The sequence below is a fragment of the Ornithinimicrobium humiphilum genome (assembly GCF_006716885.1).
Taxonomy (GTDB): Bacteria; Actinomycetota; Actinomycetes; order Actinomycetales; family Dermatophilaceae; genus Ornithinicoccus; species Ornithinicoccus humiphilus.
In genome coordinates this window covers 1426388-1481742 of the sequence record NZ_VFPU01000001.1, presented here as the reverse complement: position 1 = coordinate 1481742, position 55355 = coordinate 1426388, and the positions used below count along the sequence as shown (strand labels likewise).

The following is a 55355-nucleotide window of genomic DNA, read 5'->3' as shown; positions in this document are numbered from 1 at the left end:
CCGGTGGCCGGGGTCACCTTCCTCGTGCTCCTGGCCGCGGCGGCCTTCCGCTCCAGCATCAGCCTGCTGCTCGTGCCCATCGAGGAGGACCTGGGCTGGACCCGGACCGACACCTCCCTGGCCGTCTCGCTCAACCTCGTCGTCTACGGCCTCACCGCGCCCTTCGCGGCCGCGCTGCTGGAGCGCGTCGGCGTCCGGCGCACGGCGGCCTGGGCGATGCTGCTCGTCGCGCTCGGCTGCCTGGGCACGACCCTCATCGCGGCGCCGTGGCAGCTCGCCGCCCTCTGGGGCGTCGTCATCGGGGTGGGGACCGGGTCGGTGGCGCTGGTCTTCGGCGCGATCGTGGCCAACCGCTGGTTCGTCGCCCGCCGCGGGCTGGTCGTCGGCGTGCTCGGCGCCGCCTGGGCGACCGGGCAGCTGGTCTTCCTGCCCATGCTGGCCGCCCTCGTCGAGGCGCTGGGCTGGCGGGCCGCCTCGGTGGCGATCGCGGCGCTGTGCGCCCTGCTCGTGCCGGTCGTGCTCCGCGTGCTGCGCGACCGCCCCGCCGACCGCGGCGTGCTCCCCTACGGCGGGACCGCCGCCGACGTCCCGGCCCCGCGACCGACGCCGAGCGCGGCCGCCGCGGTCGGCGCCGCCGTGCGGGTGCTGCGCGAGACCGCCCTCACCCGACCCTTCCTGCTGCTGGCCGGCACCTTCTTCATCTGCGGCTGGACCACCAACGGCATCGTCAGCTCGCACTTCGTCCCGGCCGCGCACGACCACGGCATGGGCGCGACGACGGCCGCCGGGCTGCTCGCCGTCGTCGGGATCTTCGACATCGTCGGCACCGTCGGCTCGGGCTGGCTGACCGACCGCTTCGACCCCCGCCTGCTGCTGGCGGTCTACTACGGCCTGCGGGGCGTGGCCCTGCTCGCCATCCCCGCGCTGCTCGGTCCGACGGTCGAGCCGCCCCTGGTCGTCGTGGTCGCGCTCTTCGGCCTCGACTGGGTGGCCACGGTGCCGCCCACCGTCGTGCTGTGCCGCACCGCCTTCGGGTCGGAGCGCGGCGGCATCGTCTTCGGCTGGGTCTTCGCCGCGCACATGGTCGGCGCCGGGGCCGCGGCCGCCGCCAGCGGGGCGATGCGGGCCGCCTCCGGCGACTACACCAGCGCCTGGCTGCTGGCGGGCGCGCTGGCCCTGGCCGCCGCGCTCGGCAGCCTGGCGCTCCCCCGGCCCCGGTCCGCCGTCGAGGAGCCCGCGCCCGCCCCCGTCTGAGACGGCTCGTCGAGGGCATCGAGGGTCAGCAGCACCAGTGAGCTGGTCCAGCCCAGCGGGGCGGGCCCCGCTGGGGCACCCGCGGAGTCGACCTTCTCCGGGAGCGACCCCCACGGCGCGCGGTGCTCCTCCAGCCAGGTGAGCCAGCGGTGGGCCGTCCCGGGATCTCCGCCCGCGGCCGCGGTGTAGGCCACCAGCGCCACCTCCGGCGTCCACGAGAGCCCGTCCTGCTTCCAGGCCGCCCCCGGTGCGAGCCCGCCCGCGGGGCGCAGCGCCTCCTCCTGGTAGGCCAGCCACGCCTCGCGGACGCCGGGCAGCGGGTCGGGGTCGAAGGGCGGCATGAGCATGGCGGTGGCGGCGTCGACACCGCCCGAGCCGCCCTCCCGCTCGTAGCCGGGGCCGAAGACCCGCCCCACCTGCTCACGGACCCCGGTGGCCGCCGCGGCCACGACCTCGGCGCGCTCCAGCTGCCCGAGGGCGCGGTAGTCCTCCGCGGCCAGCCGCAGCCCCGCAGCCACGGGCGCGCTCGCACCGAGCAGGTGCCGGTAGGTCGTCTGCTCCCAGTAGTCCTGCCCCGGCGCCGGCAGGTGGGCCCCGCCGCCGGCGGCGCGCAGCAGCTGATCAGTGCACCGGTCGCGCAGGTCGTCCACCTCCGGACCGCCCGCACCACGGGTCTCGTGGACCGCCCACAGCACCCAGCCGCACCCGTCCACCTGCGCGCGCCGCGGATCGACCGTCACGCGGCTCCCGTCCGGGTGGTAGCGGGCGTCGAAGCCGTAGAGCGGGTCGAGGTAGAGGTCCGCGACCGCGGCGAGCACCTCGACCGCCTGGGGGACGTGGTCGGTGCGCGACAGCGCCACGGCGACGAAGGCACCGTCACGAGGCCAGAAGTAGTCCCAGCCCGCCGCCGGCCCGGCGACCGGCAGGCCCGTGCTCCCGTCGGGGCGCGTCATCAACCGGCCCAGGTCGGCGAGGGCGGCACGGCTCATGTCCTCGTATGCCGTGCCGGCACCAGGTGCACGCGTCACGTCGAGCCGGTCGAGGGCCGCGACGTCGACCCGCGCGAGCTCCTCCCCGAGGAGCGGCACCCGGGCGTCGGCGACGACGGCCGGGACCGGCCGCATCGACCAGGCACCGAGGGTCGTCACGACCACGGCTCCTGCGACGAGGACGGTCACGGTCCGGGCCGCGAAGCCCCGCGCCCTCCGGTCGAGGGAGCGCACCGCCAGGCCGACGAGCACGCCGATCGCGAGGGCGAGCTCGGCCGGCACCACGTCGGGGACGGAGCACGCGCGCCCGAGCGAGGGCACGGCATACTGCGCCGCCTCGACGAGGACGGGGACGGCCGCGGCGCCGAGCACCCACCGGGGGCGGCGGGCGACGGCGAGCCCGGTCAGCAGGAGGAGGGCGACGGCCCCGGTGCGGGGGTCCTGCCGGACCCAGTCGGCCGGCAGGAGCAGCAGCTCGGGACGCAGGTCGCAGGTGCGGGACAGGCCGGGGACCGGACCGCCGCGCGGCGGGACCAGCCCGACCACCGCGAGCGCGCCGAGGGCCCAGACGGCGAGCGCCCGACCGTCTCCCCGGCGACGGGCGGCGAGGAGCAGGCATGCCGAGGCGACGCCCCACAGCACCGTCCAGACCCCCAGCGCCGGGTGCGCGTCCAGCAGCAGACCCGGCGACGGCACGCCTGCACGCTACCTGCTGGGGCGCCCCCGGCGGAACGGTCTAGAAGGCGATCTCCTGCGCCCGGCGGCGCACCTCCGTCTTGGAGCCCTCGCGCAGCGAGGCGATCGCGCTGCCACCGATGAGCGTGTCGTCCGGCCGGTGCAGCCAGTCGATGATCTCTGCGTCGGAGAACCCCCCGTCGGCGAGCACCGAGAGCGTGCCCTTCAGTGCCGGCACGGGCCCCTCGTCCGTGACGAAGTCGGCCGGGACCATGAGGGCGTTGTTGGGCCCGCGCCGGACGGCCACGAGCTCGCGCTCCTGGAGCCATCGCTTGACGACGGTGATCCGCACGCCCGTGCGCTCGGCGACATCGGGCAGGGTGAGCCACTCGCCGCCCGGAATTACATCGGTGCCATTTACCACATCTACTAGTCAATCACACATACCGACACGCCGTGGGACTGGTGCGATCGCCGCTCGACAGGTACTGTCCCTTCTGCCCCAACGGTTCCATGGCTCTCACGAGTCACACGAGCTCCATGGGGCACGGCTGTCCCGACCTTCTGCCCAGCCCCTCGGAGGACCCCTCGTGCCGCTCTTCGCCATGCCGCCCGCCGATCTGCCCTCGGTCGCGTACGTGCCGACCGCGGTCCACTCCGCACTTCCGGCGGTCGACCGCGGGACCCAGCGCCACACCGTGCGCTCCGGAGACACCGTCTACGACATCGCCGCCCGCTACGGCGTCTCCCCCACGCTCATCGTGCACGCCAACAACCTCTCCGAGGGCGGCCGCTGGATCCTGCCCGGGACCACCCTGGTGGTGCCCAAGGCCTCCGGCTCCTCGTCGACCGCGTCGCCGACCTCCGTGAGCTCCTCGACCTCCTCCGCCTCGTCGAAGGTCACCGTCCGCCAGGGCGACACGCTCTCCCACATCGCCGCCCGGCACGGGACCACGGTGGCCGCCCTCGCGAAGGCCAACAACCTCAAGGACAGCCGCCTCATCTACCCGGGCCAGGTGCTGACCGTGCCCGGCTCCGGCGGGTCGTCCTCCTCCGGCGGCTCCTCGTCGGGCAGCTCCTCCGCCCCGGCCCGCGGCGCGAGCAGCACCGCGGGCGGCACGGTGACCGTCCGCTCCGGCGACACCCTGACCGGCATCGCCGCCCGGCACGGCCTGGGCGTCTCGGCGCTGGCCAAGGCCAACGGCATCTCGACCTCCGACTTCATCTACCCGGGCCAGAAGCTCCGCCTGCCCGGCGGCGCGGCGTCCCGCACCCTCGACCGCGCCTACGACCCGAGCACGATCGGCGACTACAAGGCCGGCGAGAAGGTCGAGGACACCTTCCTGCACTACCGCTACAGCGACGGGGTGGCCCGCTCGGCGGCCGCCAACCGCGAGTACCTCGCGAGCATCGACGTGCCCTCGCGCGAGAAGGTCCGCTCGATGGTCGTCGAGACCAGCCGTCGCTACGGGGTCGACCCCCAGCTCATGCTCGCGCTGTCCTACCAGGAGTCCGGCTGGAACATGCGTGCGGTCTCCCCCGCCAACGCGATCGGCGTCATGCAGGTCATCCCATCCTCCGGCGACTGGGCCAGCGCCCTCGTCGGGCGCCAGCTCAACCTGCTCGACCCGGCCGACAACGTCGAGGCGGGCGTGGTCATCATGCGGGCCCTGCTCTCGGCCGCCGACAAGCAGGACCACGCGATCGGCGGCTACTACCAGGGCCTGGCGAGCGTGCGCGAGCACGGGCTGTTCGCGGACACCAAGCAGTACGTCCGCAACATCAAGTCCCTCATGACCACGCTCTGAGCGGCGCCCACCTCCCCGGAATCCGGCGTCCCGCTCCGTAGAGTGGGCCCGTGCCAGCCTCGACCGACCCCGTGCTCGACCGTGTCGTCGACGGCCGTTATCGCGTCGAGTCCGAGCTCGCCCGGGGCGGCATGGCCACCGTCTACCGCGCCCGCGACCTGCGCCTGGACCGCCCGGTCGCGCTCAAGGTCATGCGCGAGGACCTCGCCCGCGACGACGCCTTCGTGCGCCGCTTCGTCCACGAGGCCCGGGTCGCGGCGCGGTTGCAGCACCCCCACATCGTCAGCGTCTACGACCAGGGCGAGGACGACGGCGTCGTCTTCCTGGCGATGGAGCTGGTCGAGGGCCACACGCTGCGCGACGTCATCGCCGGCCGCGCCCCCCTGTCCGCCCGCGAGGCGCTGCAGCTGATCATCCCGGTCACCGAGGCCCTGGCGACCGCGCACTCCGCGGGTCTGGTGCACCGCGACGTCAAGCCGGAGAACGTCCTCATCAGCCGCCGCGGCGGGGCCGTCAAGGTCACCGACTTCGGCCTCGCGCGCCTCGATGGCAACCCCAACGTCACCACCGAGATGCTCTGGGGCACCGCGGCCTACCTCGCTCCCGAGCAGGTCGAGACCGGCAGCGCCGACCCCCGCACCGACGTGTATGCCGTGGCCCTCCTCCTGTTCGAGCTCGTCACCGGGCGCAAGGCCTTCCCGGGCGAGGACCCGCTGCGGGTGGCCTACGAGCACGTCCACGGCGGGGTGCCCCACGCCCGCGACCTCGTCCCGACCGTCCCCGCACCGCTGGAGGATCTGGTCCTGCGCGCCGGGGCCACGGAGCCCGACGACCGTCCGGTCGACGCGGCCGCGCTGCTCTCCGAGCTGCGCCACCTGGAGAGCACGCTCACCCCGTCCGAGCTCGACGCCCTCCCGGCCGCCGCCGACCACACGGTCCCGGTCCACGTCGACGGCGGCGCCGACCGCACCCAGGTCGTGCACCGGCCCTCGCGCGGGGACGACGGATCCCGCACCCGGCGCATCCCGGTCACCCGCCCCGGCTCTCCCGCCCACGCCGACGGCCCGCCCGCGGGCGACGCGCGCTACGCCCGCACCAGCGGCAACCGGGTGCCGGTCCGTCGCGAGCGCGAGCGCTCCGGCAGCGGGGCCGCCTGGGTGCTGGGCCTGCTGCTCGTCCTGCTCGCCGCGGGCGGCGGCTACGGCTTCTGGTACCTCACCCAGGGCCCCGCGGTGCACTCCTTGATGCCCACGGTCGTCGGCCTGACCGAGGAGCAGGCGCGCGCCGCCCTCGACGCAGAGGAGCTCGACCCCGTCGTCGTCCGCGACTACTCCGAGGACGTCCCGCCCGACGTCGTCCTGGACGCCGCCTACGAGCCCGGGACCCGGCTGCGCCACGGCACCGACGTCGAGCTCGTCGTCTCCCAGGGACCCGAGCGGTATGCCGTGCCACCCCTCGAGGGTCTGACCGTCGACGAGGCGAGGGCCGCGCTCGAGGAGGTCAACCTCGCCCTGGGCGCGACCACCGAGGAGCACTCCGAGTCGGTGCCCGAGGGCCGGATCATCTCGTCCTCGCCAGGGGTCGGCGAGCAGCTGCCGCCCCGGACCGAGGTGGCCGTCACCGTCAGCAGCGGTCCGGCGCCGGTCGACGTGCCGGACGTCCGGGGCCGACCCCAGCCGGAGGCCGTGTCGCTGCTCGAGGAGGCGGGCCTGAGGGTGGCCATCGACCCCGAGCAGGTCTTCTCCGACGACGTCCCCGCCGGCGCGGTCGTGTCCCAGGACCCCGGCCCGTCCACGGTCGCCCGCGACACCGAGGTGCGGCTGACGATCTCCAAGGGACCCGAGCTCGTGACGGTGCCCGAGGTCGTGGGCCGGCAGTTCTCCAGCGCCGAGCAGGAGCTCACCGACCTCGGTCTGGTCGTCGTGCGCGAGGACATCGCCGGCGGCTTCTTCAGCACCGTGCGCGAGCAGTCGGTGGAGCCCGGCACCCAGGTGCCCAGGAACACCACGGTCGTCCTGCGGGTGGTCTAGCGGGGGCTCACTCCTGGTGGGCCCAGCGCTCCTCCAGGTCGACCCTTCCGCGCGGGTGGTAGCCACGGGACTCCCAGTAGCCCGGCTGCGCCTCGTGGTGGTAGCTGATCTCGGCGATCCACTTCGGGCCCTTGAAGCCGTAGAGGTGGGGCAGCACGACACGGGCCGGCCACCCGTGCTCCGGGCTCAGCGGTGCGCCGTCGGCGTGGGTGGCCAGCAGGGCGTCCGGGTGCAGCAGGTCCTCCACGAGCACGCTCGAGGTGTAGCCGCGGCGGGCGGCGAGCAGCGCGTGGAGGGCGCCGTCCTCCGGGGGCGCGAGCTCGACCACGTCGCGCAGCCGCACGCCGCCCCACCGGATGCCGGTCACCGAGTGCCGGTCGACGCAGTGCAGTCCCGCGTCCACCTCGACGAACGGCAGCTCCGCGAGCGCGGCGAGGTCGAGGACGAGCAGGCCGGGCTCACGGGTGGCGCCGCAGACGGTGAGGCTCCAGGTCTCGGGGTCGACCACCGGCACGCGCCCGTAGTGCGACGCCCGCCAGGTCGACGACGCGCGCTGGCCCGGGGGCAGCGCCGGTCCCGCTCCCTGCTCGCTTCCCCCTGTGCCCGTCACGCGTCCGAAGCCTACTTCCCCCGTCGGGACAGCAGGTCGGTGAGGCGCTCGACCGCCCGGTCGGTCATCGCGTCGTCCACGTCCAGGTGCCAGACGAAGCGGGCACGCCGGGCGTCCGTGGGATAGCCCAGCACCCCGGCCTGCGCGGCCGCCTCGACGAAGGCGGGCCCGCCCCAGCCGGCGGCGGAGACGTCGAGGACGAGGATGTTGGTCTCGACCGCCTCCGGGTCGACGATCCCCGGCGCGACCTGCGCCAGCGCCGCTGCCGTGCGGCGGGCACGGGCGTGGTCGTCGGCCAGGCGCTCGACGTGGTGGTCGAGGGCGTGGAGGCCGGCGGCGGCCAGCAGGCCGACCTGGCGCATCCCGCCGCCCAGGCGCTTGCGCCAGATCTTGGCCTCGGCGATGCGTTCGGCCGAGGCTGCCAGGACCGAGCCGACCGGTGCGCCCAGCCCCTTGCTGAGGCAGACCGAGACGGTGTCGGCGCAGGCGCCGTAGTCGGACAGCGGCACGCCGGTCGCCACGTGCGCGTTCCAGAGGCGGGCACCGTCGAGGTGCACGCCGACGCCGACCGCGGAGGTCTCCTCGCGCAGGCGGCGCATCGACTCCAGCGGCTGCACCGTCCCGCCGCCGAAGTTGTGGGTGTTCTCCACGACCACGCAGGCGGTGCTGACCTGGTAGGGACCCCCGTCCGGGACCATCATCTCCAGGGCCGTATCGACGTCGAGCAGGCCGCGGTGGGCGACCCAGGAGCGGGTGGTGATGCCGGAGTAGGCGGCCGCGGCACCCAGCTCGGCCCGCAGCACGTGGGCGAGGGAGTCGGTGATGATCTCCTGGCCGGGCCCGGCGTGCAGGCGCAGCCCGACCTGGTTGGCCATCGACCCGGTGGGCATGAAGAGCGCGGCCTCGTGGCCGAGCAGCCCCGCCACCCGGCTCTCGAGCTCGGCGACCGTCGGGTCCTCGCCGTAGACGTCGTCGCCGACCGCCGCGTCGACCATCGCCCGCCGCATCTGCGGCGTGGGCTTCGTGATCGTGTCGGACCGCAGGTCCGCGACCACCTCGGGAGCCGTCACCGGACACCCTTCTCGAGCATCTCGGCGACGACGAAGGAGAGCTCGAGGCTCTGCTGGTGGTTGAGGCGCGGGTCGCACAGCGTCTCGTAGCGCAGACCGAGGTCGTCGAGCGCGACGGGGTCGACGCCGCCGACGCACTCGGTGACGTCGTTGCCGGTCAGCTCGACGTGGATCCCGCCCGGGTGGGTGCCGGCCTCGGCGTGGGCGGCGAAGAAGCCACGCACCTCCTCGACCACGTCCTCGAAGCGGCGCGTCTTGTGGCCGCTGGGCGAGGTGAAGGTGTTGCCGTGCATCGGGTCGCAGACCCAGCTGACGTGGTGCGCCTCGTCGCCGAGGGAGGTGAGCAGCGCCGGCAGCACGTCGCGGACGGTGGAAGCGCCCATGCGGGTGATGAAGGTCAGCCGGCCGGGCTCGCGCTCCGGGTCGACCTTGTCCATGAGCCGCAGCACCGTGTCACGGTCGGCGGTGGGGCCGAGCTTGATGCCGATCGGGTTGCGGATGCGGGAGACGAAGTCGATGTGCGCGCCGTCGAGGTCGCGGGTGCGCTCGCCGATCCACACGAAGTGGCTGGAGGTGTCGTAGAGCAGCCCGGTTCGGTGGTCCCGGCGGACCATGGGCCGCTCGTAGTCGAGCACGAGCGCCTCGTGCGCGGAGTAGAACTCGACCCGGCGCATCTCCTCGGCCTCGGCGACGCCGGAGGCCTCGAGGAAGCGGACGGCGCGGTCGATCTGGCGGGCCATCTCCTCGTAGCGGGCCTGCGCGGGGCCCTGCAGGAAGCCCTTGTTCCAGGCGTGGACGCTGCGCAGGTCGGCGAAGCCGCCGCTGGTGAAGCCGCGGACGAGGTTGAGGGTCGACGCGCTGGCGTGGTAGGCCCTCAGCAGCCGCTCGGGGTCGTGGCGGCGCGCCTCGGGGGTGAACTCGAAACCGTTGACCATGTCGCCCCGGTAGGCGGGGAGCGTGACGCCGTCACGCGTCTCGGTGTCCGAGCTGCGCGGCTTGGCGAACTGCCCGGCCATGCGCCCCACCTTGACGATCGGCATGCCCGCGCCGTAGGTGAGGACGACCGCCATCTGCAGGATCGTCTTGATGCGGTCGCGGATGTTGGGGCCCGTCACGTCAGCGAGGGTCTCGGCGCAGTCGCCGCCCTGCAGCGTGAACGCCCGGCCCCGGCTCACGTCGGCCATCCGCTGCCGCAGCAGGTCGGCCTCGCCGGCGAAGACCAGGGGCGGATAGGCGGAGAGCACCGCGAGCACCGGCGCGAGCTCGGTCGGGTCCCAGGACGGCTGCTGCTTGGCGGGCAGGTCGGGCCAGTCGACGGTCGGGGTGGTGCCGGCGGGGACGCCGGCGGTCTCTGTGCTCACCCGCACCATGATAGGAGCCGCGGCCGGGTGCTTCTGACGTTGCGTCAGGCGGGGGTATGCCGTGCGCCCGGCCGTGCCCTCAGGCGCCGGGCGCGCGCTCGTCCCGGTCGGGACCGGCGTCCGGGGTGGTGTCCTCGCCGGCGGGCACGTCCCGCACCTCGCCGACCTGCGGCGGGTCGCCCGCCTGCCCGTGGCGCTCGCGGCGGGCGGCGAGGCCCTCCCGGGCCTTGTCGGTCACGTCGGCGATGCCCGCCCGGGCGCGCTCGGTCAGCTCGACGCGGGCGTGGTCCAGGCCCTCGCGAGCTTGCTCGAGCCCCTCCTTCGCGTGCTCCAGGCCCTCCCTGGCGTGCTCGAGCCCCTCGCGGGCGCGCTCGGCGAGCCGCTCCTTGACGGTGGCGGCGTACTCGTCGACGTACTCCTGGCCGGAGAGCCGCTCCAGCTCGCGCATCACCTCGTCGGTGACCAGGCGCAGCGCCTCGCGGTCCTCGGTGCGGCCGGCGAGCTCGGGGTGGTGGATCGGGCGGCCGATCCGCATACCGACCTGCACGATGTTGGGGATCTTCTGCCCCGTCGGCTGGGCCTTGTCGGTGCCGATCATCGCGCACGGGATGATCGGCACGTCCGCGGCGAGCGCGAGGCGGGCCATGCCGGTCTTGCCGCGGTAGAGCCGCCCGTCGGGCGAGCGGGTGCCCTCGGGGTAGATGCCGAAGAGCTCGCCGCGCTCCAGCACCTCCAACCCCTTCTCCAGGGCGGCCAGCGAGGCCTGCCCGCCGGAGCGGTCGATGGGGATCTGCCCGGTCACCTGCATGAAGGTCCGGGTCGCCCAGCCCTTGACGCCCGTGCCGGTGAAGTACTCCTGCTTGGCGGGGAAGGTCACCCGTCGGTCGACCATGAGCGGCAGGAAGATCGAGTCCGAGAAGGACAGGTGGTTGCTGGCGAGGATCGCCGGTCCCTCCGCGGGGATGTTCTCCTTGCCCTCGATCCAGGGGCGGAAGAGCAGCCGGACCGGGGGCCCGACGACGAAGTGCTTGAGAAACCAGTAGATCACCGGTCGTGCCTCCTTCGCCGGGCGTGCGGACGCGCCGACTCTACCGCTCCCGGGCGTGCGAGGATGTGCGCGTGGAGGTGAGGGGCCGATGAGCGACCGGGCACCGCGACCGGACGACGGCGACGAGGTCGACCGGCGCTTCCGGGAGATCGTCGCCGGGCTGCAGGCACCGGCGGAGGACGACACCCCGGCGCCGGGTGCTGCCCCCGGGCACGTCGCGCCGGAGGACCGGCCCTCCGCGTCGATGACGGCCCCCGACCCCTCCCCCAACCCGTGGCCGAGCCACCTGGGCGCGGGCACGCCCCCGGGCATGGCCACCGACCACCGGTCCTACGAGGCCCCGGAGGAGGACGACCACTTCGTCCCGCCGCGCCCCGACCCGCTGCCCGCCGGCGACCTCCACTTCTGGGCGATCCTCGTCGGGCTCGTGGTGGGCCCGCTGCTGATCTTCCTCTCCGCCATCATCCCGGTCCTGGACCGGGGCTGGACCTACGTCGGCGGCCTGGCGACGGTCGCCGGCTTCGTGCTGCTCGTGCTGCGCCAGCCGCGCTACCGCCGCGACGACGACTGGGGCGCCCGGGTCTGACCGGGCGCCTCACCCCTCACCCGAAGGTCAGGTCGACCCAGACCGGCACGTGGTCGCTGGCCCCGGCCAGCGCCAGCCCGTCCAGCAGCGCCGGGTCGCCGGGGACGACCGACGCGTGACCCCGGGCGAAGATCGCGTCGATCCGCCGGTGCGGTGACGCCGCCGGGAAGGTGGGCCGGTCGTCGCTGACCTCCTGCAGCCGGGCTGCGACGACGCCCCACGCCGGGCCGGCGTCGTCCTCGTTGAGGTCGCCGCCCACGACCAGCGGCGCGTCCTCGGGGATGGAGAGGTCGTCCGAGAGCTCGCGCAGCACGGTGCCGACGTGCTCGACGCGCTGCTCGCCCTTGAGGGGCAGGTGGATCGAGACGGCGGTGACCGTGCGGCGGTCCGGCGTCGTGATGGTGGCGACCGTGTAGCTGCGGGGGTTCTCACGCAGGCCCACCTTGAGCTTGCGGTCCCGGGAGTCGCTGGAGAGCACCCGCAGGCTGGTCATCAGGCCGGTGCCGCTCACCATGCGGGTGCGGCCCGACCACAGCAGCCCGGCGCGCCGTGCGAAGCTCGTGATCGCGTAGTCCGAGCCCGGGTAGCGGGGCACCTCCTGCAGCAGCAGCACGTCGGGCGAGATCGCCCGCACCACGGCGGCCGCGGCCCGGGCGTCGTCCTTGAGCCCGCGCAGGTTGTAGGACGCGACGCGCAGGGCGTCCGGGGCGGGAGGATGCGGCATACCCCCATCTTCTCTCACGGCAGGAGGCCCCGAGCAGCCGACCGGCCCGCTCAGCCGCGGCGGGCGAGGTCTGCGGCGCCCACGACGCCGGCGCGGACCCCGAGCTCGGCGGCCCGCACCTCGGGCAGGGGCCGGTGCCCGACGCCGGGGAGGTGCGCGGCGAGCGCCTGGCGGGCCGGGGCCAGCAGCAGCTCGCCCGCCTCGCTCGCTCCGCCGCCCACGACGACGGTGCCGGGGTCCAGGGCCGCGACGACGTCCGCCAGGCCGGTCCCGAGCCAGCGCCCCACCTCGGCGACCAGCCCGACCGCGGCGGGGTCGCCCGCGCGGGCCGCGCGCGTCACGTCCTCGCCCTGCAGCAGGTCGGCCCGACCGCCGAGCCGGCGGAGCAGCGCGGCGGCCTCCTCGCTCCCGGACTCCAGGAGCGCGAGCGCGTCGCGGCGCAGCACCGACCCCGAGGCGTACTGCTCCCAGCAGCCGCGCCTGCCGCACTCGCACGGCCGTCCGTCCGGCACGACGACCATGTGCCCGAACTCCCCTGCCAGCCCGTGGCGGCCCCGCTCGAGGGCTCCCCGGACGACGAGCGCCCCGCCGATGCCGGTGCCCAGGGCGACGAGGAGCAGGTGCGACTCGCCCCGACCCGCCCCGAACCGGTGCTCGGCCCAGGCGGCGGCGTTGGCGTCGTTGTCGACCACGACCGGCAGCCCGAGCCGGGCGCGCAGCGTGTCGCGGAGCGGCTCGTCGCGCCACGACAGGTGCGGCGCGAAGACGACCGTGCCACGGTCGGCAGCCACGAAACCGGCCACGCCGATCCCCACCCCGGCCACGCCGTCCCCCGCGACCGTATGCCCCAGCAGCTCGGTGACCACGTCGACGACGGCGGCCTCGACCACCTGCGGCAAGGTGGTGCGGTCCGGGGTGTCCCGGCGTATGCCGTGCACGATCCGCCCCTGCTCGTCGACGAGACCGGCCTTGATGCGGGTGCCGCCGACGTCGACACCCACCGCGAGCGCGGGGCTCATCCCGCCGCGCGCGAGGCCAGGTCGGCGACCCCGATCATCCCCGCGTCGTTGCCCAGAGCGGCCAGCACCAGGGGGGCGGTCTCCCGGTGGCCGCGTCCGGGGAGGGACCGGGCGAAGGCGGACCGGGCCGGCGCCAGCACCAGCTCCCCCGCGGCACTGACGCCGCCACCGAGGACGATGAGGCCGGGGTCCAGGACCGCGGCGAGGCTGGCCGCGCCCTCCCCGACCCAGCACCCGACGGTCTCGAGCAGCTCCGTCGCGGCGGGGTCGCCGGTCCGGGCCACCTCGGTGACCATCTGGCCGGTCAGCCGGGCCGGGTCGCCCTCGCACCTGTCGGACAGGGCACCGGCGTGGGGGCTGCCGCTCGCGACGAGGGCGCGGGCCTCGCGCACGAGGGCGCTCCCCGAGGCGTACATCTCCCAGCAGCCCCTGTTGCCGCAGCCGCAGCGGTGTCCGTCCGGGACCACGCGCAGGTGCCCGACCTCGGCCCCCATGCCGTAGGCCCCGCGCAGCAGCCGCCCCTCGTTGAGGATGCCGCCGCCCACGCCCGTGCCCAGGGTCAGCAGGACCACGTCGGCGGCGTCCCGGGCGGCACCGAAGCGGAACTCGCCCCAGACCGCCGCGTTGGCGTCGTTCTCCAGGACCACGGGCAGGTCGACCAGCGCCCGCAGCCGCGCCCGCAGCGGTTCGTCGCGCCAGGCCAGGTTGGGTGCGAAGACCACCGTCTCGCCCGCCCTGTCGATGAAGCCGGCGCAGGCCACCCCGACGGCCGTGACCTCCTCGCCGGGGGCGGCTCCGTCGGCCAGCTCCTCGACCACCTCGGCGACGGCGGTGACGATCTGGGCGGGGTCCTGGGCCGGGGTCTCCCGCCGGGCCCGCCGCAGCACGGTGCCGTGCTCGTCGACCGCGCACGCCGCGATCTTGGTGCCTCCGACGTCGACTCCGACGCAGGTGGTCATCTGGCCTCCTGGGACAGCTCGGGGACCGGCCGCGGCCGGTCGTTCTCGGATGGGCCCCCGAGCCCGCCGTCAGCCTAGTGACCTGCGCGGTCCGGCGCCCTCCCGCAGGTATGGTGGGGAGCCGCTTTCACCCCCAAACCCGTGACCAGGAGGCACCGTGACGGACGTGACCGTCCCGCCACTCATCCCGACCCCCTCGGTGTCGGGCATCTCCGACTACGTCGTGGGCTGGGCCGAGCGCGAGCCGGAGCGGGTGCTCGTCGCGCGCCAGGAGAGCGCGGGCGGGGGCTGGAGCGACGTCACGGCGGCCCGGCTGCGCGCCGACGTCGACGCGCTGGCCAAGGGCTTCGTCGCGGCGGGTCTGCAGGCCCGCGACCGGGTGGCGATCATGAGCCGCACCCGCTACGAGTGGATGGTCGTCGACCTGGCGCTGTGGAGCGTCGGTGCCGTGCCGGTGCCGGTCTACGAGACGAGCTCGCGCGACCAGGTCTCGTGGATCGCTCGCGACAGCGGCGCGGTGGCCATGATCGTCGAGGACGCCGCCATGATGGCGACCGTCGCGGCCGTCCGGGACGACCTGCCCGCGCTCCAGGACCTGTGGTGCATCGAGGCCGGGGGGCTCGACGAGCTGGTGGCCGCGGGCGCCGAGGTGCCCGACGAGGTGGTCCTCGAGCGTCGCGCCGCCACCGGCCGCGACGACCTGGCCACGATCATCTACACCTCGGGCACGACGGGCAGCCCCAAGGGCTGCGAGCTCACCCACGACAACTTCCTGTCGCTGGCCGAGAACGCCGCGGAGCGGCTCTCCGCCGTGATCCGGGCACCCGGCGCCTCGACGCTGCTCTTCCTGCCGCTGGCGCACGTCTTCGCCCGCTTCATCCAGGTCGTCTGCCTGCACGCCGGCGCCCGGATCGGGCACACCCCCGACCCCAGGACCGTGCTCGCCGACCTCGCCGGCTTCCGTCCGACCTTCCTGCTGTCGGTGCCGCGGGTGTTCGAGAAGATCTACAACTCCGCCGAGCAGAAGGCCGCCGGCGGCGGGGCCGCCAAGGCCCGGATCTTCCGCTGGGCCGCCCGTGTCGCGCAGGACTGGAGCCGCTCCCTCGACGACGGCGGCCCCGGCGTGCTGCTGCGCGGGCAGCACCTGCTGGCCGACCGGCTCGTCTACTCCACCCTGCGCGCGGCCATGGGCGGCCGGGTCCAGTACGCCATCTCCGGCGGCGCCGCCCTGGGCGAGCGTCTCGGGCACTTCTACCGCGGCGTGGGCCTGGTCGTCCTTGAGGGCTACGGCCTGACCGAGACCACCGCCCCCGCGACCGTCAACACCCCCGACATGATCCGCATCGGCACCGTGGGCCGTCCCCTCCCCGGGGTGGGCATCCGCATCGCCGAGGACGGCGAGGTGCTGGTCCGCGGGGCCAGCGTCTTCACGGCCTACCACGACGACGCCCGGGCGACCGGTGAGTCGCTGCGCGACGGCTGGTTCGCCACGGGAGACCTCGGCGAGCTCGACCGCGACGGCTTCCTGCGGATCACCGGGCGCAAGAAGGAGATCCTCGTCACCGCCGGTGGCAAGAACGTCTCCCCGGGCCCGCTCGAGGACCGGCTGCGCGCCTTCCCGCTCATCTCCCAGTGCATGGTGGTCGGCGACGGCCGGCCGTTCGTGGCTGCCCTCGTCACCCTCGACGAGGAGGTGCTGCCGGTCTGGGCCGAGGCCAACGGGCTCGGCGCGCTGACCGTGGAGCAGGCCCGCACCCACGATCGGGTCCGGGCCGAGGTCCAGCGCGCCGTCGACGAGACCAACGCCTCGGTGAGCAGGGCCGAGTCGATCCGCACCTTCCGGATCCTCGGGTCGGACTTCACCCCCGAGAACGGCCTGCTCACCCCCTCGCTCAAGCTCAAGCGCGGCCGGATCTCCGAGCTGCTGCGCGAGGAGGTCGAGGCGCTCTACCGCACCCCGCGCGGCGGCTCCGGGCACTGACCGGAGCGTCGGCAGGGCCCTGAGCCGACGGCGCAGCCTCCGACGCGCTCCTCCTCAGCCGACGGCGTAGCGCCCGTCGAGCTCCACCTGCGCGCGGGCGCCGGCGGCCTCCTGCGGGTCCACGAGACCGGCACGGACGAAGACCTCGACGGCGGCCAGCTCGGCGGCGTCCAGGGGTGCGCCCCCGAGATCGGTGGCCGGGCCCGCGGGGTCGCCGGCGGCCGCCCGACGGTGCTCCTCGCGGTCCTCGCGCGGGCGCGGCTCGTCGAGCCACAGCCGGCCGAGCACCGGCACGAAGCAGTCGCCGCAGTGGCGCCCTCGCACCGGGCAGGTCTGGCAGTCGATGGTGGTCGTGGTCATGGTTCCCACCTCCTTGTCCGCGACGCTACAGACGGGCACCGACACACCCGACAGACCCCGCGCCCACCCCCGTCGGGCGCACCACCTCCGCACCCGCCCGGTGGCGTCCTCGCCCATCCGGGCGCTCCCCGGCCTGCCTGCACCGGTCTGTCGGTGGGCGCGTCTACCTTCGTCGGCATGCAGATGGTGCAGGAGACGTTCGACGACCTCGGGACCGCGCTGTCCGAGGTCACCTTCGTCGTCGTCGACCTGGAGACCACGGGCGGCTCGCCGGCCGGGTCGCAGATCACCGAGTTCGGCGCGGTGAAGGTGCGCGGCGGCCAGGTGCTCGGCGAGTTCCAGACGCTCGTGCGCCCCAGCAGCCCCATCCCGGCCTTCATCAGCGTGCTGACCGGCATCACCAACGCGATGGTCGCCGACGCCCCGGGCATCCGCACGGTGCTCCCCCAGTTCCTGGAGTTCGCCGCCGGCTCGGTGCTCGTCGCGCACAACGCCGGCTTCGACGTCTCCTTCCTCAAGGCGGCCGCGGCTGAGACCGCCCACCCCTGGCCCGGCTTCGCGGTGATCGACACCGTTCGGCTGGCCCGTCAGCTCGTGCACAAGGACGAGGCGCCCAACCACAAGCTCTCCAGCCTGGCCCGGCTCTTCGGCGCGGCCACGACCCCCGACCACCGGGCGCTGCACGACGCCCGGGCCACCGTCGACGTGCTGCACGGGCTGATCGAGCGGGTGGGCAACCTCGGCGTCCACACCCTCGAGGAGCTGCAGTCCTACAGCTCGCGGGTCAGCACCGCCCAGCGCCGCAAGCGCTTCCTCGCCGACGCGATGCCGTCGGCCCCGGGGGTCTACGTCTTCAAGGACGGTCGCGGCGAGGCCCTCTACGTCGGCACCGCCACCGACCTGCGCCGCCGCACCCGCACCTACTTCACCGCCAGCGAGACCCGGCGCCGCATGACCGAGATGGTCGGGCTGGCCGAGTCGATCACCCCGATCGTCTGCGCGACGCCCCTGGAGGCCTCGGTGCGCGAGCTACGACTCATCGCCGAGCACAAGCCGCGCTACAACCGCCGCTCCCGCCACCCGGAGAAGTCGGTGTGGGTCAAGCTCACCGACGAGCCCTTCCCGCGGCTCTCCGTGGTCCGCTCCGTGGGCTCCGACGGCGCGCACTACGCCGGGCCCTTCGCCAGCCGCCGCACCGCCGAGGCGGCCGTCACGGCCCTGCACGAGGTGGTGCCGCTGCGGCAGTGCACCTCGCGGCTGTCGGCGCGCCGCACCCGCGAGACCGCCTGCATGCTCTTCGACCTCGGCCGCTGCGGCGGCCCGTGCATCGGCGAGCAGTCCGTCGAGGAGTACGCCTCGGTCGCCGAGCAGGCCGTCGAGGCGTTGACCGGCAGCTCCCGCGAGGTGATGACCACCCTCCGCTCGCGTCTGGACGAGCTCGCGGCCCAGGAGCGCTTCGAGGAGGCCGGCACCCTGCGCGACCGCATGATGGCGCTGGTGCGCGCCGCTGCGCGGGCCCAACGGCTGCGCCCCCTCACCTCGGCCGCCGAGCTGGTGGCCGCCCGTCGGCGCGACACCGGGGGCTGGGAGGTGGTGTGCGTGCGCTACGGCCGCCTGGCCGGCACGACCGTCACCCCGTTCGGCGCCGACCCGATGCCCTACATCGCGGCCCTGCGGGAGACCGCCGAGGTCGTCGAGCGCGGCATCGCCCTGCCCGAGGAGACCGAGCTCGTGCTGCGCTGGCTCGAGTCCCCGGGCGTGCGCCTGGTCGACCTCGAGGGCACCTGGACCTGCCCCGTCGGCGGAGCGGGTGCGAGCCGGGCCGAGCTGGAGCCGCAGGCGAGCTCGTGGTCGGAGGTCGACCCCGTCGGGACGAGCTTCGGCCGCGCCCTGGACCGGCCCGTGGGCGCGGTCCCGGCGGGAGCCTCCTGACTCAGCCGTCCAGGCCGAGGTCGAAACCTGCCTCGAGGTCTTCCTCGGAGTAGGTGCGGAAGGCGATGTGGGTGTTGGTCTCCAGCACGCCGGGCACCTTGTTGAGCCGGTCGGCGATGACGTCGTGGAAGTCCTCGTGCCGGCTCACCTGCACGACCGCCACGAGGTCGACGTCACCGGTCACCGAGTAGACCTCGCGGACCCCGTTGATCTCGGCGATCTGCTGCGCCGCCTCGGGGATGCGTGCTACTTCGACCTTGATCAAGACGATGGCTGAGATCACGCCCGTCACTCTAGCGGGGCGCACGACCGCTGCGCGCGGCTGCTCGGGGCGACCGGTCGGGCCGGCGCCCGCGGACCCTGGGGCGGCCGGCCCGCAGGCCGCACTCAGCCCCACCCGAGCTCGTGCAGCGTGTCGTCGTCGATGCCGAAGTGGTGGGCGATCTCGTGCACGACGGTGATCGCGATCTCGTCGAGCAGCTCCTCGCGGTCGACGCACATGCGCACCAGCGGGCCGCGGAAGATCGTGATGCGGTCGGGCAGCTGCCCGCCCCACATCTGGTCGCGCTCGGTCAGCGGCACCCCGTCGTAGACGCCCAGCAGCTCGGGATCGTCGTCCGGGGGCTCGTCCTCCACGAGGAAGACGACGTTGTCGAGCTGGTCCATGAGCTGCTCGGGCACGAGGTCGAGGGCGTCGCCGACCGCGATCTCGAACTCCTCGCGAGACATCTCCAGCACGGGCTCGTCCTCGCCAGACGGGTGGCCCTCGCCGTGACGGTGCTCGTCAGGGCCGGGCGCCGTCCCGTGAGCCTGATGGTCGTCGGACGACGGCGCCCCGTCCCCCTGCTGAGGGACGGGGCGCTCGTCGTGCTGGTGCGGCTCAGGAATCGCGGGCCGCCCCGACGTTGTCGTCCTCGACGTGCCCGGACACCCCGGCGCCCGGGATGTCGGAGACGCCCTCACCGTGCTGCGCGATGGCCGCGGCGGCCTCGGGCGAGTCGAGCGCGTCGTGCTCACCGTGGTGGTGGGCGGCGGCGAGCTCGGCCGGTGTGACGGTCGGGATGGCGTCCTTGTAGAAGAAGTTCGACAGGGCGCGGCGCAGGCGGCCGGCGGGGACCGCCGGGCGACGCACGCCGTGCTCGTCGACCTCACCCTCGAGGAGCTCGAGCGGACGCGGGGTCTCGTGGTTGACCAGCTCCCAGCGCTCGAACTCGTCGAGCGGCTCGTGGACCTCGAAGAAGCGACCCTCCGGCGTGCGGACGATGCGACCGGTCTCGCGGCCGTGCAGCACCTTCTCGCGGTCGTGTCGCTGCAGCGACAGGCAGAGCCGCTTGACCACGAAGAAGACGATGACCGGCAGGACGAAGAAGGCCACCCGGAAGACGATCGTGATGTCGTTGATCGACAGCTGCAGCTTGATCGCCAGGATGTCGTTGATGGTGGCCAGGGCCAGCACCAAGTACATCGAGATCGCGGCCAGGCCGACGGCCGTGCGGACCGGGGCGTTGCGCGGGCGGTCCAGGAGGTGGTGCTCGCGGCGGTCGCCGGTCGCCCAGGCCTCGATGAACGGGTAGGCGCCCATGATGATGAACACCAGCGGGAGCAGCAGCAGCGACCCGAGGAAGATGTTGAAGCTCCACACGGTGTCGAAGATGGTGAACTCCAGCCAGCCCGGCAGCAGACGCAGCGCGCCGTCGGAGAACCACATGTAGAAGTCCGGCTGCGAGCCCGCCGTGACCTGCGTCGGGTCGTACGGGCCGAACACCCACACCGGGTTGATCTGGACGAGGGCGGAGACCAGGGCGGTGACGCCGAAGACCACGAAGAAGAAGCCACCGGCCTTCGCGGCGTACACCGGCATGACCGGGAAGCCCACGACGTTGTCGTTGGTCCGGCCCGGGCCGGGGAACTGGGTGTGCTTGTGGATGACGACCAGCGCCAGGTGGGCCACGAAGAGGCCGACGAGGATGGCCGGGAGCAGCAGCACGTGCGCGATGAACAGGCGCGGGATGATCGCCTCGCCCGGGAACTCGCCGCCGAAGATGAAGAACGTCATCCAGGTGCCGATGACCGGCGCCGACATCATGAAGCCGTTCATCGCCCGGATGCCGGTGCCCGAGAGCAGGTCGTCCGGCAGGGAGTAGCCGGCGAAGCCCTCGACGATGGCCAGCAGCGCCAGGACGACGCCGATGATCCAGTTGACCTCGCGCGGCTTGCGGAACGCGCCGGTGAAGAAGACGCGCGCGGCGTGCAGGGCCAGGCCGACGATGAAGAAGAGCGCGGCCCAGTGGTGCAGCTGACGCATCAGCAGGCCACCCTTGACCTCGAAGCTGATGTCCAGCGTCGAGGCGTAGGCCTCCGACATCGCGACGCCCTTGAGCGGGACGAAGGAGCCGTCGTAGACGACGTGACCCATGCTCGGCACGAACCAGAAGGTCAGGAAGGTGCCGGTGATGAGGCAGATGACCATGGAGTACATGGCGATCTCGCCGAGCAGGAAGCTCCAGTGGTCGGGGAACACCTTGCCCAGACCGAAGCGCATCGCCTTGACCAGGCCGGTGCGCTCGTCGATCGGCCCGAGGGCCTTGGGGAACTTGGCGTCGGCCGACCCCTGGTCCGCGGACCACGCCGGCGGCGGGGGCGCCGAGGCCACCGAGTCGCCGGCGCGCACCGAGTCGGCACCCTGCGGCACATGACGGGTGGTGCTCATGCGTCATCTCCCTTCAGCAGGCCGGGACGGTTGCGCTCGAAGAAGCTCGGGCCGACGGGCTCCCGGAAGCCGTCCGCGGCGACGATGTAACCCTCGTCGTCAACGGTGATGGGCAGCTGCGGCAGCGGCCGCTTCGCCGGACCGAAGATGACCTTGCAGTCGTCGGTCATGTCGAAGGTGGACTGGTGGCACGGGCAGAGCAGGTGGTGGGTGTTCTGCTCGTAGAGCGCCACGGGGCAGCCCACGTGGGTGCAGACCTTGGAGTAGGCGACGATGCCGTCGACACCCCAGTCGCGCTGCTTCTGGCTCTTGATCTTGGCCGGGTCCAGGCGCACCAGGATGATCTGGTCCTTGCCCTTGGAGATCATCATCTCCTCGGGGTCGAGCTCGTGCGCCGCCGCACCCACGAAGCCCTCGGGCATCACGTGGAAGACGGAGCCCTGGGTGACGTCCGCGGCCCGGATGGGGGCGCCGGACGGGTCGATCATCAGGCGCATGCCGCTCTGCCAGTTGGTCTCGTAGAGCTCGCCGCGCGGACGCGGGCCCAGGCCGGCCAGGACCGGCACGACCAGCGGGAGGGCGAAGAGGCCGAGGGCGCCACCGGCGGAGCCGAGGATCGCGCTGCGACGGTTGAGCTGCGAGCCTCGCCAGCCGTGGGACAGCTGACGGGCGACCGCCTGCTTGTCCTCCTCGCTGGCAGCCGGCGGGTGGCGGTCCTCGGAGACCTCCTCGTCGGGCATGAGGGTCCTGGCCCAGTGCACCGCGCCCAGGCCGATGCCCAGCAGGGAGATCCCCATGGTCACGCCGAGGACGGCGTGGAAGAGGTTGATCCGCCCGATGCCGATGATCGTCCCCCGCGTCTGCGGGTCGATGACGTAGTAGGCGACGAGGAAAGCGATCGAGCCGAGCGCCGACAGCGTGAACATCGTCACGACCTGCAGCGTGGCGCGGCGGGCGGCGCGCTCGTCGACGTCCGCGCGACGCGGACGGTGCGGCGGCAGGCCGGGGTTGGGGAACCGGTCGGGCGTCGAGTCGACGACGGCCGGGGTGTGGTCAGTGGTGCTCACCTCAGGCTGCCTTCCGTCCGATCCAGACCGCCAGGGCGATCATGGTGCCGATGCCGATGGTCCAGATGAAGAGCGCGTCGCCGGCGGGGCCGACGTTGCCGATGCCGGCGCCGCCGTGCTCGTTCCCACCCTCCTCGATGAACTTGAGGAACGCGATGATGTTCTCCTTCTCCTGCGGCGTGAGGTTCTGGTCGTTGAAGACCGGCATGGCCTGCGGGCCGGTCACCATCGCCTCGTAGATGTGCTCCTTCTCGACGCCCATGAGGGTCGGGGCGAACTTGCCGCGGGTCAGCGCACCGCCGGAGCCCGAGGAGTTGTGGCACATGGCGCAGTTGGTGCGGTAGGCCGCACCGCCGGCGGCGATGTCGGCGCCCTCCAGGTCGAGGTACTCGTCGGAAGGACGCCCCGGGCCCGGCGCCAGGGAGGCGACATAGGCCGCCATCTGCTCGATCTGGCGCTCGGTGAACTTCACCTGGCGGTCGTTGCGGTGGGCCTGCACGTCCGGGTCCGGCAGCGGCATACGGCCGGTGGCGACCTGGAAGTGGACGGCCGCCGCGCCGACACCGTGCAGGGACGGACCGACGGTCTCCACGCCCTCGGCGTTGGTGCCGTGGCAGGTGGCGCAGTTGGCGAGGAAGAGCTTGCGACCCTCCTCGACGTCCTCGGCCTGGGTCGCCGCGGTCACGACGTCGTTCGCTGGGGCGCTGGGCTGGAGGGCGGCGTAGGCCGTGCCGGTGAAGGTCAGGCCCAGGAGCAGCACGACCAGCAGCGCGATCGGGCTGCGGCGCAGTGCGGCGAGGGAGGTCACTCGTCGGTCCTTCCGGGGGTGGTCAGGGCTGTCGGGTTGGCCGTCGTCGGCCGCTGCGGAGGGGCGCATCGCCGGTCACCGGAGCACGTAGATCACGAAGAACAGCGCGATCCACACGACGTCCACGAAGTGCCAGTAGTAGGAGGTCACGACCGCTCCGGTGGCCTGGGCGTGCGTGTAGCGCTTGGCCACGTAGCTGCGCGCGACGATGAGCAGGAAGGCGAGCAGGCCGCCGGTCACGTGCAGGCCGTGGAAGCCGGTGGTGATGTAGAACACCGAGCCGTAGGAGTCGGCCGTGGGCGTCAGGCCCTCGCTGGTGAGCGTGGCGTACTCCCAGACCTGGCCGGCGATGAAGGTGGCGCCGAAGACGTAGGTGAGGATGTACCACTCGCGCATGCCCCAGCCGTTCGCGCCCAGCGGGTTGCCGATCTGCCACAGGCGGCCCGTGCGCGACGGGATGCCGCGCTCGGCCTTCCACACCCCGAACTGGCACCACACCGAGGAGATGACCAGGATCGTGGTGTTGATGGAGGCGAACGTCACGTCCAGGTAGTCCGTGCGCTCGGCCCAGAGGTCGGGAGAGACCGCCCGGATCGTGAAGTACATCGCGAAGAGGCCGGCGAAGAACATGATCTCGCTGGAGAGCCAGACCATGGTGCCCACGGCGGTCATGTTGGGCCGGGTCGCAGGCCCGTGCATGGTCGCGTGGAACCGATCCGCGTCGGTCATCGTTGCTGCAGGTGTCGTCGCCACCCGGTCATTATGGACCACGCCGGTCCCAGACGTGCGACCCCCCACGCAGCGCGCCGTGACCCGCGGTCCTCCGAGCCCGGAAAGGCTCGCTACCATCGTGCGCATGACCGCGACTCCCGCCGCCGACCAGCAGTCCTCCTCCGCCGAGCCCCGCTCGATCTCGGTGCTGCTCTACAGCAACGACCGGTCCGTCCGTGACGCGGTCCGCCTGGGCGTCGGCGACACGCCGGCGGACGACGTCGTGATCTCCCGCTGGACCGAGGTGGCCACGCCCGAGATCGCCGTCGACGAGGCCAAGACCGGCGCCTACGACGTGCTGATCCTCGACGGCGAGTCCCAGCCCTACGGCGGCATGGGTGTCTCCCGTCAGCTCAAGAACGAGATGTTCCGGTGCCCGCCGGTCCTGGTGCTCACCGGCCGCCCGGTGGACGGCTGGCTCGCGACCTGGTCGCTGGCCGACGCCGCCGTGCCGCGCCCCCTCGACCCGCAGCGGCTCGCCGACACCGTCGCCGAGCTCGCCCGCCGGTGACCGGCACCAGCCTTCCCTCCCCCGCCGACCAGGACGACCGCACCTGGCCGGACCTCCTCTCGGCGCTCGTGCGCGGCGAGGACCTCTCCAGCGGCGACACCGCCTGGGTCATGGACCGCGTCATGTCCGGCGAGGCCACCCCGGCCCAGCTGGCCTCCTTCCTCACCGCCCTGCGCAGCAAGGGCGAGACCGTCGAGGAGATGACCGGTCTGGCCTCGATGATGCTCGAGCACGCCAACCGCTTCGAGGTGGACGGCCCGACGATCGACATCGTCGGCACCGGTGGCGACCGCGCCATGACCGTCAACATCTCCTCCATGTCCGCGGTCGTCATGGCCGCCGCCGGCGCCGTCGTCGTCAAGCACGGCAACCGCGCCTCCTCGAGCCGCTCCGGCTCGGCGGACATGCTCGAGGCGCTCGGGGTCCGTCTGGACCTCTCCCCCGCCCAGGTGGCCGCCGTGGCGCGAGAGGCGGGCATCACGTTCGCCTTCGCCAACGTCTTCCACCCCTCGATGCGCCACGCCGCCGTCGTGCGCCGCGATCTCGGCATCGCGACCGCCTTCAACTTCCTCGGCCCGCTCACCAACCCGGCGCAGCCCCGCTACGCCGTGGTCGGCTCGGCCGACGCCCGGATGGCCCCGCTCATCGCGGGTGTCTTCGCCTCCCGCGGCACCCAGGCCGTGGTCTTCCGGGGCGACGACGGCCTCGACGAGGTCACGCCAGCCACGACCTCCCGGCTCTGGTGGGTCGACGCGTGCGGCGCCGTCGCGGAGTGGGTCCTCGACCCCCGCCGCCTCGGGGTGACCCTTCACCCGGTCGACGCCCTGCGCGGCGCCGACGCGACCCACAACGCCGAGGTGGCCCGCCGCCTCTTCGCCGGCGAGCCGGGCGCCGTGCGCGACGCCGTGCTCCTCAACGCCGGCACTGCCCTGGCGCTGCTCGCAGCGGGCGAGGGCGCCGGGCACCCGTCCTCCGAGGACGAGCTGCACGAGCGCGTCGCGGAGGGTATGCGGCGCGCGGCCGCCGCCCTCGACGACGGCTCCGCGCAGGCCGTGGTGGACCGCTGGATCGCCGCGACCCGCGACGCCGGCTGACGGCATACCCCTTCGGGGAGGCTGCTGCTCCCCCGACGCGCGACGAAGGCCCCCGGGAAACCCGGGGGCCTTCGTGTCGCGCGGTGCGGCGGTCGTCAGACGGCGCGCTCCCCGCGGAAGTACTCCATCGTCCAGCCGATGGTCGACAGGACGACGAACGGCACGGCGATGACGAACAGCCACCACCCGACGCCGATGCCCAGCACGGCGACCGTCACCGACAGGCCCAGGAACAGCGGCCACCAGGAGTAGGGGGCGAAGTGGCCGTAGTCACCGGTCTGGTCCTCGATCTCGCCCTGGAGGTCGTCCTCGGGGCGGGCGTCGACCGTGCGGCCGGAGAACCAGAAGAACCAGGCCACGAAGGCGGTCATCGCCGCGGTGAGGAAGAGCGCGACCGTGCCCACCCACTCCGTCGGGTCGGTCCACTGGGAGTAGATGATGCCGACGATGATGAAGAACGGCACCAGGGCCAGGAAGACCTTCGTCTCGTTACGCATGGCTCAGCGCTCCTCTCCGGTGTAGCCGCCGGTCTCGGTCCCGACCTGGCCGGCCGGGTCGGTGTCCGGACCACCCAGCAGCTCCTCGGCGACGGACTTGTCCGGCTCCGGCGACTCGAGGGTGCCGATCTCTGGGTGGTGCAGGTCGAACGCGGGACGCTCGGAGCGGATGCGGGGCAGGCGCTCGAAGTTGTGCCGCGGGGGCGGGCACGAGGTGGCCCACTCGAGCGAGCCGCCCCAGCCCCACGGGTCGTCCACGGTGACCTTGGGCGTCTGGTAGCTGCGCCACACGGCGTAGAAGAACGGCAGCATCGAGATCGCCAGCACGAAGGAGGAGATCGTCGAGAGCTGGTTCATCCAGGTGAAGCCGTCCTCGGGCATGTAGTCGGCGTAGCGACGGGGCATGCCGACGACGCCCAGCCAGTGCTGGATGAGGAAGGTGCCGTGGAAGCCGAAGAACAGCAGCCAGAAGTGCACCTTGCCCCAGGTCTCGTCGAGCATGTGACCGGTGAGCTTGGGCCACCAGAAGTAGAAGCCGGCGAACATCGCGAAGACGACCGTGCCGAAGACCACGTAGTGGAAGTGCGCCACGACGAAGTAGGAGTCGGTCACGTGGAAGTCCAGCGCGGGGCTGGCCAGGATGACGCCGGTCAGGCCACCGAAGAGGAAGGTGACCATGAAGCCGATCGCCCACAGCATGGGGGTGTCGAGGCGGACGGAGCCGCGCCACATGGTGCCGATCCAGTTGAAGAACTTCAGACCGGTGGGCACCGCGATGAGCATCGTCATGATCGCGAAGAACTCGAGCAGCACCGCGCCCGTGGCGTACATGTGGTGCGCCCACACCGACATCGACAGCGCCGCGATCGTCAGCGTCGCGAAGACCAGGGTCTTGTAGCCGAACAGCGGCTTGCGGCTGAAGACCGGGATGATCTCGGTGATGATGCCGAAGAACGGCAGCGCGATGATGTAGACCTCGGGGTGGCCGAAGAACCAGAACAGGTGCTGCCACAGCATGGCGCCACCGCGGGCCGGGTCGTAGATGTGCCAGCCGAAGATACGGTCCGCGGCCATGCCGAAGAAGGCCGCCGCCAGGACCGGGAACACCATCAGCACCAGGATCGAGGTGACGAGGATGTTCCAGGTGAAGATCGGCATCCGGAACATGGTCATGCCCGGGGCGCGCATGCAGACGATCGTGGTGATGAAGTTGACCGCGCCGAAGATCGTCGCGAAACCGGTGACCGCCAGCCCGAGGACCCACAGGTCACCGCCCAGGCCGGGGCTGTGCGTCGGGCCGGCCAGCGGCTGGTAGGCGAACCAGCCGAAGGAGGCCGCGCCGCTCGGCGTCAGGAAGCCGCCGACGGCCACGAGGCTGCCGAAGAAGTACATCCAGTAGGCCAGCATGTTCAGGCGCGGGAACGCCACGTCGGGCGCACCGATCTGCAGCGGGATCAGCGCGTTGGCGAACGCCGCGAAGAGCGGCGTCGCGAACATCAGCAGCATGATCGTGCCGTGCATGGTGAACAGCTGGTTGAACTGGTCGGGGTTGGTCACGACCTGCAGACCGGGCGTGAACAGCTCGGCGCGGATGACCAGCGCCATCAGGCCACCGACGAGGAACCACGCCATGGTGGTCACGAAGTAGAGGTTGCCGATGACCTTGTGGTCGGTGGTCGTCAGGATCGAGACCAGCTTGCGGACCCAGGCGTCGGGCTCGGCGGCCGGCTTGGGGCTGGTGTCCGTGGCCGGCGGAGTGGTGATGGTCGCCATACTCAGCGATCCCCTTCCTGACGTCCGAGGGATGCGGGCAGCTTGGGCAGCTGGTCGTCCTGCAGCGGGTACTGGTCGAGGTCGTGGCCGAGCTGACCGGTCTTGCCGGCGGCGCGGAGGCCCTCGATGTGGGCGTCGTACTCGTCCTGCGAGACGACCTGCACCTGGAACAGCATCTGCGCGTGGTAGGCGCCGCAGAGCTCGGCGCACTTGCCCTGGAAGGTGCCCTCCTCGGTGGTGGTCACCTGGAAGATGTTGACCCGGCCGGGGACCATGTCCAGCTTCTGCAGGAACTGCGGCACCCAGAACGAGTGGATGACGTCGCGGGAGGTCAGCACGAACTCGACGCGGCTGTCGACGGGCAGGACCAGGGTCGGCAGCGTCTCGGGCAGACCCTCCTCGCCGTCGTGGAGGCCGGCGGCCTGGACGCCCTCGATGTAGACGTCCTCGTTGACGTAGTTGAAGTCCCAGCTCCACTTCTTGCCGGCGACGTTGACGACCACGTCCGGGTCGTCGTCCACGCGCAGCATGTCGTTCTGGAGCTGGACGGTGGTGCCGAAGATCGCGGCCACGATGAAGATCGGGACCACGGTGTACATGATCTCGATCGGCACGTGGTAGCGGAACTGCGAGGGGACGAAGTCGTCGCTCTTGCGACGGTAGGCGAAGATGCTCCAGAGGATCAGGCCCCAGGTCAGCACGCCGATGACCAGGGCGAGGATCCAGATCTCGACCCAGTAGGTGGCGACATCGTTGGCAGCCTCGGTCACGGGCTCGGGCATCCAGCCGCGCTGCACGGTCTCGCCGCAGCCGGCGAGCAGGAGAGCCACGACACCTCCCGTGGCGGCCAGACCCCACCGCTGCAGGGTCCCGCGGGACCGTGTCTCCTCACGCCGTTGCACTCGGGCACCTCACACTTCTCACACTACCGGCCAGGACGTGGTGAACCATACCTCCACCACCGGGGCAGTCTTGCACGTGGGACCCCGTCAGAGGGGGCTCCCACGCCAACGCCGGGGCAGCTCGCGGGCCACCGCGACACGCACCATGTCCCGGTATGCCGCGCGCGGCACCTCCCGCACGCCCAGCCGGGCCAGGTGCTCGGTGCGCCACTGCACGTCGACGAGGTAGGGCCGGCCGTCCTCCTCCAGGGCCTCCACCAGCCCCACGACGGCGACCTTGGAGGCGTCCGTGACGCGGTGGAACTTCGACTCCGCGGCGAAGAGCCGGCCGATGGCGAGGCCGTAGAGCCCGCCGACGAGCTCGCCGTCGCGCCGGACCTCCACGGAGTGCGCCCAGCCCAGCTCGTGGAGAAGCTGGTAGGCCTCGACGATCTCGGGGGTGATCCAGGCGCCGTCGCGCGAGGGGTCGGCGCAGCCGTGCACGACCTCGAGGAAGGCGGTGTCGTAGGTGATCTCGAAGCGACGCCGGGCCCGCCGCAGGGAGCGGCTGACGTGGAGGTCGCCGGGGAGCATGATCCCGCGCGGGTCCGGGGACCACCAGCCGATCGGGGGCGCTCCCCCGGGCCCGACGCCCATCGGGAAGAGGCCGGAACGGTAGGCGGCGAGGATGGTGCCCGGCTCCAGGTCGGCCCCGATGCCCACCAGGTCGTCACCAGGCTCGCCCCGCCGTCCCGAGAGGTCCCACGGCGTGGGGGGCGGCTCGACGGGCATGGGGCCATTCTCCCGGAGCGAGCGCAGACACGGACGGACCCCACCGCCGTGTCGGCGATGGGGTCCGTCAGGGTGCTGGGATCAGCTGAAGCTGTCGCCGCAGGCGCAGGAGCTGCCCGCGTTGGGGTTGTCGATGGTGAAGCCCTGCTTCTCGATCGTGTCGGCGAAGTCGATCGTGGCACCGTCGAGGTAGGGGGCGCTCATCCGGTCGACGACGACCTCGACACCGTCGAACTCGGCGAACAGGTCGCCGTCGAGGGTGCGCTCGTCGAAGTAGAGCTGGTAGATCAGGCCGGAGCAGCCGCCGGGCTGCACGCCGATGCGCAGACGAAGGTCGTCGCGGCCCTCCTGCTCGAGCAGGCTCTTGACCTTGCCGGCGGCGAGCTCGGTCAGGGTGACACCGTGGGTGGCGGTGCTCTGGGTGGTGTCGGTCATGCGTCCGGTCCTCTCGTGAGGGAAGTCGTTGCCGGGAGCAACGTCGGCACGGGGCGAGGTTGTTCCCGCTCTCAAGACTACGTCAGCCGACGGGTGCGTCGGGACGGTGCGGCGGGGGTGTCCAGGTGCGGGCGACGCGGGCCGCCAGGGCGCCGAGGTCCTCCCCCGGACGCAGCTCGTAGGACCCGCTCACGCCCAGGGACATGCCCTCGCGGCGTCCGACGGCGACCTCGCGGGCGAGCACGACGGTCGGCGTGGCCGCGTCGAGCGCCGCCCGGGCGGTGTCGGCGACGACGCCCTCGTGGACGGTGTCGGGACCGTAGACGTCGGTGACGAGCACCAGCAGCGAGCCGGGCAGGCGCTCGCGGATGCCGAGCTCGTCGAGGAGGAACCGCGGCGCGGTGTCGGTGCGTGCGCCGAGCAGCTGCAGGGCGTAGCCCACTCCCCCGCCGGCTCCCGAGCCCGGCTCGCGCTCCGGCCGCCGCGGCAGACCCGTGAGCAGGTCGCGGGCGGGCGGCAGCAGGGCGTTGACGCGGTCGGTCAGCTCCCCCAGCTCGCCCTCGAGACGCTGGGAGACCTGAGGCGCGACGCCGTGACGCTCGGTGAGCGTGGCGCTGGCCCCGGAGAACCCGAGCAGCGCCGACTCGGTCGCGCTCGCCAGGACGAGGCGCACCTCGGCCCACTCCCGGCGCACCTCGGGCAGCCGCTCCAGGTCGTCGCCGGCGCCGAGCTCGCGCAGCAGGCCCGTCCCGCCGTCGTGGCAGGCGAGCGGCCCGGCACCGACGACGATCCGGGTGGCACCCGCCTCCCTCGCCAGGGTGAGCAGTCGGCCCACTCCGGCACTCGTCATACCTGCGGGGTCGGCGAGGGCCTTCTCCCCCACCAGGTGGCGTCCGCACACCTGGGCGGTGTCGAGGTATGCCGTGCTGCCGGACCCGTCCGGCGACGGCACCAGGGCGATGCCGGCGGGTACCTCGTCGCCGAGCGGGCCGGGGACCACGACCGGGACCTGGGTCGCGCCCAGGGCACGGCCGACGACCTCGGCGAAGCCGGCGCCGCCGGGATGGGAGGAGCAGAGCTCGACCGCGACGTGCGGTGCACGGGCGGACCAGCCGGCGCCGACCTGGGCCGCGGCCTCGTGCGGCAGGAGGTCGCGGACGGTGTCCGCGACGATGACGACGCGCGGAGCGCGGGCCATCCTCAGGCGTAGACCATCTGCATGGCCTCGCGGACCTCCGCGAGGGTCGCCTCCGCGACCGCGTTGGCCCGGGCGTTGCCCTCGGCGAGGATGCGCCGCAGCTCGGCCGGGTCGGCGGCCAGCTCGGCGCGACGGGCCCGGATCGGGGCGAGGTGCTCGTTGACGGCCTCGGTCACCAGCTTCTTGAGCGTGCCGCTGCCGCCGTCGCCGATCTCCTCGGCGATCGCCTGCGGGTCACGACCGCTCGTCAGCGCCGCCAGCAGCACGAGGTTGGACACCTCGGGGCGGGTCGCCGGGTCGTAGGTGATGTGGCGGTCGGCGTCGGTGACGGCCTTCTTGATCGCCTTGGCGGTCTCGTCGGCGCTCATGCGCAGCTCGATGACGTTGCCGCGCGACTTGCTCATCTTGGTGCCGTCCGTGCCCAGCAGGTTGGGCACCTCGGAGAGGAGGGCGTCGGGCGCGGGGAAGACGGGGGCGCTCTTGTCGCCGGCGCGGCCGTAGCGCTCGTCGAAGCGTCGGGCGATCACACGGGTCTGCTCGAGGTGGGGCAGCTGGTCCTTGCCCACCGGCACGACGTTGGCCTTGCAGAAGAGGATGTCGGCGGCCTGGTGCACCGGGTAGGTCAGCATGAGACCGGACATCGGGCGGCCGCCCGTGGCGTCCTGCTCGGCCTTGACGGTCGGGTTGCGGCGCAGCTCGCTGTCGGTGACGAGCGAGAGGAAGGGCAGCATCAGCTGGTTGAGCGCGGGGATCTGGCTGTGCGTGAAGATCGTCGTCCGATGCGGGTCCAGCCCGATGGCCAGGTAGTCGGTGAGGAGCGAGAAGACGCGCTCCTGGATGCTGTCGACGCTGTCGCGGTCCGTGATGACCTGGTAGTCGGCGATGAGGACGTAGGTGTCCACGCCCTTCTCCTGCAGCGCCACCCGGTTGCGGAGGCTGCCGAAGTAGTGGCCCAGGTGCAGGTGCCCGGTCGGCCGGTCACCGGTGAGCATCCGGAACTGCCCGGGGTCGGTCTCCAGCTGCCGCTCGATCTCGGCCGAGCGCGCCATGCTGCGCGCCAGCGAGGCGTCGGAGGTGGAGTCGGCCAGCGCGTTGCCGGCGCCCGGGTCGTCCGTCAGCGGGGTCTCGGTCGTCACGAGGGTTCAGGTTACGTCACGGTCGCAGACCCCGGTCCGGCTGCCTCGCTGGCGCACACATCGGGGGCAAAGTCATCCTGGGGAATGAATTCACAAAGAAGGCGGCTCCTGGGCCTTCCTCTCCGCAGGGGCTGACGCTACGGTCGTTCTCGCAGGGTGGGGTGCCCAACGCGATGTCGCGTTGCCTCGCCGGACAGTACAGATAGGGGTGTCTGATGCTGCATTCGGAGAACTCACGCGCGCCGAGCCGACGGACGTTGGTGAAGGGGGCCGCCTGGAGCGTGCCCGTCGTCGCCATCGCCGGCGCCGCACCGGCTGTGGCAGCCTCGGCGGCGGTCCAGTGCACGCACACGACGACGTGGCGGTGGTACTGGAAGAAGACCCCGTGGTGCGGCGGCAAGAAGAACAAGAAGAGCGGTCTCGAGATCAACACCACGGAGTTCTCGACCGGAGTGAGGTTCAGCGACACGCTGAGCACGACCGCGATCACGGACGTGTATGCCGATTTCTGGTTCACGCGTTCCGACCTGGCCTGGAGCGCCGCACCCGGCAACTCCGGGTGCTGGACGACGCCGGTCCTCACCGGGAGCACGACGTCCTGGAACGGCATGACGCTCTACGCCTACCGCTCCACCTTCACCTGCCCCGTGTCGCCCGTCCACCAGGGCACGACCGTGCTCCCGGCCTACCGCTGGCAGTCGCAGTGCTACGACGCCACGGAGAAGGAGTGGGAGCGCGCGCGATGGGCGCGCCGCACCGCCTACGCCACCGTCAACGGTGTCCCCCAACCCCTCGACAGCGGCTTCTTCGCCATCGAGTGACGAGAGACCAAGGAGACGCTCATGAGCTCGACGACCCAGGACGAGCCGCTCGAGGCGGCGTCCACGGACACGCCGGAGGACGAGGCTGCCGACCTGACGGCCCAGCAGGGCGACCTCGGCGCGACGTCCGGGAAGGGCCAGCCAGGTCCGCCGGATGACGACGATGACGACGACGACGATCACCAAGGCGGCGGCAAGGGCGGCGGCAAGAAGGACCCGCCCGACGACGACGACGACGATGATGACGACGACGACGATCACCACGGCGGCGGCAAGGGCGGCGGCAAGAAGGACCCTCCCGACGACGACGACGATGATGATGACGACGACGACGACGACGACGATGACGATGACGATGACGACGATCACGGGCACGGGAGAGCCCGCTCGGCCGTTGTCGTCCGCTGACTCCTGAGCAGTCCCCACGAAGGGCCCGGTCCGCTCGGACCGGGCCCTTCCACATACCCCGGCCGCGCCCGCCTCCCCCCTCGTGGTGCACACGCACCAGAAGACCTGGCGCTGGTACAGCAACAACGCCCCGTGGTGCGGCTGGGGCAAGGACGGGCTCGAGATCAACACCACCGAGGGAGCGCAGGTCCACTTCTCCGACACCCGGTCGTCGACCACGATCACCGACGTCTACGCCAACTTCTGGTTCACCCGCGCCGGCCTGGTCTGGACCGCCGCCAAGGGCGACAGCGGCTGCTGGACCGTCCCGACCGCCACCGGCGCGACCACACGGAGACCTGGATCACACTCGCCACACGCAGCGGACTGCAGTACGCTGCTTCTCGGTACCGTCCGCGGACGGGGGTCACGGCCCGGTACCGCAGCGATGTCGGTTGGTCCGACACGCCGCCGGGTCGGCGCTTGACGACTGGGCACGTGTCGCTACTCTGCCTACATCGTTCACACGACCTGTGAACCGTGGACAAGGGGAAATACCGCATGACTGCTCAGAAGACCGGGGGTCCCGTGACGACCACCCGCCGCACACTGGTCAAGGGGGCTGCCTGGAGCGTGCCGGTCGTCGCCATGGCCCAGACCGCGCACGCGGTCGGCGCCTCGCAGAGCTGCCTCGAGTCGGGCCTCTGCTTCGGTTGTGCCACCGTGCACAAGTGCTGCTCAGGCGGCCCGCAGGCGATGTACTGGGCCTGCATCACTTTCACCAACGAGGGTGTCGAGGACGTCATGGTGTCGTTCAACTTCACCGTGAACACGTCCGCGAACGGCCTCGTGGAGATCAGCGGTGGCGGCGCCGTTCCCGCGGGCCAGACCGTCCGCTTCAAGCCCGAGACTCCCCGCCAGTACGGCAACTGCAGCACCGGCACCTACGACGCCTTCGTGCTCCACTTCACCGATGGCACGAACCACGGAACGGTCAACATTCCGGGTGGGAGCATCGATGGCGGCGGCAACACCTGCCCGCAGAACACCGACTGCGCATGCTGACCCACTGACACACGTCGAAGGGGCTCGGTCCAGCTGGACCGGGCCCCTTCGTCCGTCCCCGACTACTTCGGGCCGAGGGCCTCGCGGCCGGCGGGCACCGTCCACCCGGAGGTGTCCGGGCCCTTGGGCACGATCCCCGTGGGGTTGATGTCGAGGTGCGTGGCGTAGTAATGCGCCTTGATGTGCTCGAAGTTGACCGTGGAGCCGAAGTCCCACGTCTGCCACAGGTCGCGGGCGTAGCCCCACAGCGCCGGCATCTCGGTCAGCTTGGTGCGGTTGCACTTGAAGTGGCCGTGGTAGGCCGCGTCGAAGCGCACCAGGGTCGGCCACAGCCGGACGTCGGCCAGCGTCAGCTGGTCGCCCACGAGGTAGCGGCGGGTCGAGAGCCGCTCCTCGAGCCAGTCCATCCGCGCCCAGAGCTGGTCGTAGGCCGCGTCGTAGGCCTCCTGCGTGCCGGCGAAGCCGCAGCGGTAGACGCCGTTGTTGACGTCGCGGTAGACGAGGTCGGAGACCTCCTCGATCTCGTCGCGCAGGTGCTCGGGCCACAGGTCCGGAGCGTCCGGACGCTGGTGGTCGGTCCACTCGGTGACGAGGTCCTTGACGATCTGGTGGAAGTCGTTGGTCACGACCATCCCGGTCTGCGTGTCGACAACGGCAGGCACCGTGATGCCCGACTCCGGATAGCCGTCGGGCCGCTTGTCGTAGGCGTCCTTGAGGCGCGGGATGCCGAGCACCGGGTCGACGCCGCCGGGGTCCAGGTCGAAGGTCCAGGAGTCCTCGTCGTGGACCGGTCCGGCGACGGCCATCGAGATGGCTTCCTCGAGCCCCAGCAGCTGGCGCGTGAGGATCGTGCGGTGCGCCCACGGGCACGCCCGGGAGACGGCGAGGCGGTAGCGCCCCGGCTCCACCGCATACCCGTCACGGCCGTCCTTGGTGATGCGCGTCTCGATGTAGCGCGCCTTGCGCTCGTAGCCGCCCTCCTTGTTGACGTAGGAGCCCGGCTTGGGGTCGCTCGACTGGTCGGTCATGGGCTCAAGCCTGCCCGAGCCGTCCGAGCCTTTCCAGCAGGAGCGCCTCGGCGAGGCAGACGCGCTCGAACTCGCCCAGGTGCAGGCTCTCGTTGGCCGCGTGCGCACGCGTGTCGGGGTCCTCGACCCCCGTGACGAGGATCGCCGCCTGGGGGAAGCGCTCGGCGAAGGCCGCCACGAACGGGATCGAGCCGCCGACGCCGATGTCCACCGGGTCGACGCCGTCCCACGCGTCGCGGAAGGCCGAGCGCGCGGCGTCGTAGACCGGACCCTGTGCATCGGCGGCGAAGCCGCTCCCCTCGTCGTCGAGCGTCACCGTCACCTGGCAGCCCCAGGGCGCGTTGCTCTCCAGGTGCTCCTTGAGGAGCCGGTATGCCGTGCGCGGGTCCTCGGCCGGGTGGATCCGCATCGAGAGCTTGGCCCGGCCGACCGGCGTGAGCAGGTTGGCGGCCTTCTCGACCGAGGGAGCGTCGATGCCGATGACCGTCATGGACGGCTTGGTCCACATGCGCGAGAGGAAGGAGCCGGTGCCGATCGGCGAGACACCGTCGGACAGTCCGGAGTCACGGCGCAGGTCCTCCTCGGTGTAGTCGAGGTCGGCGGCATCCGACGTCATCAGGCCGGGCACGGCCACGTCGCCGGCGTCGTCGTGCAGGGTCGCCAGCAGCCGGGCGAGGGCGGTGAGGCCGTCCGGCACGGCGCCGCCGTACATGCCCGAGTGCACGCCGTGGTCGAGCGCGCGCACCTCGACGACGACGCGCACCATGCCGCGCAGCGTCGTCGTCAGCGCCGGCACGCCGATCTTCCAGTTGTGGGAGTCGGCCAGCACGATGGCGTCGCAGGCGAGGCGGTCGCCGTGACGCTCGAGGATGTGCGGCAGGCTCTCGGAGCCGACCTCCTCCTCGCCCTCGACGAAGACGGTGACACCGACCGGGGGCCGGCCGCCGTGCGCGCGGATCGCGGCGACGTGGGCCATGACACCGGCCTTGTCGTCAGCGACGCCGCGGCCGTAGAGCCGCTCCCCCACGAGCGTCGGCTCGAAGGGCTCGGTGTCCCACCCGGTCTCGCCGGGCGGCTGCACGTCGTGGTGCGCGTAGAGCAGGACGGTCGGGGCGCCCTCGGGCGCGGGCAGGTGCCCGATGACGGCGGGCCGGCCACCCTCGAGGACGATCTCGACCGACAGGCCCTCGGCGCGGAGCAGGTCGGCGACGGCGGTGGCGCTGTCCTCGACGTGGCGCTGGTCGAAGGACGGCAGCGACACCGACGGGATCCGGGTCAGGGTCTCGAGGTCGGAACGCACGCCGGGCATGAGGTCGCGCACGCGGGCGGCGAGCTCGGCGGCGGGGTCGACAGGGTTGTTCTGCTGATCGGTCACGGGACCGACCCTAGTGGTGGCGTCGCGGCCCGTGGCGGCAGGCCTGCACCCTGCCGCACCCTTACTACATACCGTAGGATCGAGGCGGGAGGTGATGTCGATGACGACGTCGCAGACACGGTCCCGCTGGCCCGGGGCCGGCCTGGGCCTGGTGGCGGGGGCCGCCGTGGCGGTCCTGGCCGCAGCGCTCATGGACTGGCCGCTCGCGCTGGCCCTGGCGGTCGGGGCGGCGCTGGGCTTCGTCGCCGGTGCGGTCGTGGCCGCCCAGCGCTCCGCGGGCTCGCGGTCCTGAGCACCGACGGCGCCACCTACACTGGACGGGTGCGTTTCGGGAAGAAGTCGGAGCCGGTCGAGCTGACCGCCAGCCAGTCCACCTCTGCGGAGCAGGAGGCGGCCGTCGCCGACCCCTCCCGCCCCCAGGGCAAGGGTCGCCCCACCCCGAAGCGCCGCGAGGCCGAGGCCGCCAACCGCCGGCCGCTCGTGCAGTCCGGTGCCACCACCGCCGAGCAGAAGGCGAAGATGCGCGCCGAGCGCGCGCGGGCCCGCGAGGGCATGATGCGCGGCGATGAGAAGTACCTCATGGAGCGCGACCGCGGCCCCGAGCGCCGCTTCCTGCGCGACGCCGTGGACCGCCGCTGGAACGTCGGCGAGATCCTGCTGCCCGCGATGGTCGTCGTGCTGGCCCTGTCGTTCATCCCCTCGAGCTTCGCCCGGCTCACCTTCGTCGGTGCCTACGCGCTGATCCTGCTCGGCGTCGTCGACGGCTGGCTACTGTGGAAGCGCACCAGGTCGCAGTTCGTCAAGGAGTTCGGCAAGGAGCCGGGCCGCGGCTCGGCCTGGTATGTCGTGCTCCGCTCGTTCCAGATGCGCGCCTCCCGCGTGCCGCGCCCGGCCGTGGCCCGCGGCGACGAGCTGCGCCGCCGCTGACCCGGCTCCCCCGTCAGTCGGCGGGGCTGAGGCTCATCGGCCCGTAGACGACGTCCTCGTCGCGCCGCAGCGTCACCGCCTGCACGCCGGCGTCGGCCAGCGTGGGCCACTCCTGCGACAGCCAGGACTCGGCGTCCGCCTGGGTGGGGAAGGTGACGGCCGACAGGCCCAGGTCGCCGACGGGCGTCCCGTCGGCGTTCTCGAAGCTCCAGGTGTAGGTCTCGCTCATCCCTCCACGGTAGGGCTCGCCACGGACACTGTCCTGCCACCCCGGGTCCCCGGGCGGGCGACCTGCGGTCGGTATGCTCTCCCCCAGGCGCGCAACCCCGTACGACCCCTCCTCCGCGCGCCTGCCCCCGGTAGGACGTAGGAGACCTCCATGACCGCGACCCTCGTGCTCGGTGGCCCTCGGAGCGGGAAGTCGCACCATGCCGCGGCTCTGCTGGCCCATCACCCGATGGTCACCGTCGTCGAGGCTCTTCCCCAGGGCGACGCCCTCACCCCGCCCCCGCCCCAGGGGCAGTGCCCGCCGGAGTGGCGCAGCATGCGGACGCTCGACCTGACCCGCGCCCTCCTCGCCTCCCGCCACCCCGTGCTGATCGACGACCTGGGCGGCTGGCTCCGGGGCCTGCTCGCCGAGGATGGTCTCGCCGGGCACCCCGACCGCGCCCGCAAGGTGCTCGACGCCCGGCTGGACGAGCTGGGCGTCGCGCTGCGGGCCGTGCCCTTCGACGTGGTCGTGGTCTCCCCCGAGCCGGCGTTGGCTGCCCGTCCCTCCGACCCCGCCGACCCGGTCGAGCAGCTCCACGGCGACCTGCTCTCCCACGTCACCCGTCGCGTGTCGGCCGTCTCCGGCCGCGTGCACGTCCTCCTGGGCGGCCGCGTGCTCGACCTCAGCTCGGCGCCGCTCGTCGGCGTCGTCTGAGCCGCGCCCGTCCCGCGCCGGACACACGCACCTGCCGGCGCGACGGAATACCCCGCACGACGACCGCGCCGGCCGCCCTCCCGGCGGAGGACGACCGGCGCAGGTGCGACGGAGGTCAGGAGCTGGCGCCACCCTGGACGAACGGCGGCTTCTTGACCTCGGCGGTCACGGAGCGGCCGCGCACGTCGATCGTCACCGCCGCGCCCTCCTCGACACCACGGTCGAGGAGCGCCAGGGCGATGCCCTGCTTGAGCGTGGGGGAGAAGGTGCCGGAGGTGACGACGCCGACCTCGTTACCGTCGGCGTCGAGCACCGTCTGACCGGCGCGCGGGATGCCGCGGCCGGTGACGAGCAGGCCGTTGCTCAGGCGGCTCTCCTTGGCCTCGCGCTGGGCGGTCAGCGCCTCCTTGCCCCAGAAGGACTCCTTCTTCCAGCCCACGGCCCAGCCGGAGCGGGCCATGACCGGGGTGATCTCCAGGGAGAGGTCGTTGCCGTGCAGCGGGTAGCCCATCTCGGTGCGGAGGGTGTCGCGCGCGCCGAGGCCGCAGGGCAGGCCCTCGAAGGGCTCCATCGCGGCGACGATCGCGTCCCACACCCGCTCGGCGTCCTCGACGCGGCAGACGATCTCGTAGCCGCGCTCACCCGTGTAGCCGGTGCGGCAGACCGTGACCGGGCTGCCCTCCCACTCGGTGTCCACGAAGCTCATGTAGTCGTGGCCGGTCGGCAGGCCCAGCGCCTGGAGCACCTCGTCGGACTTCGGGCCCTGGACGGCGAGGATCGCGTGCTTGCCGTGCACGTTGTCGACGGTGACCCCCTCGGGGGCGGCCTCCTGCAGGCGGCGCACCACCTCGGCGGTGTTGGCCGCGTTGGGGATGAGGAAGATGTCGTCGTCGCCCCGCAGGTAGGCGATGAGGTCGTCGACGACGCCGCCGTCCTCCGCGCAGCACATCGTGTACTGCGCCTTGCCCGGCGCGATCTTGCCGAGGTCGTTGGTCAGGCAGGCGTTGACGAAGTCCTTGGCGCCGGGGCCGGTGACGGTGGCGGTCCCCAGGTGGGAGACGTCGAAGACGCCCACCCGCTCGCGCACCGCGGTGTGCTCGGCGACGACACCGCCGCCGGGGTACTCGATGGGCATGGACCAGCCGCCGAAGTCGGCCATCTTGGCGCCCAGCGCCGTGTGGCGGGAGTGCAGCGGGGAGGTCTTCGTCGTGGAGTCGCTCATGCCCGTCACCCTAGCCACCCGCGCACGTGACATACCCTCGTGGTCGGTACAGATTCCACGGCACCACAGACAAAGGACGTCCCCATGCCCGAGAGCAGCCCTACCGCCCTCCACCTCACCGACGCCGCCCCCGGCTCGGTCGAGGCCGACGCGCTGGTCGTGGGGGCGACCAGGTCGGGCTCGACCGTCACGCTGGTCGCCGACCACGGACTGGGCGCCGAGACCGCCTCCCACCTCGAGGAGACCCTCACGACCATCGGCGCGGAGGCCTCCGCCGAGGAGACGGTCCGGCTCGCCGGCGTCCCCGGCGTCGCCGCCCCGCTCGTCGTGGTCGTCGGTATGCCGTCCGGCCCCGCCCCCCGCACCGAGCGCCTGCGCCGGGCCGCGGGTGTCGCCGCCCGCACGCTCGCCGGCAGGGCCCGTGCGATCTTCGCCCTCGGCCAGCAGGGTGTCGAGGAGGCCGTGGCCGTCGCCCAGGGAGCGACGCTCGGCGCCTACACCTTCGCCCAGCACCACGGGGTCGGCAAGGCCTCCTCCGACAAGCCCGGCCTGGGCGAGGCCGTCGTCCCCGGCGTGGCCGCGGACGAGGCCGAGGCCGCGACCGCGACGGCCACCACGGTCGTCGACGCCGTGCGCTGGGCGCGCGACCTCGTCAACACCCCGCCCAACCTGCTCTACCCCGCGTCGATGGCCGACGCGGTCGCCGAGCAGCTCACCGGCTCGGCCGTGACCGTCGAGGTCTGGGACGAGGCCCGCCTGGAGCAGGAGCGCTGCGGCGGCATCCTCGGCGTCGGCCAGGGCTCCGGCCGCGGCCCGCGCCTGGTCACCCTGAGCTACGCCCCGGAGGGCGCGACCAAGCACCTGGCGCTGGTCGGCAAGGGCATCACCTTCGACTCCGGCGGCCTGTGCATCAAGCCGGGCGCCTCGATGGCCACCATGAAGTGCGACATGGCCGGCGCCGCCACCTGCGCCGCCGCCGTCCGGGCCATCGCCGAGCTCGGCCTGCCGGTGCGCGTCACGGCCTACCTGTGCCTCGCGGAGAACATGACCGGCGACCTGGCCCAGCGCCCCGGTGACATCGTCACCATGCGCGACGGCCGCACCGTGGAGATCATCAACACCGACGCCGAGGGCCGCCTGGTCATGGCCGACGGCATCGCGCTGGCGACCGAGCAGCAGCCCGACGCCATCGTCGACGTCGCCACCCTCACCGGCGCCTGCGTCATCGCCCTCGGCGAGCGCACGCTGGGCGTCATGGGCAACGACGACGAGCTGCGCGACAGCATCACCCGCATCGCCAACGAGGTCGGCGACACCGCCTGGGCCCTGCCGCTGCCGGAGGAGATCCGCTCGCAGCTCGACACGCCGGTCGCCGACCTCAAGCACACCGGCGAGCGCTCCGCGGGCGCGATGGTCGCCGCCGTCTTCCTGCAGGAGTTCGTCGGCCGTCAGGGCGAGGGCGAGGACGCTCCCACGATCCCGTGGGCGCACCTGGACATCGCCGGCCCGGCCTTCAACGACAAGGCCGCCTGGGGCTACTCCCCCAAGGGCGCCACCGGCTCGGCCGTGCGCACGCTCGTCGAGCTGGCCCGCACCTACACGGCCTGAGCCGGCTCCCGGGCCGCCGGCCCGGACACGCACGAGGGGCACCTCCCGGTCGGGAGGTGCCCCTCGCGTCCGTGACGGACGGCGTCCGTCAGCCGCTCTTGCGGCGGAACATCTGCTGCGTCCCGGAAGTCTTGGCTCCGCGGACCCCGTCGACCTTCCCGTGCTCGGAGTGGTCCGACACGTCGGTGCCGCCGTGGGCCTGCTTCTTCGCCAACGCCTCGCGGAACTTGGCCTTGACGTCGTCCGTGACCGGAGATTCGTCGTTCACGGCCACCTCCTTTCTCCCGGGGACAGGTGATGCCACTGTGGCACGGCATACCGGGGCCTGTCACAGGGTTAACGGGCGCGCGGGCACCCGCACCGGACGGGCGCCGGGCGAGGTGGCAGGATTGCGGCCATGCCAGCCGAAGAGTTCGACATCGTCATCCTGGGCGCGGGCAGCGGGGGCTACGCCTGCGCGCTGCGCGCCGCGCAGCTCGGCAAGCGCGTGGCGCTGGTGGAGAAGGACCGGTTGGGCGGCACCTGCCTGCACCGCGGTTGCATCCCCACCAAGGCCCTGCTGCACACCGCCGAGATCGCCGACAACGTGCGCGAGAGCGCCAAGTACGGCGTCGCCGCCGCCCTGGAGGGCATCGACATGGCGGCCGTCCACTCCTACAAGGACGGCGTCGTGGGCCGCCTCTACAAGGGTCTGCAGGGCCTGGTCAAGGCCGCCGACGGCATCACCTACGTCGAGGGCGAGGGGCGTCTGACCTCCGCCAGCACCGTCACGGTCGGCGACCGCGAGCTGAAGGGTCAGCACGTCGTGCTCGCCACCGGCTCCTACGCCCGCACCCTGCCCGGCGTCGAGATCGGCGGCCGGATCATGACGAGCGACCAGGCCCTCGGCCTGGAGACCGTGCCAGAGCGCGTCATCGTGCTCGGCGGCGGCGTCATCGGCGTGGAGTTCGCCTCCGTCTTCCGCAGCTTCGGTGCCGAGGTGACCGTCGTCGAGGCCCTCGACCGGCTCGTCGCCGCCGAGGACCCGGCGGTCTCCAAGACCCTCGAGCGCGCCTTCCGCAAGCGCAAGATCACGGTCAAGGCCGGCGCCCGCGTCGCCTCCGCGACGCAGGACGACAGCGGCGTGCGCGTCGAGCTCGAGGGCGGCGACGTCCTCGAGGCCGACCTGCTGCTCGTGGCCGTCGGCCGCGGGCCGCGCTCGGCGGACCTGGGCTACGAGGAGGTCGGGGTCACCATCGACCGCGGCTACGTCCCCACCGACGAGCGCCTGCGCACCAACGTCGAGGGCGTCCGCGCCGTCGGCGACCTGGTGCCCGGCCCCCAGCTGGCCCACCGCGGCTTCGCCCACGGCATCTTCGTCGCCGAGGACATCGCCGGCCTGGAGCCGACCCCGGTCGACGACACGCTGATCCCCAAGGTCACCTACTGCGACCCGGAGATCGCCAGCGTCGGTCTCACGGAGGAGCAGGCGCGCGCCAGGCACGGCGACGGCGTCACGTCCTACGAGTACAACCTCGGCGGCAACGGCAAGTCCCAGATCCTGGGCACCGCCGGCTTCGTCAAGCTGGTCCGCTCCGCCGCCGACGGCCCGGTCGTCGGCGTCCACATGGTGGGGGCGCGGATGGGCGAGCAGATCGGCGAGGCGCAGCTCATCGTGGGCTGGGAGGCCCTGCCCGAGGACGTCGCGCAGTTCATCCACGCGCACCCCACCCAGAACGAGGCCCTGGGCGAGGCCCACCTGGCGCTCGCGGGCAAGCCCCTGCACGCCCACGCCTGACCCAGCGGCAATCCTGCGTAGACTTCCAACCCCCGGACGAGGAGAGACAAGAGACATGTCGGAACGTGTATCGATGCCGGCCCTCGGTGAGTCCGTCACCGAAGGGACCGTGACCCGCTGGCTCAAGAACGTCGGCGACACCGTGGAGGTCGACGAGCCTCTGCTCGAGGTGTCGACCGACAAGGTCGACACCGAGATCCCCTCCCCGGTGGCCGGTGTGCTGCTGGAGATCCTCGCCCAGGAGGACGAGACCGTCCAGGTCGGGGCCGACCTCGCCGTCGTCGGCGACGCCTCCGAGTCCGGTGGCGACGGCGGGAGCGAGGAGTCCGGGTCCTCCGAGCAGGAGCAACCGGCCGAGGAGCCCCAGCAGCAGGAGGAGGAGCCCCAGCAGCAGGAGGAGCCTGCCGCCGAGGAGGAGCCCGCGCAGGAGCAGCCTCAGCAGTCGTCGTCCGGCGGCGGCGAGGTCAGCGGTGGCGAGACCGTCACCATGCCCGCGCTGGGCGAGTCGGTGACCGAGGGCACCGTCACCCGCTGGCTGAAGTCCGAGGGCGACACCGTCGAGGTGGACGAGCCCCTCCTGGAGGTCTCCACCGACAAGGTCGACACCGAGATCCCCTCGCCCGTCGCGGGCGTGCTCACCAAGATCCTCGTCGGCGAGGACGAGGTCGTCGAGGTCGGCGGCGAGCTGGCCGTCATCGGCGGCGAGTCCTCCGGCGGCGGCTCCCAGGAGTCCGAGCCGGAGCAGAAGTCCGAGCCGGAGCCCGAGCCCGAGTCCCAGGCGCCGACCGAGAAGCCCGAGACCAAGGACGCCGAGGGCCAGGACGGCGGCAGCGCCGACCTCGCCGAGGAGCAGACCCGCCACGAGGAGGCCGCGCAGCAGTCGGCCGAGTCCGAGGGCACCGGCTCCTCCACCGAGCCCGAGCCGGCCGTCGGCCTGGGCAGCGAGTCGGAGCAGACCGGTTCCTCCTCGCACAAGGACGTCTCGACGGCCGTCCCGGCCGAGAGCCAGGACGTCTCCGCCTACGTGACCCCGCTGGTCCGCAAGCTCGCGGCGCAGCACGGCGTCGACCTGGGCTCGCTCAAGGGCACCGGCGTCGGCGGTCGCATCCGCAAGCAGGACGTGCTCGACGCCGCCAAGGCCGCGCAGGAGCCGGAGGCCCCGGCCGCCGAGGCCGCTCCCGCCTCGTCCGCCCCGGAGAAGGCCGCCGCCCCGGCGGCGAGCGAGTCGTCGTCCAAGCGCGGCACGACCGAGAAGATGTCGCGCCTGCGCAAGGTCATCGCCCAGCGCATGGTCGAGTCGCTGCAGACGAGCGCCCAGCTGACGACGGTCCTCGAGGTCGACGTCACGAAGGTGTCCCGCCTGCGCAAGCGGGTCAGGGACGACTTCCTCAAGCGGGAGGGCACCAAGCTGTCCTACCTGCCGTTCTTCGCCCAGGCCGCGATCGAGGCGCTCAAGCAGTACCCGATCGTCAACTCCAGCGTCGAGGACGACACGATCGTCTACCACGGCTCGGAGAACCTCGGCGTCGCCGTGGACACCCCGCGCGGCCTGCTCGTGCCCGTCATCAAGGACGCCGGCGACCTAAACATCGCGGGTCTGGCCCGCAAGATCGCCGACCTGGCCGAGCGCACCCGTGACAACAAGGTCGGTCCGGACGAGCTGTCCGGCGCCACCTTCACGCTCACGAACACCGGCTCGCGCGGTGCGCTCTTCGACACGCCGATCATCAACCAGCCGAACGTCGCGATCCTCGGCACGGGTGCGGTCGTCAAGCGCCCGGTCGTCGTGACCGACGAGGACGGCGGCGAGACCATCGCGATCCGCGACATGGTCTACCTGGCGCTGAGCTACGACCACCGCGTCGTGGACGGTGCCGACGCCGCCCGCTTCCTGGTGGCCATGAAGGAGCGCCTGGAGGACGGCACCTTCGACGTCTGATCCTTTCCCTCGTCCGGGAACGCAGGGCGCGGTCGACCACCGGTCGGCCGCGCCCTCGCGCGTCCGTGGGCGGTGGTCGGATGGCTCCGCCCTGGGGTCGGCTGGGCCCCGGGGGGTGCTGCGGAGACCTGCCGGGTGATGACCTGCCTGTTGACCCCTAGGCCGGCTCCCAGGACCACAGGCGCCACGGCGACCCCGGGTCCTGACGGGTGAGCACGAGGCGGACGGGTCCGACGTCGCCCGGCTCCTCCACGAGCACCTGTCCCTCGTCGCCCACGCCCCTGACGCCGTCGCGGCCCAGCACCGCCTCCACCTCGAGCCGGCGGTCGGTCCGGGCCACGACCTCGACCTCCGCGACGGAGAACGCCAGCTCGGGATAGCGCAGCTCCAGGTCGACCGCCCGCTCGAGCGAGGCGGTGTCCGTCGTGAGGGCGGGCGAGCCGGACGCCAGCACGTCGGCCAGCCGGGCGAGGTCGCCCTTCCGCCAGGCAGCGGCCCGGCCGTCGACGAGGCCCTGGAGGACCGCGGCGAGGTGCTGGTCATCGGCGTCCTCGGGCCCTGCCGTCTCCGGTGGCTCAGGTGCCGGTGGTGGCTGTGGCTCAGGTGCCGGTGGCTCGGGTGCCGGTGGCTCGGGTGCCGGTGCCGGCCGGGGCTCGGCCTCGACACCTCCTCCTGCCGCAGCCTCGTCCGGTCGGTCCGCCACGCCCCGGACGACGTCGACGGCGCGCGGGGCCACCGCGGGCACCACGAGCGCCCCCGTGACGAGGAGGACCAGCGCCGCCGCGAGCGCGACGAGCAGCCGCGGGCGCTGCTGCCAGCCCGACCGGGTCGCGGCCCGTCGCCGAGCGCGGGTCTCGTCGGCGGCGCCCAGGTCGTCGCGGGCCGCGCGCCGCAGCCGCTCGGTGACGCCGAACCCGGGGTCGGCGTCAGGGGCGACCTCCACCGGCTCGGGCGTCGCCGCGGCGAGTAGGGCGAGCGCCACCTCCTCGGCGTCCGGCCGGTCACCGGGCTCGGGCGCCAGGCACCGGGTCACGAGGTCGGCGAGCCCCGCGGGCAGCCCGGGAGCCAGCTCCTCCAGGTCGCGGCGGGACCACGGCGGGCCGGGCGGCTCCCCTGCCAGGCACAACCAAGCGACGGCACCGAGCTGGTAGACGTCGGACTCCTGCGTCGCCGGGAAGCCCTCCACGACCTCGGGGGCCACCATGCCCGACGTCGCGCCGGTCCCCTGCGGGTCGCCCGGCGTCACCCCCGTCACGCGCGCCGCCCCGAGGTCCCCGAGCAACGGCATACCGTCGCGCAGGAAGAGCACGTTGCCCGGGGAGAGGTCGGCGTGGACGATCCCCTGGCCGTGCAGGTCGGCGAGGGCCCCCGCGACCGGCTGCAGCGCCGTCACCAACTCCCCCGCCGTGAGGATGCGCCGCCGGGCCAGCACCTGCGCCAGGGAGCCACCGGCCGCCAGCTGGGTCGCCAGCACCACGCTCGCCGGTCGGCCGCTCACCGGGTCGGGCAGCGGCAGCACGTCGTGCAGCCGCACCACGTGGCGGTGGCGCACCCCGGCCAGCAGCCCCGCCTCGCGCAACCCCTCGGTCACGTCGCCACCGGCGGGCGTGAGCACCTTCAGCGCCACGTCGAGCCCGTCGCCGAGCCGGCGGGCACGCCAGACCGTCGCGCTGGCGCCCTCCCCCAGCCGTCCGAGCACCTCGTAGCCCGGGACCCTCGGGAGCTCCTCCGGCTCCTGCTCCATCGCCCACCTCCTCGCAGGTCACCCACCGTGCCAGCAGGGGCCCGGCGCCCGCAGGAGTTGTCCACAGGGCCGCGCGTACAGTGGCACCATGCGTTTCGAGCACCTCGGCTTCGCCCCCGACTACGTCGACTACCAGCAGGCCTGGGACCACCAGCGGGCGGTCCACGCGCAGGTCGTGGCCGGCGAGCTGCCCGACACCGTGCTGCTGCTCGAGCACGCCGCGGTCTACACCGCCGGCAAGCGCACCGAGCCGCACGAGCGCCCGCTGGACGGCACGCCGGTCATCGACGTCGACCGCGGCGGCAAGATCACCTGGCACGGTCCGGGCCAGCTCGTCGGCTACCCGATCGTGCGCCTGCCCTCCCCCGTCGACGTCGTCGCCCACGTGCGCCGCCTCGAGGACGTCATGATGACCGTCTGCCGCGAGCTCGGCGTCGAGACCATGCGCGTCGAGAGACGATCCGGCGTGTGGGTGGCCGCCGACGAGCGTGGCCCCGAGCGCAAGATCGGCGCCATCGGCATCCGCGTCAGCCACGACGTGACGATGCACGGCTTCGCGCTCAACTGCGACAACGACCTCGGCTACGCCGACGTGGTCATCCCCTGCGGGATCACCGACGCCGGCGTCACCTCCCTCTCGCGCGAGCTCGACCGCGACGTGACGGTGGCCGAGGTGCTGCCGCTGGTGACCGCGCAGCTGGAGCGGGTGCTGGACGGGGCCGTCGCGCGCTGACGGGCCGCCGTCCACAAGGGCGGTGACCCTCGGGGCGTCGTCCACAGGCTGGCCCGCGACTCCTGCGGGGGGCGACCGTCCCCGCCTAGCCTCGGGCGCCATGACGACGAACGAGGGGGCCGCGATCGAGCACGAGAGCGCTGGCCCGCGGCACTGGGTATTGGTCGGAGGGTGCGGGCTGCTGTGCGTGGTCATGGTGGCTGTCGCCGCCACGACCCTGGCCGGGGACGTCGTGCTCGTGCCCGTCGTCACGCTGATCACCGGGACCGTGGCGCTGGTGACGGCGGGACTGGTCATCCCGGCGCGGCGGCGCATCCGCATCACGGCCGGGGAGGTCCAGGTCCGCCCCACGTTCGGCCCGACGGTCTACCTCCGCCGCGCGGCCATCTCCCGGGTATCGCACGTGGGCCGGGCCGGCGGACACGGCGTGCTGGCCCTCCTCGACCACGAGGGGGCGGTGATCCACCGGTTCCGGACCGAGGACTGGCCCGAGGACACCGTGTCTGCCCTCTACTGGCTGGGGACGCACAGGACGGCGATGGACGAGTCCCCCCGCCCGCCCCCTCACACGCCACCGGCCGCCATCGAGGCCGCAGCCCGGTCGGTGGGCTTCTGGGTGTGCACCACCGTCGGCGTCACCTGCGCGATCGTCGGGCTGGTCTACGTGGTGATCGGTGGTCTCGGTGCGATGTGACCACGATCGCGCGGGACACGCTGCAACAGATGAGGTCCCGACGACACAGAGGGGGTGTTGACTGGGTGACGCAGGTCCGGACGGCCGTCCGGGGGTAGACGGGAGCTGTGGATGGGTGTCGCCGTGTCGACGGACGAGGGGCTGGCGATCGCCACCCGGGGGTTGCGCAAGACGTTCCGGACGCTGAGGGGGCGACGGGTCGCCGTGCACGGCCTCGACCTCGACGTGCCCGCCGGCGGCGTGCACGGCTTCCTCGGCCCCAACGGGTCGGGCAAGACCACGACGATCCGGATGCTGCTGGGCCTGACCCCCGCCGACAGCGGCACGATGCACATCTTCGGCACGCCGGTGCCGCAGCGCCTGCCCGCCGTCGTCGACCGGGTCGGCGCGATCGTCGAGTCACCGAAGTTCTTCCCCACCTTCTCGGCGGAGAAGAACCTCACGCTGCTGGCCGACGCCATCGCCACGCCCCGGTCGCGCGTCGGCGAGGTCCTCGACAGCGTGGGGCTCACCGGGCGGGGCAAGGACCAGTTCCGTGCCTACAGCCTCGGTATGAAGCAGCGGCTCGCCATCGCGGCGACCCTGCTCAAGTCCCCCGACCTGCTGATCTTCGACGAGCCGACCAACGGCCTGGACCCCGCCGGCATCTCCGAGATCCGACGCACCATGCGCCGCCTCGGCGACGAGGGCCGCACGGTGCTCGTGAGCAGCCACATCCTCTCGGAGATCGAGCAGATCGCCGACACCGTCTCGATCATCGGCCGCGGTCGCGTGCTGGCACAGGGCTCGGTCGCCGGGCTGATCGGCGCCGGCGGCGGCACGGTCGAGGTGGGCGTCCGGCACCCGGGCGCGGCGATCCGCATCCTGCGCGACGCCGGCTTCTCCGTGGAGTGGATGGCGCACCCCGCCGGTCACGACGCGGTCGAGGGACTGGCCGCCCGCTGGGACGACGACTCCGCGGGCCTGCTCAACGTCACCGGTGCCGAGCCGGCCGAGATCTCCCGCCTGCTCGGCGAGCAGGGCCTGTGGGTCGAGCGCCTCGTGCCCAACCGTCGCGGGCTGGAGCAGATCTTCCTCGAGCTCACCGAGGGCGAGGGACTGCCCGCCCCGACCGTCGACCCGGGCGCGGTCGGCGGCGACCCGGCGGCACCGCATACCGGCGACCGTGGGGAGGAGGATCGATGATCCGCCTCACCACCGTCGAGCTGCGGCGCCTCGCCTCGCGCAAGATCCTGTGGGTCTGCATCCTCGGTGCCGCCGCGATCGTGATCTCCGTGCTCGCCACCGTCTACCTCCAGGCGCGCACCATCGACCTGGCGCGGGCCGGGATGCTCGAGGAGTACGACCGGATCGTCGCCGACCACCAGCGCTACGTGCAGGAGTGCCTCCAGCAGGAGGCCCAGGAGCGCCGCACGACCGGCAACCCGACGATCGACTACGGCTGCGAGGAGGGCGGGCCGCCGACGATCGAGGAGATGTACGGGCAGATGCCGTCGCTGGCCGAGCAGTACACCCAGCTCCTCCAGGGCCTGGTCTACCCCTTCGCCTTCCTGGCACTGGTGCTCGGCTCGACCGCGGTCGCCGCCGAGTTCGCGCACCGCACGATGGGCAGCTGGCTGACGTTCGTGCCCCGCCGCACACCCGTCTTCGTCTCCAAGGTCCTGGCCCCGATGCTGGCCTCGGTGCCGATCACGCTCGTCGGCGCCGGTCTGACGCTCGTCGGCGTGCCAGTGATCTTCCGCTGGTTCCGTCTCGACGACGGCGTGACCGGGCAGGAGTGGGTCGACCTGGGGTGGATGCTGCTGCGCCTCCTCGTGGTCGTCATGGTCGCCGCCGCGCTCGGCGCCGGCGGGGGGTTCCTGGTGCGGCACAGCGGAGTCGTGGTCGGCGTGGTCGTCGGCTACCTCGTGATCGTCGAGGGCATGGTGGGCAGCGCGCTGTCGGGCGTGCAGCGCTACCTCCTGGCCCGCAACATCAGCGCGTTCGTCCAGGACGGCACCACCTGGGAGATCTGGACCGACTGCGACGGCATCAACGGCTGCCGCTCCATCGAGCAGTCGCTCTCGCTGGAGCACGGGGCGATGGTCATGGCCGTGCTGCTGGCCGTCGTGCTGGTCGTGGCCTGGGCCAAGTTCCGGACCGCCGACATCGACTGAGCTGGCGGGCACCTGCACGACGGCGCCCCACGCACACGAACGGCCCGCGGCGCCCCCCGAAGGACGCCGCGGGCCGTTCGCGTCCGCTAGCCCTGCTGCGGAGCGGGCCGACGGCGCAGGCTGCGCACCAGCACCGCCCCGAGCAGCGCGACGAGCGCCCCGACCACCGGCGGTATGAAGAAGGCGGCCTCGTTGGACGCCCACGCGGCGGCGCACCCCACGGCATACACGGCGATGTTGTCCCAGCGCACACCGTCCGGCACGAGGCTGGTCGTCGAGCCCCACTCGTCGCGCCGCGCCAGGTGGTCGCCCAGGATGACGCCGCCGAGCGGCGGGATGAGGATGCCCAGCCATACCAGGTAGGTGATCAGGCTGTCGTAGATCCCGGTGACCGCGAGCAGCGTGCCGAGGACCACGCCCGCGATGACGAAGGGCTTGCGCCTCCGCGAGTTGAAGAGCTCGGCGCCCGCGACACCCACGTTGTAGGCGGTGTTGTCGTTGGTCGTCCAGATGTTGGCGACCAGGAACAGCAGGCCCCACACGACCAGGCCCAGGTTGAGGAGCACGACGACGAAGTCGCCCTCGCCGAAGGCCAGTGCCCCGATCGCGCCCGAGAAGAGCATGAGCATCTGGGCGCCGAGGAAGGCCGCGATGCAGGTCCAGAAGCCGGCCGCCGGGGTCCTGGCGAAGCGCGTCCAGTTGGGCGCCTGCGTGCCGCCGGAGGCGAAGGTGCCGACGATCAGCGTCACGGCCATGGCCAGGCCCATCGTGGACTCCGGCTTGATCGCGAGCATCTCGCCCACTCCCCCGACCTCGGCGAACGCCTTCCACGCCACCCAGGCGCCGAGGATCAGCATCAGTGGCAGCGCGACGAGGGACAGCACGTACATCCCCCGGTAGCCGATGTAGGCGGTGATGCCCATGAGCAGGCCGGAACCGAGCATGAGCCACCGCACGGCGGCATCGCTCTCCCAGCCGAGCGCCTGCCCGGTGAGCAGCGCCAGGGTCGCCACGGAGACGCCGTACCAGCCGACCTGCGTCCCGCCCAGCAGGAGGGAGGACATCTTGGCTCCGGCGCGTCCGAAGGTGGCGCGCGCCATCATCGCGGTCGTCAGGTTGGTGCTGGCGCCGAGCCAGCCCAGCGCGCTGACGTAGATGCCCAGCACCAGGCTGCCCAGCAGGAGCACGCCCATGAGCGGCAGGAACGAGTAGGCAGCACCGACCTGCGCACCGGCCAGCATCGTCGGGGTGAACATCGTGAAGCCGACCAGGACCACCGCCAGGGAGAACCAGGACTTCCGGGCGTGGTGCGGGACCGGGTCGACCGGATAGTCGGGGTCGACCGTCGCCGCCTGCACGTCGGTCAGCGGCTCGTCGGTCGCGCGCGTCACGGCCGCTCCTCCCCGATGTCCTCGAACCACAGGTCCGGGTGCTGCTCGATGAACTCGGTCATGAGGGCGACGCACCGCTCGTCGTCGACCACGATCACCTCGACGCCGAGCTCGGCGAGCCAGTCGTGCCCGCCGGAGAAGGTCTGTGCCTCCCCCACGACGAGCCGCGAGATGCCGAACTGCCGCACCAGGCCCGAGCAGTACCAGCACGGCGAGAGGGTGGTGACCATCGTCGTGCCGCGGTAGTGCGGCTGGCGGCCGGCGGCACGGAAGGCGTCCGTCTCGGCGTGCGCGGACGGGTCGCCGTGCTGCACGCGCCGGTTGTGGCCCCGGCCCAGGATGGTGCCGTCGGCGGCCAGGAGCGCCGCCCCGATGGGGACGCCGCCCTCCTCCTTGCCGAGCAGCGCCTCCTCGAGAGCCGCCTCGAGGCCCGCCCGCTCCGCGGCGCCGAGCTGCGCCGCCCGCGGGGCCTCTCCCTCCAGGATGTCGTCCGTCATCGGGTCCTCCTTCGTCCCCGGCGTCCTCGATGACGCCGCGTGCTGTCGAGCGTGGCAGTGCTCGACAGCACGCGACAACGGGCGGACCGTCTTGTCCCGGACCGCCGACCCAGGACAGGATGTCCGGAGTCACCCCTGCACGACCGGCGAAGGAGCCGTGATGCTGACCCTTGCCGAGTTCCTCGCCCACGAGTGCGTCCGTCGTGCGGAGCCGGAGCTCCTCGGCAGGGACGAGCACCGCGAGCGCGAGGTGCAGTGGGTCCACTCCAGCGAGATCTACGAGATCGCCCCGCTGCTGTCCGGCGGGGAGGTCCTGCTGACCACGGGCCTGGGCCTGGCCGGGGCGGACGCCGGGTCACGGCGCCACTGGGTCAGGGACGTCGCCGCGCGCGGGGTCGCCGCCGTGGCCCTGGAGCCCGGCCGGTCCCTGCCCGAGGTGCCGCCGGAGATCGTGGACGAGGCGCGACGCGCCGACCTCCCGCTCGTCGTCCTCCGCGCCGTGGTTCCCTTCGCCGAGATCTGCCGGCAGGTCAACTCCGACCTGCTCTCCGCCGAGCTCGCCCGGCTGCGGCGCAGCGACGAGCTCGTGAGGCAGCTCCACGACGAGGCCGCCGACGGAGCGGGCGTGGAGGAGGTCGTCGTCCGCATCGCCCGTAGCGTCGGCGCGCCGGTGGAGGTGAGCACCCTCTCGGGGCAGGTCGTCGCGGCAGCAGCGCCACCGGACGGACCGGCTCGCCGCCCGGACGACCACCCCGCCCGCTCGGTCGTGCGCGTCGCCGGAGCGCCGTGGGGACACGTCCTGGTCGGGGCCCGCTCCTCACCGGAGACGCAGTTCTACGCCGACCGGGTGGCCGCCGTCGTGGGGCTCGTGGTCGAACGGTCCGTGCCCGAGGGCGTCGGAGCCGGCCGGGCGGGGGTAGCCCTGCTCGGGGACCTCCTCGAGCGCGGGACCGCCACGACGCCCGACCGCACCTCGCTCCTCGCGCGTATGGCGTCGTGCGGCTTCCACCCCGCACCGCACCACGCCGTGGTGGGCGTGGCCGGGGCCTGTGCCGACCCCCGGCGCAGCGCGATGCTGCTCGCCCGCGCGGAGGGCCTGGGGCCGCACCTGGTCGATGCGGTGCGCGGGCAGGTCCTCGGCCTCGTCGCCGTGGCCGCCGCCGGGGACCCCGCCGGGCGGGTGGCCGACCTGCTCGACGGCACGGCCAGGGACACCGGCACAGAGCTCGTGGTGGGGCCGCCTGTCGGCCTGCCCCTGGCCGGCCGGACGCTGCAGCGCGCCCGGGCGGGACTGGCCGTCGGCCCGGGAGTCCCGGGAGCCGCCAGCTGGCGCCGCTCGACCGTGCCCCATCTGCTCGGTGCCGTGCCGCCCGACCAGCTGGACACCTTCCTGGACGACGCGCTCGGGGCGCTGCGTCGCTGGGACCGCGAGCACGGCACGGAGCTGGTGCGGACGCTGGACGTCTGGATCGAGCACGGCCTCAACATCAGCGCGGCAGCACGCGCCCTGCTCGTGCGGCGGCAGACCGTGCACGAGCGGCTGGCCCGCATCCGCGACACGCTCGGCTACGACCCCGCCGACGGCCGGGAGCTGGGGCACCTCGTCGCCGCGGTCGCGGCGGCCCGGGTGCGACGCCCCGGGAGCGACGGGGCCTGAGCCGCAGACCGCCGGGCACTCCCATCCGCGGTGGCCGCCCCTGCCCACCCGCGTTTCGGCATACCCCTCGTCGCGCTTAGGCTGGGGTGGTGCATGCCCGCCGCGGCGGGCACCGTGACAACGCTAGGAGCACCCTGTGACCGTCGCACCCGAGGGCCGGCGCATGCTGCGGGTCGAGGCCCGCAACGCCGAGACGCCGATCGAGCGCAAGCCGTCGTGGATCCGCACCACCGCCAAGATGGGCCCGGAATACCGCGAGCTGCACTCGATGGTCAAGACCGGCGGCCTGCACACGGTCTGCCAGGAGGCCGGCTGTCCCAACATCTTCGAGTGCTGGGAGGACCGCGAGGCCACCTTCCTCATCGGCGGTGACATCTGCACCCGGCGTTGCGACTTCTGCGACATCGCCACCGGCCGCCCCGGCCCCCTGGACATGGACGAGCCCCGCAAGGTCGCCGAGTCCATCCAGAAGATGGACCTGCGCTACGCCACCATCACCGGTGTCGCCCGCGACGACCAGAAGGACGGCGCGGCGTGGCTCTACGCCGAGGTCATCCGTAAGGTCCACGAGCTCAACCCGAACACCGGCGTGGAGATCCTCCCGCCCGACTTCGGCGCCGTGCCCGAGCTGGTCCAGCAGGTCTTCGACGCCCGCCCCGAGGTGTTCGCGCACAACCTCGAGACCGTCCCGCGCATCTTCAAGAAGATCCGCCCGGCCTTCACCTACGACAAGTCGCTGAAGGTGCTGTCGATGGCGCGCGACAACGAGCTCGTCACCAAGTCCAACCTCATCCTGGGCATGGGCGAGGAGGAGCACGAGATCGAGCAGGCCATGCGCGACCTGCACGACGCCGGCTGCGACATCCTCACGATCACGCAGTACCTCCGGCCCTCCAAGCTGCACCACCCGATCGACCGCTGGGTCAAGCCCGAGGAGTTCCTCCACTGGTCGGACCTGGCCGAGCAGATCGGCTTCAAGGGCGTCATGGCCGGTCCGCTCGTGCGCAGCTCCTACCGCGCGGGCAAGCTCTACGCCTCGGCGATGACCAAGTGGGGCCGCGCGATCCCGGAGAACCTCAGCCACCTGCGCGAGCAGTTCGAGGCCGCCGTCCCGGCACGCCAGGAGGCCGCGTCGCTGGTCGCCAGCGGTATGACCGGCGACCCCCGCCAGGACCTGTCCGCCGTCCGACGCAGCGCCTGCTGACCGTCCGGCACCACGTATCCTGATCCCCATGTCCACGAGCACGAGCGACGCCGGCGAGCCGACGAAGAAGGGCCTGTTCGGCCGCCGCACCAAGAAGACCAAGGACCCGAAGAAGCCGGGTCGGGT

The 55355-nt window shown here is 72.8% G+C and carries 55 protein-coding genes (2 of these 55 running past the window's edge); 24 read left to right on the top strand and 31 right to left on the bottom strand.

Going from position 1 to position 55355, the window contains the following annotated elements; genetic code table 11:
* On the top strand, window positions 1–1254 hold the 3' portion of the coding sequence (locus FB476_RS06820; RefSeq protein WP_238329590.1) for an MFS transporter. 72 nt of this gene lie to the left of the window's left edge; 1254 of the gene's 1326 nt are visible here — the last part of the coding sequence; its start codon lies off the left edge, out of view; the stop codon is at window positions 1252–1254.
* Here the strand turns inward: FB476_RS06820 and FB476_RS06815 are convergent.
* Together FB476_RS06815 and FB476_RS06810 are read right to left on the bottom strand one after the other, a co-directional pair.
* Window positions 1140–2939, bottom strand: a complete 1800-nt coding sequence (locus FB476_RS06815; RefSeq protein WP_141818110.1) for a hypothetical protein — start codon at window positions 2937–2939, stop codon at window positions 1140–1142. The genes FB476_RS06820 and FB476_RS06815 overlap by 115 nt on opposite strands.
* A gap of 40 nt (window positions 2940–2979) precedes the next feature.
* Window positions 2980–3342, bottom strand: a complete 363-nt coding sequence (locus tag FB476_RS06810) for an Rv2175c family DNA-binding protein (protein ID WP_238329589.1) — start codon at window positions 3340–3342, stop codon at window positions 2980–2982.
* A 166-nt stretch (window positions 3343–3508) separates the two neighbouring features.
* Here FB476_RS06810 and FB476_RS06805 point away from each other — a divergent pair, with 166 nt between their 5' ends.
* Window positions 3509–4726 carry a lytic transglycosylase domain-containing protein gene (locus FB476_RS06805; protein ID WP_141818109.1) on the top strand — a complete coding sequence of 406 codons (1218 nt, stop codon included), beginning with the start codon at window positions 3509–3511 and terminating at the stop codon, window positions 4724–4726.
* A 50-nt stretch (window positions 4727–4776) separates the two neighbouring features.
* Window positions 4777–6756, top strand: coding sequence for a Stk1 family PASTA domain-containing Ser/Thr kinase (gene pknB / locus FB476_RS06800; protein ID WP_141818108.1), 1980 nt, complete (start codon window positions 4777–4779; stop codon window positions 6754–6756).
* Between the two features lie 7 nt (window positions 6757–6763).
* Here pknB and FB476_RS06795 read toward each other — a convergent pair whose 3' ends face one another.
* The 4 genes from FB476_RS06795 to FB476_RS06780 all read right to left on the bottom strand — a co-directional run bounded on the left by FB476_RS06795 (window position 6764) and on the right by FB476_RS06780 (window position 10845).
* On the bottom strand, window positions 6764–7366 hold the full coding sequence (locus tag FB476_RS06795) for a molybdopterin-dependent oxidoreductase (protein WP_170233557.1): 603 nt from the start codon (window positions 7364–7366) through the stop codon (window positions 6764–6766).
* 11 nt (window positions 7367–7377) lie between these two features.
* The gene (locus tag FB476_RS06790; RefSeq protein WP_202876922.1) at window positions 7378–8436 is read right to left on the bottom strand and encodes a threonine aldolase family protein; all 1059 of its coding nucleotides are present in this window, start codon (window positions 8434–8436) and stop codon (window positions 7378–7380) included.
* Window positions 8433–9806, bottom strand: a complete 1374-nt coding sequence (locus FB476_RS06785; RefSeq protein ID WP_141818107.1) for a class II 3-deoxy-7-phosphoheptulonate synthase — start codon at window positions 9804–9806, stop codon at window positions 8433–8435. Before FB476_RS06785 ends, FB476_RS06790 begins: the two co-directional genes overlap by 4 nt.
* A 70-nt stretch (window positions 9807–9876) precedes the next feature.
* Complete coding sequence (locus FB476_RS06780) at window positions 9877–10845, bottom strand: lysophospholipid acyltransferase family protein (RefSeq protein WP_141818106.1); 969 nt, start codon at window positions 10843–10845, stop codon at window positions 9877–9879.
* Between the two features lie 88 nt (window positions 10846–10933).
* Between FB476_RS06780 and FB476_RS16655 the strand changes: the two genes are divergently transcribed.
* Entirely contained in the window at window positions 10934–11431 is a 498-nt protein-coding gene (locus FB476_RS16655) for a hypothetical protein (RefSeq protein ID WP_141818105.1), read from the top strand.
* Window positions 11432–11447: 16 nt separating this feature from the next.
* Here FB476_RS16655 and FB476_RS06770 read toward each other — a convergent pair whose 3' ends face one another.
* Genes FB476_RS06770 through FB476_RS06760 form a run of 3 tightly spaced genes read right to left on the bottom strand, consistent with a single transcriptional unit; the run spans window position 11448 to window position 14133 of the window.
* A complete protein-coding gene (locus FB476_RS06770) occupies window positions 11448–12155 on the bottom strand; it encodes an endonuclease/exonuclease/phosphatase family protein (protein ID WP_141818104.1) in 708 nt (235 codons plus the stop codon).
* Between the two features lie 50 nt (window positions 12156–12205).
* Window positions 12206–13174 carry an ROK family glucokinase gene (locus FB476_RS06765; RefSeq protein ID WP_141818103.1) on the bottom strand — a complete coding sequence of 323 codons (969 nt, stop codon included), beginning with the start codon at window positions 13172–13174 and terminating at the stop codon, window positions 12206–12208.
* On the bottom strand, window positions 13171–14133 hold the full coding sequence (locus FB476_RS06760) for an ROK family glucokinase (RefSeq protein ID WP_141818102.1): 963 nt from the start codon (window positions 14131–14133) through the stop codon (window positions 13171–13173). Before FB476_RS06760 ends, FB476_RS06765 begins: the two co-directional genes overlap by 4 nt.
* A gap of 166 nt (window positions 14134–14299) precedes the next feature.
* Here FB476_RS06760 and FB476_RS06755 point away from each other — a divergent pair, with 166 nt between their 5' ends.
* Window positions 14300–16114 carry an AMP-dependent synthetase/ligase gene (locus FB476_RS06755; protein ID WP_337678338.1) on the top strand — a complete coding sequence of 605 codons (1815 nt, stop codon included), beginning with the start codon at window positions 14300–14302 and terminating at the stop codon, window positions 16112–16114.
* Window positions 16115–16168: 54 nt separating this feature from the next.
* Here the strand turns inward: FB476_RS06755 and FB476_RS06750 are convergent, their stop codons facing one another.
* A complete protein-coding gene (locus tag FB476_RS06750) occupies window positions 16169–16474 on the bottom strand; it encodes a hypothetical protein (protein ID WP_141818100.1) in 306 nt (101 codons plus the stop codon).
* Between the two features lie 177 nt (window positions 16475–16651).
* Between FB476_RS06750 and FB476_RS06745 the strand changes: the two genes are divergently transcribed.
* Window positions 16652–18406, top strand: coding sequence for a DEDD exonuclease domain-containing protein (locus FB476_RS06745; protein ID WP_141818099.1), 1755 nt, complete (start codon window positions 16652–16654; stop codon window positions 18404–18406).
* Between the two features lies 1 nt (window position 18407).
* On the opposite strand, the gene FB476_RS06740 is transcribed toward FB476_RS06745, so the two are convergent.
* The 6 genes from FB476_RS06740 to ctaE form a co-directional block, all read right to left on the bottom strand.
* On the bottom strand, window positions 18408–18689 hold the full coding sequence (locus FB476_RS06740; RefSeq protein WP_141818098.1) for an Lrp/AsnC family transcriptional regulator: 282 nt from the start codon (window positions 18687–18689) through the stop codon (window positions 18408–18410).
* A gap of 104 nt (window positions 18690–18793) precedes the next feature.
* The gene (locus FB476_RS06735) at window positions 18794–19135 is read right to left on the bottom strand and encodes a metallopeptidase family protein (protein WP_141819971.1); all 342 of its coding nucleotides are present in this window, start codon (window positions 19133–19135) and stop codon (window positions 18794–18796) included.
* Window positions 19136–19286: 151 nt separating this feature from the next.
* Window positions 19287–21116, bottom strand: a complete 1830-nt coding sequence (gene qcrB, locus FB476_RS06730; protein WP_141818097.1) for a cytochrome bc1 complex cytochrome b subunit — start codon at window positions 21114–21116, stop codon at window positions 19287–19289.
* On the bottom strand, window positions 21113–22183 hold the full coding sequence (qcrA, locus tag FB476_RS06725; protein ID WP_141818096.1) for a cytochrome bc1 complex Rieske iron-sulfur subunit: 1071 nt from the start codon (window positions 22181–22183) through the stop codon (window positions 21113–21115). Before qcrA ends, qcrB begins: the two co-directional genes overlap by 4 nt.
* 1 nt (window position 22184) lies before the next feature.
* Window positions 22185–22991 (bottom strand): cytochrome bc1 complex diheme cytochrome c subunit, encoded by an 807-nt coding sequence (gene qcrC, locus FB476_RS06720; RefSeq protein ID WP_141818095.1) that lies wholly within the window; start codon window positions 22989–22991, stop codon window positions 22185–22187.
* 75 nt (window positions 22992–23066) lie between these two features.
* Entirely contained in the window at window positions 23067–23690 is a 624-nt protein-coding gene (gene ctaE, locus FB476_RS06715; RefSeq protein ID WP_238329587.1) for an aa3-type cytochrome oxidase subunit III, read from the bottom strand.
* Window positions 23691–23847: 157 nt separating this feature from the next.
* Here ctaE and FB476_RS06710 point away from each other — a divergent pair, with 157 nt between their 5' ends.
* Together FB476_RS06710 and trpD are read left to right on the top strand one after the other, a co-directional pair.
* The gene (locus FB476_RS06710; protein ID WP_141818093.1) at window positions 23848–24273 is read left to right on the top strand and encodes a response regulator transcription factor; all 426 of its coding nucleotides are present in this window, start codon (window positions 23848–23850) and stop codon (window positions 24271–24273) included.
* Window positions 24270–25367, top strand: a complete 1098-nt coding sequence (trpD, locus tag FB476_RS06705; RefSeq protein ID WP_202876921.1) for an anthranilate phosphoribosyltransferase — start codon at window positions 24270–24272, stop codon at window positions 25365–25367. The genes FB476_RS06710 and trpD overlap by 4 nt, the downstream gene beginning before the upstream one ends.
* 95 nt (window positions 25368–25462) lie before the next feature.
* Here the strand turns inward: trpD and FB476_RS06700 are convergent, their stop codons facing one another.
* The 7 genes from FB476_RS06700 to trpS form a co-directional block, all read right to left on the bottom strand.
* Window positions 25463–25864: a cytochrome c oxidase subunit 4 gene (locus tag FB476_RS06700; RefSeq protein WP_141818092.1), complete on the bottom strand. Its 402-nt coding sequence runs from the start codon at window positions 25862–25864 to the stop codon at window positions 25463–25465.
* A 3-nt stretch (window positions 25865–25867) separates the two neighbouring features.
* A complete protein-coding gene (gene ctaD / locus FB476_RS06695) occupies window positions 25868–27637 on the bottom strand; it encodes an aa3-type cytochrome oxidase subunit I (RefSeq protein ID WP_141818091.1) in 1770 nt (589 codons plus the stop codon).
* Window positions 27638–27639: 2 nt separating this feature from the next.
* Window positions 27640–28539: an aa3-type cytochrome oxidase subunit II gene (ctaC, locus tag FB476_RS06690; RefSeq protein ID WP_475483644.1), complete on the bottom strand. Its 900-nt coding sequence runs from the start codon at window positions 28537–28539 to the stop codon at window positions 27640–27642.
* 87 nt (window positions 28540–28626) lie between these two features.
* The gene (gene aat / locus FB476_RS06685) at window positions 28627–29310 is read right to left on the bottom strand and encodes a leucyl/phenylalanyl-tRNA--protein transferase (protein ID WP_141818090.1); all 684 of its coding nucleotides are present in this window, start codon (window positions 29308–29310) and stop codon (window positions 28627–28629) included.
* A gap of 81 nt (window positions 29311–29391) precedes the next feature.
* Window positions 29392–29745 (bottom strand): HesB/IscA family protein, encoded by a 354-nt coding sequence (locus FB476_RS06680; RefSeq protein ID WP_141818089.1) that lies wholly within the window; start codon window positions 29743–29745, stop codon window positions 29392–29394.
* Between the two features lie 82 nt (window positions 29746–29827).
* A complete protein-coding gene (locus FB476_RS06675) occupies window positions 29828–30943 on the bottom strand; it encodes a glycerate kinase (RefSeq protein ID WP_141818088.1) in 1116 nt (371 codons plus the stop codon).
* 2 nt (window positions 30944–30945) lie between these two features.
* Window positions 30946–31992 (bottom strand): tryptophan--tRNA ligase, encoded by a 1047-nt coding sequence (gene trpS / locus FB476_RS06670; RefSeq protein WP_141819965.1) that lies wholly within the window; start codon window positions 31990–31992, stop codon window positions 30946–30948.
* A gap of 302 nt (window positions 31993–32294) precedes the next feature.
* Between trpS and FB476_RS06665 the strand changes: the two genes are divergently transcribed.
* The 3 genes from FB476_RS06665 to FB476_RS06655 all read left to right on the top strand — a co-directional run bounded on the left by FB476_RS06665 (window position 32295) and on the right by FB476_RS06655 (window position 34352).
* The gene (locus FB476_RS06665; RefSeq protein ID WP_141818087.1) at window positions 32295–32900 is read left to right on the top strand and encodes a hypothetical protein; all 606 of its coding nucleotides are present in this window, start codon (window positions 32295–32297) and stop codon (window positions 32898–32900) included.
* A gap of 21 nt (window positions 32901–32921) precedes the next feature.
* Complete coding sequence (locus tag FB476_RS06660) at window positions 32922–33308, top strand: hypothetical protein (RefSeq protein WP_141818086.1); 387 nt, start codon at window positions 32922–32924, stop codon at window positions 33306–33308.
* 540 nt (window positions 33309–33848) lie between these two features.
* A complete protein-coding gene (locus tag FB476_RS06655; RefSeq protein WP_141818085.1) occupies window positions 33849–34352 on the top strand; it encodes a hypothetical protein in 504 nt (167 codons plus the stop codon).
* A gap of 62 nt (window positions 34353–34414) precedes the next feature.
* Here the strand turns inward: FB476_RS06655 and FB476_RS06650 are convergent, their stop codons facing one another.
* Together FB476_RS06650 and FB476_RS06645 are read right to left on the bottom strand one after the other, a co-directional pair.
* On the bottom strand, window positions 34415–35380 hold the full coding sequence (locus tag FB476_RS06650; RefSeq protein ID WP_141818084.1) for a glutathione S-transferase family protein: 966 nt from the start codon (window positions 35378–35380) through the stop codon (window positions 34415–34417).
* 4 nt (window positions 35381–35384) lie between these two features.
* The gene (locus tag FB476_RS06645; protein WP_141819963.1) at window positions 35385–36689 is read right to left on the bottom strand and encodes a dipeptidase; all 1305 of its coding nucleotides are present in this window, start codon (window positions 36687–36689) and stop codon (window positions 35385–35387) included.
* A 166-nt stretch (window positions 36690–36855) separates the two neighbouring features.
* On the opposite strand from FB476_RS06645, the gene FB476_RS06640 reads away from it, so the two are divergent.
* Window positions 36856–37047: a hypothetical protein gene (locus tag FB476_RS06640; RefSeq protein WP_141818083.1), complete on the top strand. Its 192-nt coding sequence runs from the start codon at window positions 36856–36858 to the stop codon at window positions 37045–37047.
* Between the two features lie 29 nt (window positions 37048–37076).
* On the top strand, window positions 37077–37682 hold the full coding sequence (locus FB476_RS06635; RefSeq protein WP_238329585.1) for a DUF3043 domain-containing protein: 606 nt from the start codon (window positions 37077–37079) through the stop codon (window positions 37680–37682).
* A 13-nt stretch (window positions 37683–37695) separates the two neighbouring features.
* On the opposite strand, the gene FB476_RS06630 is transcribed toward FB476_RS06635, so the two are convergent.
* Window positions 37696–37911 carry a hypothetical protein gene (locus tag FB476_RS06630; RefSeq protein ID WP_141818082.1) on the bottom strand — a complete coding sequence of 72 codons (216 nt, stop codon included), beginning with the start codon at window positions 37909–37911 and terminating at the stop codon, window positions 37696–37698.
* Between the two features lie 150 nt (window positions 37912–38061).
* Here FB476_RS06630 and FB476_RS06625 point away from each other — a divergent pair, with 150 nt between their 5' ends.
* Window positions 38062–38607: a bifunctional adenosylcobinamide kinase/adenosylcobinamide-phosphate guanylyltransferase gene (locus FB476_RS06625; RefSeq protein WP_141818081.1), complete on the top strand. Its 546-nt coding sequence runs from the start codon at window positions 38062–38064 to the stop codon at window positions 38605–38607.
* Window positions 38608–38722: 115 nt separating this feature from the next.
* Here the strand turns inward: FB476_RS06625 and gcvT are convergent, their stop codons facing one another.
* Complete coding sequence (gene gcvT / locus FB476_RS06620) at window positions 38723–39829, bottom strand: glycine cleavage system aminomethyltransferase GcvT (protein WP_141818080.1); 1107 nt, start codon at window positions 39827–39829, stop codon at window positions 38723–38725.
* A gap of 84 nt (window positions 39830–39913) precedes the next feature.
* On the opposite strand from gcvT, the gene FB476_RS06615 reads away from it, so the two are divergent.
* Window positions 39914–41437: a leucyl aminopeptidase gene (locus FB476_RS06615; protein WP_141818079.1), complete on the top strand. Its 1524-nt coding sequence runs from the start codon at window positions 39914–39916 to the stop codon at window positions 41435–41437.
* Window positions 41438–41525: 88 nt separating this feature from the next.
* Here FB476_RS06615 and FB476_RS06610 read toward each other — a convergent pair whose 3' ends face one another.
* Complete coding sequence (locus FB476_RS06610) at window positions 41526–41705, bottom strand: DUF5302 domain-containing protein (RefSeq protein ID WP_141818078.1); 180 nt, start codon at window positions 41703–41705, stop codon at window positions 41526–41528.
* A gap of 129 nt (window positions 41706–41834) precedes the next feature.
* Between FB476_RS06610 and lpdA the strand changes: the two genes are divergently transcribed.
* Both lpdA and sucB read left to right on the top strand, forming a co-directional pair.
* Window positions 41835–43214: a dihydrolipoyl dehydrogenase gene (gene lpdA / locus FB476_RS06605; RefSeq protein ID WP_141818077.1), complete on the top strand. Its 1380-nt coding sequence runs from the start codon at window positions 41835–41837 to the stop codon at window positions 43212–43214.
* 55 nt (window positions 43215–43269) lie between these two features.
* Window positions 43270–45153, top strand: a complete 1884-nt coding sequence (gene sucB, locus FB476_RS06600) for a 2-oxoglutarate dehydrogenase, E2 component, dihydrolipoamide succinyltransferase (RefSeq protein ID WP_141818076.1) — start codon at window positions 43270–43272, stop codon at window positions 45151–45153.
* Between the two features lie 157 nt (window positions 45154–45310).
* On the opposite strand, the gene FB476_RS06595 is transcribed toward sucB, so the two are convergent.
* On the bottom strand, window positions 45311–46897 hold the full coding sequence (locus FB476_RS06595; protein ID WP_141818075.1) for a serine/threonine-protein kinase: 1587 nt from the start codon (window positions 46895–46897) through the stop codon (window positions 45311–45313).
* An 88-nt stretch (window positions 46898–46985) separates the two neighbouring features.
* Between FB476_RS06595 and lipB the strand changes: the two genes are divergently transcribed.
* From lipB to FB476_RS06575, 4 genes are all read left to right on the top strand, one after another.
* The gene (lipB, locus tag FB476_RS06590; protein WP_141818074.1) at window positions 46986–47630 is read left to right on the top strand and encodes a lipoyl(octanoyl) transferase LipB; all 645 of its coding nucleotides are present in this window, start codon (window positions 46986–46988) and stop codon (window positions 47628–47630) included.
* Between the two features lie 100 nt (window positions 47631–47730).
* Window positions 47731–48324 (top strand): hypothetical protein, encoded by a 594-nt coding sequence (locus tag FB476_RS06585; RefSeq protein WP_141818073.1) that lies wholly within the window; start codon window positions 47731–47733, stop codon window positions 48322–48324.
* Window positions 48325–48435: 111 nt separating this feature from the next.
* Window positions 48436–49509 carry an ABC transporter ATP-binding protein gene (locus FB476_RS06580; protein WP_141818072.1) on the top strand — a complete coding sequence of 358 codons (1074 nt, stop codon included), beginning with the start codon at window positions 48436–48438 and terminating at the stop codon, window positions 49507–49509.
* Window positions 49506–50480, top strand: a complete 975-nt coding sequence (locus tag FB476_RS06575; RefSeq protein ID WP_141818071.1) for an ABC transporter permease subunit — start codon at window positions 49506–49508, stop codon at window positions 50478–50480. The genes FB476_RS06580 and FB476_RS06575 overlap by 4 nt, the downstream gene beginning before the upstream one ends.
* A gap of 86 nt (window positions 50481–50566) precedes the next feature.
* Here the strand turns inward: FB476_RS06575 and codB are convergent, their stop codons facing one another.
* Window positions 50567–51871 (bottom strand): cytosine permease, encoded by a 1305-nt coding sequence (gene codB, locus FB476_RS06570; protein WP_238329584.1) that lies wholly within the window; start codon window positions 51869–51871, stop codon window positions 50567–50569.
* Window positions 51868–52368 carry a nucleoside deaminase gene (locus tag FB476_RS06565; RefSeq protein WP_141818070.1) on the bottom strand — a complete coding sequence of 167 codons (501 nt, stop codon included), beginning with the start codon at window positions 52366–52368 and terminating at the stop codon, window positions 51868–51870. The genes codB and FB476_RS06565 overlap by 4 nt, the downstream gene beginning before the upstream one ends.
* 160 nt (window positions 52369–52528) lie before the next feature.
* Between FB476_RS06565 and FB476_RS06560 the strand changes: the two genes are divergently transcribed.
* The 3 genes from FB476_RS06560 to FB476_RS06550 all read left to right on the top strand — a co-directional run.
* On the top strand, window positions 52529–54025 hold the full coding sequence (locus FB476_RS06560) for a PucR family transcriptional regulator (RefSeq protein ID WP_170233554.1): 1497 nt from the start codon (window positions 52529–52531) through the stop codon (window positions 54023–54025).
* A 136-nt stretch (window positions 54026–54161) separates the two neighbouring features.
* Window positions 54162–55229, top strand: coding sequence for a lipoyl synthase (gene lipA, locus FB476_RS06555; protein ID WP_141818068.1), 1068 nt, complete (start codon window positions 54162–54164; stop codon window positions 55227–55229).
* Between the two features lie 28 nt (window positions 55230–55257).
* Window positions 55258–55355 carry the 5' portion of a DUF4191 domain-containing protein gene (locus FB476_RS06550; RefSeq protein WP_141818067.1) on the top strand. Its footprint extends 694 nt past the window's final position, so 98 of the gene's 792 nt are visible here — the first part of the coding sequence; the start codon lies at window positions 55258–55260; its stop codon lies off the right edge, out of view.

What these genes read in the sequence shown, in the direction of transcription:
- FB476_RS06785 (WP_141818107.1), bottom strand. Translation starts at nt 9,806, where the DNA reads ATGGTGCGGGTGAGCACAGAGACCGCCGGCGTCCCCGCCGGCACCACC.
- FB476_RS16655 (WP_141818105.1), top strand. Translation starts at nt 10,934, where the DNA reads ATGAGCGACCGGGCACCGCGACCGGACGACGGCGACGAGGTCGACCGG.
- FB476_RS06770 (WP_141818104.1), bottom strand. Translation starts at nt 12,155, where the DNA reads ATGCCGCATCCTCCCGCCCCGGACGCCCTGCGCGTCGCGTCCTACAAC.
- FB476_RS06765 (WP_141818103.1), bottom strand. Translation starts at nt 13,174, where the DNA reads ATGAGCCCCGCGCTCGCGGTGGGTGTCGACGTCGGCGGCACCCGCATC.
- FB476_RS06760 (WP_141818102.1), bottom strand. Translation starts at nt 14,133, where the DNA reads ATGACCACCTGCGTCGGAGTCGACGTCGGAGGCACCAAGATCGCGGCG.
- FB476_RS06750 (WP_141818100.1), bottom strand. Translation starts at nt 16,474, where the DNA reads ATGACCACGACCACCATCGACTGCCAGACCTGCCCGGTGCGAGGGCGC.
- FB476_RS06745 (WP_141818099.1), top strand. Translation starts at nt 16,652, where the DNA reads ATGCAGATGGTGCAGGAGACGTTCGACGACCTCGGGACCGCGCTGTCC.
- FB476_RS06735 (WP_141819971.1), bottom strand. Translation starts at nt 19,135, where the DNA reads ATGTCTCGCGAGGAGTTCGAGATCGCGGTCGGCGACGCCCTCGACCTC.
- qcrB (WP_141818097.1), bottom strand. Translation starts at nt 21,116, where the DNA reads ATGAGCACCACCCGTCATGTGCCGCAGGGTGCCGACTCGGTGCGCGCC.
- ctaE (WP_238329587.1), bottom strand. Translation starts at nt 23,690, where the DNA reads ATGCACGGGCCTGCGACCCGGCCCAACATGACCGCCGTGGGCACCATG.
- FB476_RS06710 (WP_141818093.1), top strand. Translation starts at nt 23,848, where the DNA reads ATGACCGCGACTCCCGCCGCCGACCAGCAGTCCTCCTCCGCCGAGCCC.
- FB476_RS06700 (WP_141818092.1), bottom strand. Translation starts at nt 25,864, where the DNA reads ATGCGTAACGAGACGAAGGTCTTCCTGGCCCTGGTGCCGTTCTTCATC.
- ctaD (WP_141818091.1), bottom strand. Translation starts at nt 27,637, where the DNA reads ATGGCGACCATCACCACTCCGCCGGCCACGGACACCAGCCCCAAGCCG.
- aat (WP_141818090.1), bottom strand. Translation starts at nt 29,310, where the DNA reads ATGCCCGTCGAGCCGCCCCCCACGCCGTGGGACCTCTCGGGACGGCGG.
- FB476_RS06680 (WP_141818089.1), bottom strand. Translation starts at nt 29,745, where the DNA reads ATGACCGACACCACCCAGAGCACCGCCACCCACGGTGTCACCCTGACC.
- FB476_RS06675 (WP_141818088.1), bottom strand. Translation starts at nt 30,943, where the DNA reads ATGGCCCGCGCTCCGCGCGTCGTCATCGTCGCGGACACCGTCCGCGAC.
- trpS (WP_141819965.1), bottom strand. Translation starts at nt 31,992, where the DNA reads ATGGCGCGCTCGGCCGAGATCGAGCGGCAGCTGGAGACCGACCCCGGG.
- FB476_RS06665 (WP_141818087.1), top strand. Translation starts at nt 32,295, where the DNA reads ATGCTGCATTCGGAGAACTCACGCGCGCCGAGCCGACGGACGTTGGTG.
- FB476_RS06660 (WP_141818086.1), top strand. Translation starts at nt 32,922, where the DNA reads ATGAGCTCGACGACCCAGGACGAGCCGCTCGAGGCGGCGTCCACGGAC.
- FB476_RS06655 (WP_141818085.1), top strand. Translation starts at nt 33,849, where the DNA reads ATGACTGCTCAGAAGACCGGGGGTCCCGTGACGACCACCCGCCGCACA.
- FB476_RS06650 (WP_141818084.1), bottom strand. Translation starts at nt 35,380, where the DNA reads ATGACCGACCAGTCGAGCGACCCCAAGCCGGGCTCCTACGTCAACAAG.
- FB476_RS06645 (WP_141819963.1), bottom strand. Translation starts at nt 36,689, where the DNA reads ATGCCCGGCGTGCGTTCCGACCTCGAGACCCTGACCCGGATCCCGTCG.
- FB476_RS06640 (WP_141818083.1), top strand. Translation starts at nt 36,856, where the DNA reads ATGACGACGTCGCAGACACGGTCCCGCTGGCCCGGGGCCGGCCTGGGC.
- FB476_RS06630 (WP_141818082.1), bottom strand. Translation starts at nt 37,911, where the DNA reads ATGAGCGAGACCTACACCTGGAGCTTCGAGAACGCCGACGGGACGCCC.
- FB476_RS06625 (WP_141818081.1), top strand. Translation starts at nt 38,062, where the DNA reads ATGACCGCGACCCTCGTGCTCGGTGGCCCTCGGAGCGGGAAGTCGCAC.
- gcvT (WP_141818080.1), bottom strand. Translation starts at nt 39,829, where the DNA reads ATGAGCGACTCCACGACGAAGACCTCCCCGCTGCACTCCCGCCACACG.
- FB476_RS06615 (WP_141818079.1), top strand. Translation starts at nt 39,914, where the DNA reads ATGCCCGAGAGCAGCCCTACCGCCCTCCACCTCACCGACGCCGCCCCC.
- lpdA (WP_141818077.1), top strand. Translation starts at nt 41,835, where the DNA reads ATGCCAGCCGAAGAGTTCGACATCGTCATCCTGGGCGCGGGCAGCGGG.
- sucB (WP_141818076.1), top strand. Translation starts at nt 43,270, where the DNA reads ATGTCGGAACGTGTATCGATGCCGGCCCTCGGTGAGTCCGTCACCGAA.
- FB476_RS06595 (WP_141818075.1), bottom strand. Translation starts at nt 46,897, where the DNA reads ATGGAGCAGGAGCCGGAGGAGCTCCCGAGGGTCCCGGGCTACGAGGTG.
- lipB (WP_141818074.1), top strand. Translation starts at nt 46,986, where the DNA reads ATGCGTTTCGAGCACCTCGGCTTCGCCCCCGACTACGTCGACTACCAG.
- FB476_RS06585 (WP_141818073.1), top strand. Translation starts at nt 47,731, where the DNA reads ATGACGACGAACGAGGGGGCCGCGATCGAGCACGAGAGCGCTGGCCCG.
- FB476_RS06580 (WP_141818072.1), top strand. Translation starts at nt 48,436, where the DNA reads ATGGGTGTCGCCGTGTCGACGGACGAGGGGCTGGCGATCGCCACCCGG.
- FB476_RS06575 (WP_141818071.1), top strand. Translation starts at nt 49,506, where the DNA reads ATGATCCGCCTCACCACCGTCGAGCTGCGGCGCCTCGCCTCGCGCAAG.
- FB476_RS06565 (WP_141818070.1), bottom strand. Translation starts at nt 52,368, where the DNA reads ATGACGGACGACATCCTGGAGGGAGAGGCCCCGCGGGCGGCGCAGCTC.
- FB476_RS06560 (WP_170233554.1), top strand. Translation starts at nt 52,529, where the DNA reads ATGCTGACCCTTGCCGAGTTCCTCGCCCACGAGTGCGTCCGTCGTGCG.